Raw genomic sequence first — 57,671 nt, 5'->3', positions numbered from 1 at the left:
GGTGAAAAAAGCCGACATTGCGCCAGAACCACCACCAGAAATTGCCAGCATTCCTAGCCCAATACTGGATGAGGAACGTCCCAAAGTTGTGGCTTTTGCCGATATTTTGGGCGAAGAACTGCTCGATGAGTCTGAAGATTTAGATGATCTAGACGATGATTTAGATGATGACGATTTAGATGATGATGATTACGAGGAGGATGACGATTACTTTGATGAGCCAAGACCGTTAGTTACAAGACGCAGGTTAGGTGAAGCACCAGTCCAAGTTTTACCATTGTCGGCGGCGAATTTACCGAGAACTTGTTATTTGGTAATTGACCGTTCCGCCGAGCTAATTACCAGACCACTCAAGGATTTTGGTGATTTAGGGCAAATTCCAACTCTGGAAACTCAGCAGCGCACTTTGCCGATATTTGATAACCATCGCGTAGCCAAACGTTTCTCGACAAAGCGCGATCGCGTGATTAAAGTTCCTGATAGTAGAATGCTACACAAGGCACGGACTCACCTCCAAGCTAAAGGCATCACCCGCCTGTTAATTGATGGTCAAGTCTACTCTTTGTCTGCACTTTAAGACAACGGAATCAACTTTCAAGAAACATAGGGGTGTAAGGGAAAAACTGAAAAACCAAACCATAGTCTGAAACATCTACTTTCTCACCTATACCCTTACACCCCATACCCCTAAACCCCTCAATTGTGCGTGTAAACAGCAGCAGTAAAACGCTTCGCTAAATTCACAATGTCTTGTTTGCGAGCAACTTGATTTACCCAAAGTTGAGGTATGCCCTCAATACCATAGTAAATTCCCGCTAACCCACCGGTGACAGCCGCAGTTGTATCTGTATGTCCGCCCAAATTTACAGCTTTTAACACTGCTTCTGCATAGGATGAGCTATTTAATAAACACCATAACGATGCTTCTAGGGTTTCAATGACATAGCCGCCAGATTTAATCTCTTCAATTGGTAAGCTGGCAATGTCACCACTGAATACTCTAGCAAAATGGGGCATTTCTTCTAGGAATTGCGGTGCAGAATAAATAGGTTGAATTTTTTCTAAGCCTTGAGTGTAAGCTGTGGGTAAATTAGCGCCTTGCAGCAGTTCAATGGCGATACTAGTATAAATGCCGCAGGCCATTTGCGATCGCACATGAGCATGGGTAATACAAGACACCTGATGCACCCGCGAAATCAATTCCGGGAAATCTAAGGTTTGATGGCAATAAGCCATCGGTAAAGTTCTCATCAAAGAACCATTACCATTACTCATCTCGCTCGTTCCCCCAGCCTCTAAAGGTGGAACCCCTTGATTAATTCGCATAATAGCCGCATGAGTACTTTGTCCGATGCCAAATATTTCCCCTCTGGGAGTCCAGTAAGCTTGCTTATACCACCGCCAAAAAGACAAAGCTATGGCATCCAAAGAATACCCTCGACAAAGGCTTTCTGCCAAGCAAAATGTTAGGGAACTATCATCAGACCAAGTTCCCGGTGGTTGATGCCATGTGCCGTAACCCAGCATCTTCGTGACAGGGAATTTCATACGTTCAGCGCGGCTTGTAAACTCCACAGGCACACCCAAGGCATCACCGACACATAAACCCATCAAACCAGACAATGTTTGTGTAGCGGTTTGCATTATGCCATCTCCACGAAAATTGCCAAAATTTCACAGCCAGAACACAAGCAGCCCAATATCCATAAATCACACTCAACCCTGATAATCGCCTCTGGGTACTGAATTCTGCTGAATTTACTTTATATATTTCTGCCATAGCTTATTGCTATTACTGCTACAAGCAATTATTAGGCATTAGGAGAAATTACAAAATTATCAATTTTGATTGCATCACTCATGTAAGAAAAAATTAACTTTTCTTGCGTTTCTGTGCCAGTTTTTTAAGCGACTACTCGCAAAAGTTCCGGTTGAAATAAATCTTGCTGCGAATATTGGCAAATTTTATGCAAGCTAAAATAGTAAATCTACTATCAGCTTTTGGGCATCAATCGTAACAACCTTTTTCTAGAGATTAAAAATTATTCGGAACTTTCGTACACAATTTACGACCTAGTAAATAACAGTAAAAAATCACAAAATTGAACAAAATTATGAAAGGTTTACTTCGGTCGTTCGTAGCAATTTCAGCATTGTCTTCTTTAGTTATTGCACCTTTGATGATGAATGCAGGACAAGCTGCGGCTCAAGATAAAAAAGGAACTGATGCTAGTTACATTGGTGCTGGTGTGGCAGCAGGCGTGACTAATGGCGGACTCAACAACGATGCAGCTAACGTTGGTGGTAATCTCACAGGTAGAGTCAAATTAGGCAGCCTTCCAGTTTCTGCACGGGGTAATGTGCTTTGGAGTGATAAGACGAGTGCTATCATCCCAGAACTTTCCGTAGACGTGCCTATTGCTAATAGAACTAATGCTTATGTCACTGGTGGTTATTCTTTTGTTGAAAAAGATGGTTCACCCAGTCCTTTAGGTAATAGAGATGCTGTCGTGCTGGGTGCTGGTGTCGAATCAGAAGTGGCGAATAATTTCTTGATTTACACAAATGCCAAAGTTGGACTACGAGCTTATCAAGATAGTCCGGCTTCTGCTGTTAGCATCAACGGTGGTATTGGCTATCGTTTTAAATAACTATAGGAATATGGTTTGATTCCTGAATCTAGTTGTGTAAGCAGAGAGTAGGGAATGGGGCGTAGGGAGTAGGAAAGAAGCCTGCTCTGGGTGTACTGATTTTTTTCCCAAATCAAATATTAATCCCATAACTCTCTCGGAAGTGAGAAGTTAATTTTTCAATAGATGTAATTTTGGGGAGTAATCCTAACATTTACAAATGTTAGAAAATAAAGATTTATTAGCTATCAACTCATACTTAAGGATGTTGGGATAATTCCAGTTCAACATGGTGAATGTTGTTGTTGAACTTTGCAGGTTGAGGGAATATCAGACTTTATCCGTAAAAGTCAGCGAAAACCAACAAACTTAAAGTTGATTTATACCACCTACTTCTATATGCTGGTTTTGTTAAGTGTAAAACTATCGACAAAGCCGGCTTTTCGCCGTGTTACAATTGTCGTATTCCTCATATTTCCGACCGAATTACCGGGAATCACTGAGCCAAAAACTTAGTCTTGGGTTTCATCCCTGCTTTATTGAGAATACTATACAACTCTCATGGTTAAATCTGCTCCTCCACCACTTGCCAACCGTAAGCCCTCAAAAGTAGAAGGCATCAAAGAAAATAGTAATTTTTTGCGTGAACCTGTAGCAACGCAGATCCTTGAGGATACGACTCACTTTAGTGAAGACGCGATCCAAATCCTCAAGTTTCATGGCTCCTACCAGCAGGATAACCGCGATAATCGCGTCAAGGGGCAGGAGAAAGATTACCAATTTATGCTGCGGACAAAGAACCCAGGGGGGTTTGTACCGCCGCAATTATATTTGGCTTTAGATAAGCTGGCTGATGAATATGGCAACCACACATTAAGGGCTACCACTCGTCAAGGTTTCCAAGTGCATGGCATCTTAAAGAAAAATCTCAAGGCTGCCATTGCGACTATTGTTAAAAATTTAGGTTCGACTTTGGGCGCTTGCGGAGATATTAACCGCAACGTCATGGCTCCACCAGTACCTTTCAAAAATCGTGCTGATTATCAGTATGCTTGGGAATATGCCCAAAACATTGCTGATTTACTGTCTCCTCAAACTGGTGCATATTACGAAATTTGGCTAGATGGCGAAAAAGCTATCAGTGCAGAAGAAAATCCAGAGGTGAAAGCAGCGCGGCAAAGTAATGGTAGCGGCACAACTTTTACTGACAGTGAAGAACCTCTGTATGGTACTTACTATATGCCACGCAAATTCAAAGTTAGCGTGACAGTACCGGGGGATAATTCTATTGATTTATATTCCCAAGATTTGACTTTGGTAGTTATTACCAATGCTCAAGGCGAACTAGAAGGATTTAATGTCTTTGCTGGTGGCGGTTTAGGCAGAACCCACAATAAAGAAGAAACATTTGCCAGGTTAGCAGACCCGATTTGCTATGTAGATAAAGCAGATGTTTACGAAATTGTCAAGGCAATTGTGGCGACTCAGAGAGATTATGGCGATCGCACTGACCGCCGCCATGCTCGTTTAAAATACTTAATCAATGATTGGGGTGTAGATAAATTCCGCGCCAAAGTTGAGGAATATTTTGGTAAATCAGTCGCCCCCTTTAAACCACTGCCAGAATTTAAGTATGAAGATTTCCTTGGTTGGCAAGAACAAGGCGATGGCAAGTTATTTTTAGGTATCTCCATCGACAATGGGCGGGTAAAAGATGAAGGTTCGTTGCAACTCAAAACCGCATTGCGGGAAATTGTCGAACAGTTTCACCTACCTATCCGCTTAACACCCCACCAAAACCTGATTTTCTGCGACATTGCCCCAAAAAATCAAGCAGCCATTCAAGAAATTCTCGACCGTTGCGGTGTTGTCTCTGACCCCGGTAAAATTGAACCACTGTTCCGCTATGCAATGGCTTGTCCAGCTTTGCCTACCTGCGGCTTGGCTATTACCGAATCAGAACGAGCAATACCAGGAATTTTAGAACGAGTCCGGGCGTTATTAGATAAAGTTGGTTTACCAGAAGAGCATTTTGTCATCAGAATGACAGGTTGTCCTAATGGTTGCGCTCGTCCTTACATGGCAGAATTAGGTTTTGTTGGTAGTGCGCCAGAATCTTATCAAGTTTGGTTGGGCGGTTCACCACATCAAACAAGATTAGCTCAACCAATAGTCGAAAAGTTGCACCACAATGACATTGAAAGCTTTTTAGAGCCGATTTTTGTTTTCTTCAAGAAATCACGCCAAGCAGAAGAAAGCTTTGGTGATTTTTGCTCACGGGTTGGTTTTGATGCTATTCGGGAATTTTCAGCACAGTATCAGCCGGAAACTGTTGCCGTCACCACCGCAGAAACTTCAGCACCAGCTAAAAAGAAAGCTGCACCCAGCCGCTCCCGTCCCCGCATTAGCCTTTATGATGAGGTTTACAGCAAGTTAAAGGAAACTGCTACCAGTCAAGGTAAATCAATGACAGAAATCGTCAATGAAGCCTTGAAAATTTACTTGCAGATAGATAAGTAACTAGGACTTACGCACCAAAATTGTCTGTGGAGATTGGGTGTAAGGGTGAAGGGGTATGGGGTGTAGGGGTTTTGAATACCTACACCCCTACGGTGAAGTCAAAATTCACAAGTAATAGAATTTTTAATTTTTGACTTGATTTTGCCCTTACACTCTGCTCTAAAAACTTAATTTTTCGTTTTTTTAAACAATTAACTGAAGTTTAGAATTACTCTATTTCTTCACAACGAATTAATAACTTTTCCATCGCTTCTGCAAGAGAAATTAAATCTTTCCAAGAAGAACCAGTGACTAAATTTTGCGCGTGTGCTAGTCGGTTGCGTAATTGTTCAGCAGATTTAAGGAAGCGTTCACCAAAACGTTTTGACTTTAATTCTAATTGCTCAAGTAATTCTGGTTGATTTAACACTAATTCTCGTTTGTCACAAAACTGGAGATAATCTAACAAATCTGTGGCTTCGTTTCTTTCTTGACTTTCTCGCCACAGGCGTTTGGCAATTTCTACCCGTTCTGGTTTGAGGAATTTTTGCCAAGAATCTTGGGGATAATAAAGCCGCACCAGTCGCAGTAAGTTCATTTCTAGCAATGTGACCAAGCCAAATAGTAACATTCGCACTGGTGCTTTTTGTAAGTCGCCACAAGTCACAATTCCACTAACTTGATTGCAATCTAAGACAAATAAGCGAGGAGTTTGCCGCAAAATGGGTAATAACTTCATTAGTGGCGTGGAGATGGCTATAAGTTCTTGGGAATGAAACACCCGTTGATAGTCGCCGCATTTACCGGATTTTGCTTGGATTAAACAAGAGCGTTCAATATAACCAGTGATATTATCTCCCGTGTCAATACCGACAACATCAAAATCCTGTGCTTCCATCCACTGCAATACCTCTACTACCTCTGCTTGGGAGGACACAGCTTTCAGAGGTTCTGCTACATACTCGATTGTAATGTTGTTCTCAAACAAACTCCGCAGGTCTTGCGATCGCGATTTTAGGTGTTTCATCTACCTTGAGCTATAAGACATCCGCAGGATTAGTATTTCACTCTCGGCGACTTTCTGTCAGTCCAAGCTGAGAACCAATCCTCTAAGATTCATCATTATCAGAAGTTACATAGTGAAGAGTTTGACATAGGGCGCAGGAGTATAAAAGTGTAGGTGAGCCAAAACCTTTATACCCATTCTCAACAGACAACCCTGTGTAAATTATTTTCGTATATCTATCTAAAGATATTAATAATAATTAATTGTTATATCACTTGATAGATACATCAAAACTGAAAATCCTGATATTTTTTTTTAAGTTCACAAATAGTCAAGGTAAAAAATATGAGTATCGAAAATCGCATTGAAGCAACTGCTAAAAATATTGAAGGTAAAGTACAGGAAGTAGTTGGTGAAGTTACAGGTAATCCCGCAGATAAGGCTGAAGGTAAAGCTAAACAAGCGGCAGCGAAGGTAATTCACACTACAGAAAACATCAAAGATGAACTTAAAAAAGCTATAGACTAAATAGAAAGTAAAGTTCTGAGTGCTGAGGAGAAATTTAGTAGATTCAAGGCTTTGAGTCATCAATACTATCTTCAGTCATAAAACTAAGGCAATAATTGTAGTTTTCTGCTTTCATTTTTATACAAAAAACTCCACTTTGAATCAAAGTGGAGTTTTTGATATTTATGATTGATTGTAACGACAAAATCAGCCTAACCATAATTTTTGATTCAATTAATAACTGGGGCGATTAGTAAGTAAACTCCAGATGAAAATAGCGATAATTGCACCAATAATGGCAACAATTACCCCCGGAATACTCAGGGTTGCCGCAGTAAATTGGAACCTGCCAGTTTCTAACAGTGTAACCAGAGTTCCGCCAATTAAAGCACCGATGATTCCTAAAACCATAGTTGCCAAAATACCACCACCTTGACGGCCGGGATAAATAGCTTTAGCAATAGCTCCAGCAATCAAACCTAAGATAATCCAAGCAATAATATTCATAATTAATTCTGCAAAGATTCTCCCCGTATGTTATTGAGAGCTACTTGCTTTTCCTTCTATCTCAAGAAATAAGTATTATGGCAAAATAAGTTTAATGTCTCTATTTTTACTCAAAGGAAACTAAGCCAATATCTGTGCTTTCTTGCTTGAGTTGCGTTATTGTTCTTACCAATCTACTTTTGTTGAGGAAATACGTCGGATGATTCACGAGGATAATGTATGAATAAAACCCCCCGGATTCGCATACCAAATGAAGTTAGACAATATGTATTTCAACGTGATAAATATCAATGTCAAAGCTGTGGTAAGACTGATTTAGAAACTAATTTGACCATTGACCATATCATTCCCTTGGCGCGTGGGGGTCAAAATGATATCAGCAATTTACACACTCTTTGCTTGACTTGTAATCTCAAAAAATCTGACAAAACAGATCAGCGTTTTCGGCGACATTTTCAAAGTTGAGCTAATCTAGTATAGGCTGTTAGTTTTGAATTTTTATGTCTCGTAAAGTCAACAGCAATTCTCGTAGATTTGGCAAACTTAGAACCCCGGCATTGTATTTATTAGCTGCGATCGCTATTTTAGCGGCTGCCTTTCCTAAACTGTATGAAATTAAAACAAAAGCGGGAATCAACATCTCAGACAGATATCACGCTGGCCCATTTTTAGAAAAGTACAGTTTTGGTTTATTTAGGTGTGAATGGCTTTATCCATATCGCTGCGATCGCCGCAACGGCAAAGTTTAACAGCTAAACTATATTAGCCGTAAATTACTCCTCAAAAACAAGATACCCGACTGATGAAATAAGTCGGGTATCTGAATGAGTATATTGTGACAAATTTAAAATTAGATTTTTACTAAACAGCGCCACTCTTTTTGTCAAACAAAATAGCAACAGTTTTGAAAATTAACTTTAAATCGTATAGCAAACTCCAATTTTTTTGATATTGCAAATCCAGGCGAATCACATCTTCAAAACTTCGGACTGTAGACCGACCATTAACTTGCCATTCTCCAGTCATTCCTGGTTTTACGTCTAAACGTTGCCACTCTGGTACTTCATAACGTTCAACTTCATCCGGTGTTGGTGGTCTAGTACCTACTAAACTCATATCACCTTTGAGAACATTCCAAAATTGTGGCAATTCATCTAAACTTGTGCGCCGTAGAAATCGCCCGACTTTAGTAATTCTGGGGTCGTTGTCATTCTTAAAAAATGCGCCCTGCACTTGATTTTTGACTAAAGCTTTTTTGGCTTCCGCATCTACACACATAGAGCGAAATTTCCAAATTTTAAATCGCTTACCCATCCAGCCGCAGCGAGTTTGACTAAAGAAAATCGGGCCAGGATCATCAATTGTAATTGCAATGACAATCGGGATCAGCAAAATTCCTGTAATCACTAAACCCACTAGTGAACCAACTATATCAATCAAGCGTTTCATCCAAGAAGCTATAGAGGGATGAGTAGTAGGAAGTTGCTCTAGTTTACGAGAACTATTTTTAGAGACTTCTATATCATTTTCTGCTGCGATAAATGCGGCTTCGCCACTAGACTCCATCGGAAAAACTTGATCTAATCCTGTCAGAGTTAGTACCGCCATAACTTGGGGGGTAACATCTCGCAGAATGAGGGTAATTCCTCTTTCTTGAGCAATTTTGTAATTACTGACCAGAGCGCCTAAACCACTACTGTCCATAAAAATCGTCTGGTGAAAATCAACGATGATTTTCTTAAGGTGTGGGTTGGCGGCGATCAGGTCTTGGCAGGTTTGTTTAAAGCCGACTGCTTCTAGCACGCTTAACCGCGCCGATACCTGCACTATCGCCGTTTCATTGAGGGAAGTAACTGGGAAATTTACCTCTGTGGGTTGGCTAGTCATGAAGCTCTGCACTTTCGTTGCCATGTAAATTTAATCTGCCAAACATTATTTTGTCCTAGAAAATCACTGAACCTCAAATTTCAGGGGTAGGAACAAAGACTGATTTTTCGCTGTAGTTGGAGTGGTGAGGACGTTTTGAAAGCATAAGGCTAAGAAAAGTAATATTTTTACCTTCTGCTCCTTTTTACTTTTGACTGTAGTTATCTAGGTTTAGAGCCGAGATTGCCAAGGACGATTCACAATAGAACAAGAACACAAAAATGTACTTGTTTTGATATCGCCACGGCGCGATCGCTTTGCTACTATCCCATGACTGCTAACACTACAGAACCTACCGCACGACTGATTGAGGTCTTTTCTGCTATTCAAGGGGAAGGATTGAATGTCGGGACACGTCAAATTTTTATTCGCTTTGCTTTGTGTGACTTACGCTGTCATTTTTGCGATAGCTCCCACACATGGAATGCACCCACTACCTGTAAGGTAGAACGATCACCTGGATCACGAGAGTTTGAAATTCACTCTAATCCCGTCCCCTTAACCATATTACTCGACTGGATTAAACGTCAAAATCTACCGTTGCTACACGATAGCATTAGCCTGACTGGCGGTGAGCCGCTTTTACATGCCCCTTTTTTGCATGAATTTCTGCCCCAAGTGCGATCGCTTACTGGTTTACCAATATACCTAGAGACTGGGGGACATCGCCCAGAACAACTGGCGATGATTTTGCCTTACCTAGACTCTGTGGGTATGGATTGGAAACTGCCTAGCGTTAGCGGCGAGACTTATTGGCAAGAACATACAAAATTTCTCCAATTATGCCACAACAACCCATCTTTGGATGTTTTTGTCAAGATAATTATTTCGCAAAGTACCAATCCCGATGAGTTGCAAAAAACAGCTTTACTGATAGCAGATATCAATCCCAAAGTTCCTGTTTTTTTACAACCAGTCACCCCATTACCTACTTCTGAACAGTTCACTACTACACCCATACTCGCCCCGAATCCCGACCAAGTGCTGATGTGGCAAGCTTTAATGAAAAAGTTTGTGCCTCATGTCCGGGTTGTACCGCAAACTCATAAAATGCTCAATCAATTGTGAAGAAAAAGTGTTGAGTGCTAAGTGCTGAGTAGTATGAAACTTTGATGAAGATTTTCCCATGTCAAAACCGTATTCTATTAAGTAACCATGTGATATTCAATACCTTAATTTTTCGATAACCTTTCTTTAATCTAGAAGTCCAATGCTGAAACCACTGTGTCTTTTTGCAAGGTGTACATGATTTCTGTCAAGCATTGGATTTCTGGATTCAGTTTTTCCCTGGTCACTGCCGTAGTTAGTATTACCGGATCGGCCACAACTGCTAGTGCAGTTTCTTTGGTTAATGGCATCACAATTCCCGGTGGTAGTACAGATTTATCTGCTTCTAGTACGAATAGCGCCAACACCAATCGCCTGGGGTTTTTCTCTGACTTGTACTACGATCGCTCCAATAATGTGTACTATAGCCTGGCTGATCGCGGACCCGGTGGTGGTGTCATCAGCTACAATCCACGAGTGCAGAAATTTTCTTTAGATGTTGACCAAAATACAGGAGCAATCAGTAATTTCCAGTTACTAGACACGATTATCTTCACCCAAAATGGTCAAAACTTTAACGGCTTAAATCCCGGAATCCTCAATGGAAATGCCAGCCTTCTTGGTCGCAGTTTTGACCCAGAAGGATTTGCGATCGCACCGAATGGGAATTTCTACGTTTCTGATGAATATGGCCCCTCTGTCTACGAATTTAGCCCGACTGGTTCCTTTATCCGGGCATTTAACACCCCCAGCAATCTGATCCCCAGACAAAATGACAGCACAATTAACTATGTTGATGGTCGTCCCACAATTGCCACTGGTCGTCAAGACAATCGCGGCTTTGAAGGCGTAACCCTCAGCCCAGACGGTAGCCGCCTATTTGCGATGCTGCAAGACCCGTTAGTTAATGAAGGTTCCCCCGATGGGCGACGCAGCCGCAATTTAAGAATAGTTGAATTTGACACCAACACCGGGAATAGTACTGCTCAATACATCTATCAACTAGAAAGCTTGACAGATATTAATGCCCGTATCCCTGGAACAAATAATGATTTTGGAGCTAATTCTCAAGGGCGCAATATTGGTATTAGCTCCATCACAGCCTTGAACAATAACGAATTTTTAGTTTTGGAACGGGATAATCGCGGTGTGGGTGTGGAAGATCCCACAGGTGCGACTCCTGTTGCTAGTAAACGCATCTACAAAATTGATTTGACTGATGCAACCAACGTAGCTGATATTAGCTTGACAGGTATCAATGATTTACCTACTGAAATCACACCAGTCACTAAGATTTTGTTTGCCGATATTGCTGAACTCCTGAGAAATGCTGGACAAACTATTCCCGAAAAATTTGAAGGGTTGGCAATTGGGCCGCAACTTGCTGATGGTTCTTACGCCTTGATTGCCGGGACAGATAACGATTTCAGCGTGACTCAAAATGGACAGAATGTACAATTTGACGTGTGTACAGATGGGACTAACTTCTCTCAAGTCCCCATTGATAGCGGTTGTCCTACAGGACAGTCTTTAATTCCAACTTTTGTTTATGCCTTAAAAGCTAGTAGACAGGAATTAGCTGGGTTTGTACCACCAAAAAAAGTTCCTGAACCAACCACAACGGCGGGACTCATCTTACTGGCTGCTAGTAGTTTATTTGTGAAGCGACAGTTTAAATCTTTACAAAAGTAAATAAATGCTGGTTTGGGTGGGTACTGCCCACCCAAGATAATTCTTTGTAGTTACAGTCCGCTATCTTCGGGAGTGCGAGATTTAGCTTTTGCCTTGTTGGCGCTGCGTTTGAGGGCAGAAAGTCGTGCTTCATAACGAGACCGTTGGCGTTTGCTGGGAGTAGTATCAATTAAGGTTTTCAAGGCACTACCGAGACTCTTGTAAGCATTGGGGAGACTGTAACCAAAACGAGTTGCTAGTGCGATCGCTTTTTCATCAGCATCCAGCAATTCTCGCATTTGCTTTTCGCCATTATTTTTTTGATAAAGTCGCCAACCAGAAACGCCACATAGCGCCAAAGCTAACACCAGCAACAATCCATCTTGTACCCACAATTCACCCACAGCACCGCCTAAACCAATAGCCAATGCTGCCATTTCCCAACCATCTTTGGGAATTGTGTCCATTTGAATGCGGGCAACTTCATGCCAGAACAGCAGATTACGCTGATCCATTGCGAGAGCATCCCATTTCACCAAGTCAATTTGAATTTCTACTTGGTCTTTACCAATTTCTTCGCTGCGGATCAGGGGTGGATTGACCTCAGTTGTGCCTTCAACTGTGACCCAGCTTTGCAATTCTGGTGGTAGTAAGCCTTTTAATCGCCGGAGTTCACTCATTTCTGCTTTGGCAGAGGAGGTTGCATAGGATGTCATAAAATCCAGCCCTAGAAAATTTCAGTATATAGAGAGGGTATCACTTTGGAGTATAGCTATTTAAGTGGTGATCCGCCTCAGTCACTTGGAAAAGTCCCCCGCTTTTTTCTGGCCTCCATCGCCTTTTCTAACAGTTCCAGTAATCCTGGTGCTTCTTCCTGAATCGTGAGTAACATTCTTTCGCCAATTTCCACGTTTCCAGGATCTTCCCCTGTAGCCATCACTTCTTTCAAGCGAGGGATAGCTATACTATCGACAATTTGAATTAATCCACTCAAACAACGTTGAAATTGCTTTTCTGTCAAAATCGAGTCTTCTAAGGGAAATTCAATAATCGCCCGAATTTCGCCGTCAGATGGGTCATATTCCCATTGCAGCATTTTGGTTTCCCAAGAAATGGCTAACATCGTCTGGAGAATTGCCGCTTTGTAAGGGTGGTCTTGCACTCCAGCCAAAACTTGAGGCGCAAAAATGCGGAAAAACTTTCCCTCCTCATCTAGTTGAACAACTATCAGAAAATCTTCTAGGTTATCAGCTTCCACCCCTGTGATAATACGGTCTTCTTCATCATCAAAGCGGTAGTCCCAACCTAGTTTGTCTAAGTAACTGGCAATCTGTTCGAGATTTGCTCCCATAAAAGCCTCGTAAGAAATGGTGGAGCGGCTGTCACCAAAACTAGTGTAACCTGCTAGGGGTCTATGTTTAGGTTGATGTGGCGACTTCTGCTTGTTGAGAAGTATGCAATAAATTACTGCATAATTTCAGATTTTTTCGACTGATATGTCTAAATTCTATGAAATAAGAAAATTATGTTCGAGAAAGTACCCATAAGGACAAAATATTTCGCCATTTTTGTATCTCAAGAATCAGTATTTCAAGTAATAGTTAAAAATTCACATATCATGAGTAATAAAAAGCTAGATAAATTTCCAATTTTAAGTAAAAAATAGATGCTCAATTTCTTGAATAAGTCGGAAATCTAAAGCCTGATGATCACCAAAATCAAATAAAACTGCTTGACAACCCAGATGCTAAAAAATCTCCAAAAAGTTTTATATTACAAGCATCGACTGATTTTTTACCAAAATATTGTAGTCGTCAACACATTTTTTAGGGTTTAATATTCACGAAAGTTTATGTGGAAATCAGCTTGGATTCTAGCGATCGCACCTTTAATCTTGACACTTGCTGCTTGTAGTGGAGAATCAGGACAAACCGCAAATACAACCACTACTCCTAGTGGTAGTCCTGCAACACAAGCAACTAGCAATCGTTGGAATACAATCAAAAGCCGTGGTCAATTGATTTGTGGTGTGAGTGGTGAAGTCCCAGGATTTAGTTTTGTAGGTACTGACGGTAAATACAGTGGGATTGATGTAGATATTTGCAGGGGTATAGCAGCAGCTTTGTTTGATAACCCAGATGCAGTAGAATTTCGCAATCTCAATGCTAAAGAGCGATTTACAGCCCTCCAAACGGGTGAAGTAGATGTCCTCAGTCGCAACACAACTTGGACACTCAGCCGTGATACCTCTGTAGGTTTAGAATTTGCGCCTGTTGTCTTTTATGACGGTCAAGCCATCATGGTTCGCAAAAATAGCAATATTAAGTCATTAGCAGACTTAAAAGACAAAGCAATTTGCGTGCAAACTGGTACAACCACTGAACAAAACTTAGCCGACCAGATGCGGAAACGCAGTATTACTTACAAACCCGTTGTGTTTGAAGATGTGAATGTTACCTTTGCAACCTACGCTGAAGGTCGTTGTGACGGAATTACAGCCGACCGTTCCGCTTTAGTGGCGCGGCGTTCACTCTTACCCAAACCAGAAGATAACGTCATTCTTGATGAAGTCATCTCCTCAGAACCTTTAGCACCAGCAGTCGCTAAAGGAGATACAAAGTGGGGTGATGTTGTCAAATGGGTGGTTTATTCCCTCGTCAAAGCTGAAGAATTGGGTATTACTTCTCAGAATGTCGCGCAATTTGCCAGTAGTAATGATCCAGATATTAAACGCTTTTTAGGCACAGAAGGCAACTTAGGTGAAGGACTCGGCTTAACTAACGATTTCGCCGCTAGAGTCATTAAACACGTTGGTAATTACGCGGAAGTATACGATCGCAACCTCGGCCCCAAAACCAAACTCAATCTCGCCCGTGGTCAAAATCAACTCTGGTCAAAAGGCGGATTACTCTACTCCCCACCATTTAGATGAAGTGTGAAACTTCATCTAGCAATCCTAAATAATTGACAAACATCTCTCCCTTATCCCCCTTGTCTCCCTCACCTCCCCATACAAATTAAATGACCAATGACAAACCCCCCATTTGGCGTGATTATCGTTTTTGGCAAATCACTGCACAATTTGTTGCTGTATTTTTAGCAGCCATTTTAGTAATCATACTTTGGAGCAATCTGAGCCGTAATTTACAACAATTAGGCATTAAATTCGGATTTGATTTTCTCAAACAGCAAGCATCTTTTGATATTGGTGAAACGCCAATTGCTTACAAAGCCACTGATACATATACCCGTGCTTTATGGGTAGGATTAATTAACTCATTGCGGGTGGCGATCGCAGGCATTTTTTTCACGACAATTGTCGGCATAACTGCTGGGATAACTCGGTTATCTGATAACTGGTTAGTACGAAATATCAGCTTAATTTATGTAGAAATTTTTCGGAATACACCTTTACTATTGCAATTACTATTTTGGTACTTTGCTGTTTTTTTGAGTTTTCCTAAAGCAGACAATAAAATTTCTCTTTGGGGTTTTATCAGTCTCAGTCAAAATGGCATTGAATTACCTTGGTTGAGTTTTTCCCCAGAGTTTTCGGCTTTACTGTTAGGATTAATTTTTTACACAGGTGCGTTTATTGCAGAAATTGTCCGGGGTGGAATTCAATCAGTACCTAAAGGACAATGGGAGGCGGCGCGATCGCTTGGTTTCAAACCAGGATTAGTAATGCGCTTAGTAGTTTTTCCCCAAGCCTTGCGGGTAATCATTCCGCCATTAACAAGTCAATATCTGAATTTGACGAAAAATTCTAGTTTAGCGATCGCTATTGGTTATCCCGATGTTTATTTTGTCGCTTCTACCACCTTTAATCAAACCGGGAGAGCCGTAGAAGTAATGTTACTACTTATGCTCACTTATCTTACCTTGAGCTTGACTATCTCCATCATGATGAATTTGCTCAATCGTACCGTACAAATTCCAGAAAGATGAAAAAGATATAGAAAAAACACATGATAAATTCTCAATTAACTTGGCTGCGGAAAAACTTGTTTAACACTTGGTACAACAGCTTACTAACTGTTGTCTGTTTAGTATTTATATTTTGGGCATTACATAACGTAATAACTTGGACAACCACTCAAGCACAATGGGCAGTGATTCAAGTTAACTTGCGCTTATTCTTAGTCGGGAGGTTTCCCCAAACCCTATATTGGCGTGCTTGGATTGTTTTGGCGATCGCGTCTGTTTTATTCTCTATAACTAGCGGTGTTGTATTTAATAAACAAAATTTTAATAAGCTGGGATTTGCTATTTTTGCTTTTATTTATAGTGGATTATTAATTTTTCTGCCTTTGGATTTCACCTCGCGTATAGGGTTACTATTTATTGGGGCATTAACATTAACAAGCTTTTGGCTGAGTCAAAAATTTTATAAAACCATAACGCCTTGGCTGTCTCCACTCTGGCTATTATCATTTCCGCTAATTATTTGGCTAATTGGTGGGGGATTGGGTTTACAAACTGTTCCTACAAATTTATGGAATGGTTTACTACTCACTGTTTTAATGGCAGTCGTGAGTATTATACTTTCGTTTCCTTTAGGGGTTTTATTAGCTTTAGGACGTACTAGTAATTTGCCTATTGTACGTTGGTTTTCTATTCTATATATAGAGATTGTGCGAGGATTACCACTAATCGGTATTTTATTTCTCGCTCAAGTCATGTTACCTTTATTTTTACCAACAGATTGGCGGTTAGATAGAGTCATTAGAGGAATTGCCGGATTAGTTTTATTCAGTGCGGCTTACATGGCAGAAAACGTCCGTGGCGGACTGCAAGCAATTCCTCGTGGGCAAATTGAAGCCGCCAAAGCATTAGGATTAAAAACACCATTGGTAATTTTATTAATTGTCCTTCCTCAAGCTTTACGAGCAGTTATTCCGGCAATTGTTGGACAATTTATTGGCTTATTTAAAGATACTTCACTCTTATCTTTAGTAGCTTTAGTAGAATTAACAGGTATTTCTCGTTCCATCTTGGCACAGCCACAATTTATCGGGCGCTATGCAGAAGTCTATTTATTTGTTGGGTTAATTTACTGGCTATTTTGTTATTCAATGTCGTTAGTCTCCCAACGGTTAGAGAGACAGTTTAATTAATTATTGCGCGGTATCACTTTCATCAGATAAGAAAGTCATAAATTCTGCCAAAGAACTAACAGTAATAGCCGCATCCATGAGATTTTCTAACTGTTCTACACTCGCACTTTCCAAACTTGCGACTACTGAAGGTGGAACTTCGCCAAAGCGTCGTTGCAACACCCGTATTAATTGCCGTCGCGCACCTTGTTCTAAGCCTTGTTCTAAACCTCGCTCTAAACCTTGCTGAAGACCTAATACTTTACCTTCAGTTAAAATTTCTTCATACCAAGGTGATTCTCTTAATACTGTCATATCCCACCTCATAATTTGCTGTACTAAAGGTGTCTCTAACACAAAACTAGCAAAAAAAGCCAGCAATGATTCTAACTGGTTGAACTGGTCATCTGCTCGTAGTATTTGTAGTGCGCGTTGTACAACAGATGCTTCTCCTCCGCCTCGCAATATTGGCACGAATGGTAATAAAGATGGTATTGGTTGCTGAAACACAATCTCAGCGTCTACTTCCCACAAATTAATCACGCGATAGTCTTGGATAGCACGTAATCCAAAAAATTCTTGCTCGTAACTACTGACAACTGTTATTGTCGTTGGCGGTGGCAAGATGTTGATCAACACTGGATAAGTAGGCAGTTGGTAACGTTCCTCTGCTAAAGCCGCATAAGCCCTCATCCTTAAAGGCATTTTGGTTGTGTAGCGCAATTGCAATTCTGTGAGTACCAAAAAATCGCCACATGCCTCACTATATGCTTTTACAAGCACATCTGTTTCACGGCTAATCCACTGAAACTCAGAACCTAAAATTTCTTTTGCTATAACTTCTGGGCGCTGCGTTACCCATTTTACCCAAGCATCGGGAGCGAGACTAATTAATCGCTTACCACCTGTATCTGCTGGTTTTGACACCGAATTCTTTGTAACAGTACTAAGATTTAATAATACCATAACTTATGCACAAAGATGCTCTGTGGAGACTGGGTGTGGGGGTGAAAGGGTATAGGGTGCAAGGGTTTTGAATACGTACAACCCTACACCCTTTCACCCTTGCCCAAACCATTGATTTTTCATCTCACTCTGAATTATTAAATACATCAATTGCCAATTTTCAGAGCCGTTAATTTGCTACAATTTATCCAATATTTTTATTGACTAGATGTTATTAAAAATACAATTTAGGTAGAAAAAATCATGATGATAGATAAAGAATCAATTATTATTGCTGAGAATGTTCATAAATGGTATGGAAAATTTCATGTCCTCCAAGGTGTGAGTTTAACTGTTAACCGAGGAGAAGTATTAGTATTAATGGGGCCTTCTGGCTCAGGAAAATCAACTTTTATTCGCACATTCAATGCTTTAGAAGCATATCAACAAGGAAAAATTATTATTGATGGGATTATCCTGAGTAACGACTTGCGGAATATTGAAGCAATTCGGCAAGAAGTAGGAATGGTTTTTCAACAATTTAATTTGTTTCCCCACCTCACCGTATTGCAAAATATTACCTTAGCGCCAATTTGGGTGCGTCGCTGGTCAAAAGCGAAAGCTGAAGAATTGGCAATGCAACTATTAGAAAGAGTAGGAATATTAGAACAAGCGCGGAAATATCCCGGACAGTTATCTGGTGGACAACAACAACGGGTGGCGATCGCGCGTGCATTAGCGATGCAGCCTAAAATTATGCTATTCGACGAACCCACCTCAGCTTTAGACCCAGAAATGGTACGCGAAGTATTAGATGTGATGCGTACTCTAGCCCGTGATGGTATGACGATGGTTGTAGTTACCCACGAAGTCGGATTCGCCCGTGAAGTTGCTGACCGAGTAATTCTCATGGATAGTGGTTCTCTTGTAGAGTCAGCAACACCCGATATCTTTTTTACTAACCCTCAAGAGGACAGAACACGCCAATTTTTATCTCAAATTCTCTAGCATTAAAGTCTGTAAATAATGAGCCTCAGTACCCAAAAAGAAGATTTTAGTTACGCTTATGTGTATGCTGTCACGGCAACTGCTGGCTACTCTCTACAAGCTGCTACACGTAGGTTAGATGATAGCGGCATCGACGCTACAATCACCGTACCAGGAAAACTCAACTCCAAGCGTTTGCCTCGATTTGACGTACAAATTAAATCTACATCCCAAGATATTCTCAAAGAAACATTTATTAAATACAAACTCAGCACTAAAAATTATGACGAACTCAGAGAAGATGACCCCTTTGTGCCACAACTATTAATAGTTGTCTTAGTACCAGAAGCGGTTAGTGACTGGTTATCGCAAACCGAAGAATCTCTTTGTCTCAAACGTTGCGGTTACTGGTTATCATTGCGTGGACAACCACCAGTTGACAACAAAACTTCCATCACTGTGGAAATTAAGCGCCAAAATATATTTAGTCCCGACGCACTCAAAACCATCATGTCACGCATTGCCGTTGGAGAATTCCTATGACAGCTATTTTCCCGGATGTAGAAAAATTTAAATATATCGACCCCCGACAAGTAGAAGCTTACTTAGTCGCGCATGGTTGGCAGCAACAGCAACGTCAGGGTGATAAAGCTGCTATTTGGACTTTAGATGGTTTTGAAATTTTACTTCCCCTCAAACCAGAAATTATCGATTTTTCCCGTCGTATGGCGGAGGTTGTTGAAACTCTCGCATTGGCAGAAACCAGAACACAACAGTCGGTTTGCGGTGAATTAATTACAAATGCACCCAACACCACTATTCAAGCAGTCGTCACGCACATTGCCACACCCAATGCAGATCATCTCAGTGGCGATATCACTATGTTGGGCATCGTAGTTGATAAACTGCGTCCCATCCACACTGAATTAGCTGACCGTGACTACATCCTGGCATTGAAAGCTTATCAAGAACGCCTGCCTGTTTACTGTACAGGTGACTTAATCAAGGAAAATGGTAGGTTCATTCTTAAAAATCCCCATCGCTTTAGCCTGGATGACACTGAAATGATGTTGTGATTTTCTAACGTCGTGACCAAAGTAGATTCATTATTTAAGATTACGGGTAAATCCAATAAATCTACGGTCAGCCTTTCAAAACACACCATCAACAGATATTAATGGAAGACAATTGCCCTCCTCCGCCCTCAGCAAATTCTTTAACTACGCATCTGCACCGGCATAGCTAAATAAGTCATCTTCAAACCTCCCAATGGTGTAAAAATGACTGGCGTGAGGTTTTGATTAATGTGCATTTGAATTTCTGAAGATGGCAAAGCTTTTAAACCTTCCATTAAATATTTCACATTAAAAGCAATTTCGATATCTTCGCCAGAGATTTCCGCAGGGATGGACTCTCTACCACTGCCCATTTCTTGAGCTTCACAAGATAAGGTTAATTCTTGGGCAGCATGATCAATGGTGAGTTTAACTATATTATTCTTTTGATCTGCTAGTACAGCAATGCGTTCTAAAGTACTTAAAAATTGTTTGCGGTCAACTGTAACTTGGCGCTCAAATTGGCGGGGAATGAGTTGGCGATATGCGGGATATTGCCCTTCTAAAGTCCGGCTAGTTAAGCGTTGATGTTGCCATTCAAAGATAACTTGACCTTGGTCTAAGTATAAGGCGATCGCATCATCCGCCGCATGATGCGCCAACATCCTTTCTAGTTCTCGTAAGGCTTTGCTGGGTACTGTCACCTCTAATTCACCACTTCCACCCAAAGGACGCTCGTTTGTTGTTTCTACCACTGCGAGGCGATGTCCATCAGTTGCACCAAATTCTAGGGTGTCTTGTTTCACACTTAAATGTACACCTGTGAGAACTTGCTTGGTTTCATCAGCACTAGTAGCAAATAATGAACCCCGCAGTCCTTCAATTAAGGCGGCGGCTGTTAAATTAATTGGTTCTGCATCTTCAATTATTGGGAGTTCGGGAAAATCCTCCGCACTCATGGCGCGTAATTGATAATAGCCGCTTTTGGGTGTGAGGGTGACAATTAAACCTTCACCAGTAGATGCTTCAGAAGCTTCATCATCTAAGGTAATTTCCCCTTCTGGCAAACGCGAGGTAATATCTAGCAAAAGTTTAGCAGGTATGGCGATCGCACCTCCTTGCCAAACTTCCGCACTAAAGCTCGTACGGATACCCAAACTCAAGTCAAAAGCCGTTAAACTAACTTGGTTTGTTTCTACATCCGCTTGTAAAAGTATATTCGCCAACACAGGATGATTCGGTCGTGAAGGTACAGCACGACTCACAAGGGAAAGGTTAGTGCTGAGGTCGCTTTGAGAACAAAGTAATTTCATAGGTGAGGAACTAGAGGCTCGGATAAAGAAAGGTAGATATGAGTATTTTTTACTTTAGTCAATATTCACATTTTCTAGCTATAGCAATCCTAAATGATTTATCAACATCTCTCCCTTGTCTACCCCCTCTTCCTTGTCTCCCTGGTCTTTGTTGTTCACGCCCCTAGCCTCTAACCTCTTAAATAAACAGTGTCAATACCTGTGGAAAACCTGTGGAAAACTTTTATGGTTTTTCCACAAGGTAATTATACTGGATAGAGTTTTCCACAGAATTGTCTGGTTTTTTCCACAGAAAAGAATTATTTTTCCACAGAGAGATTTAATTTTAATCGTTTTTTATACTTAACTTAATATTTGGAATTTATTACTTAACCATTTCGATCAGTAATTAGTTTGCAGGCTGTGGAAAACTCCAGATTAATTCTTGGATGATTTTTGTGAACGACTGCTCATATTAATCCGATCGCTTAGTTGACGAAGTGTGTTTCCTAAGTTGCGATCGCTTTCTTTGAGTTGGGTGATTTTCTCACAACTATACAACACCGTTGTATGATCTTTGCCACCAAACTCTTCCCCAATTCTCGGTAAACTCAAATCAGTGTGTTGACGCATTAAATACATCGCTATTTGCCTGGCCCAGCTAATTTCCCGCCGTCGGGAGTTACCTTTGAGGTCTTCAATTGACACATCAAAATTTGCCGCCACTGCGTTTAAAATAGCCTCTGGAGTCGCAGCAACTTTCTCACTTGGCGTTTCTAAAACTGGGGTAATATTTTCTACTGTCATTGGCAAACCCCAAATCGAAATATACGCTAAAGCCCTAATCAATGCTCCTTCCAATTCCCGAATATTAGATTTGTAGTTAGTTGCTATATACTCAATTACATCCTTGGGCAAACGGATATTTTCATACTCCGCCTTTTTTTGTAAAATTGCCATTCTCGTTTCTAAATCAGGCGGTTGAATATCAGCTATTAACCCCATAGAAAAGCGTGAAGATAACCGCTCTTGCAGTTGGGGAATTTGGTTTGGTGGACGGTCAGAAGCAATCACAACTTGTTTACCCGCTTCATGTAATGTATTAAAAGTATGGAAAAATTCTTCTTGAGTATATTCTTTACCTTCAAGAAACTGAATATCATCAACCAACAGCACATCAGCCGCCCGATAATGTTCTCGGAAACTCTGCATACTATCATTACGGATGGCTGTAATTAAGTCATTGGTGAATTGTTCAGTAGAAACGTAAAATATTTTAGAATTTGGGCAAATCTCCCAACGATAATGCCCGATCGCTTGCATTAGGTGAGTTTTGCCTAAACCAACTCCACCACATAAAAACAACGGATTAAACTCTCTACCTGGAGATTCAGCAACGGCTAGGGATGCTGCGTGCGCCATACGGTTATTCGCACCCACGACAAACCGCGAAAATACATATTTGGAATTTAATTCGGCGTTAGTCTGAGTTTTTTGCTTCAGGCTTTCTGAGACGAAATTAGCACTAGCAAATTCCTGGATAGCTTCTCGTGGTTCTATGGGTGCAACTTCATCACCTTGAGCGACGGTAATGTAAATTTCTACCGGATACCCCAAAATACTCTGCACGACATTGGCAATGGTATTGATGTAATACTTTTGTAACCAATTGCGAGCAAAGGGGTTGGGCGTAATAATCACCAAACAATTATTCTCAAACCGTTCCGCTTGGGCAGTTTTAATCCAAGTTTCAAAGGTAGGACGGGATAATTCTAGCTGTAGGCGATCTAGCACCTGAAACCACAGACTGTCAAGAGAAGTTTCCATCACATATCACCTTTGCTGCTAACCGCCAAAATAGAAGATATGAGCAAGCACCAATTTAGCATCCAGATACTCTAGACCTAAGCTAAACTTTGAGTTCTAATCATTTTGGGACTACCCAGTAGGCAATATCCTATCACCCACTGACCAACACGGAGAAGCAAAGACACATGAAGACAACAGTGCATAATATTGATAGCTGGGATTGGCTATTGAGCAAAATGGCTAAAAATGTGAAGTTAATGCTGCTCAGTGGGGTAGCAGTGGTGTCCTTGGGGGGCTGTGGCCTTCTACCAGGTAAAACCTTTGAAAATTCTGTCAATCAACCTGGAACTGTCGATAGCAAAACATCTAATTCTGAATCGGCGATCGCACTTTCACCGATTTCATCTGGTGATCCCAATTTTGTTGTCGGCGTGGTGAAAAATGTTGGCGGTGCAGTTGTGCGAATTGACTCCGCTAGAACAATTACATCGCGCGTTCCCGACGAATTTAACGATCCTTTCTTTCGGCGGTATTTCCGGGATTCTCAACCCAGACAGCGCGTTGAACGGGGTAGTGGTTCAGGATTTATCATTAGTTCCTCTGGGCAGATTTTGACTAATTCCCATGTCGTTGACGGTGCTGATAAAGTAACCGTGACGCTTAAAGATGGCAGAACTTTTGATGGTCAAGTATTGGGAGAAGACCCGGTTACAGATGTCGCTGTGATTAAAATCGATGCCAATAACTTGCCAACTGTATCATTAGGTAATTCGGATGTTTTGCAACCAGGGGAAGCGGTAATTGCCATTGGTAATCCTTTGGGGTTAAACAATACTGTGACATCGGGGATTATTAGTGCAACAGATCGGTCTAGCAGTGATATTGGTGCTAGTGATAAGCGAGTTGACTATCTGCAAACAGACGCAGCGATTAATCCGGGGAATTCTGGCGGCCCGTTGCTGAATGCACGCGGTCAAGTGATTGGGATGAACACAGCAATTCTTCGCAACGCCCAAGGTTTGGGATTTGCTATTCCGATTAACACAGTCCAGAAAATTTCTCAAGAATTAATTACGAAAGGTCGGGTTGATCATCCTTATTTGGGTGTGCAGATGGTGTCACTCACACCAGAAATTAAAGACAGGATCAACGAGCGATTTGGCGATCGCATTACTCTGACGACAGATAAAGGTGTATTGTTAGTGCGGATTGTGCCTAACTCTCCGGCTGCGGAGGCGGGACTCAGACCAGGAGATGTGATTCAGCAAATTAATAACCAATCGGTTACTAAGCCAGAGGAAGTACAAAGAATCCTAGAGAAAAGCCAAATCGGTAATCCTTTATCAGTACAAATTGAGCGCAACGGACAAATTACCCAAGTCACCGTTAGTCCTGCACCTTTACCTGTGCAACGTGAAAACTAGTGAAAGTATGAAGTGTGTAGACACCCTTTGGGTGGCTTCCCGGAGGGTAGTCTGAAGTATGAAGTTCAGAACTTAATACTTTAGGTTAAAAAACTACATGCCATATATTAGTAAAGCTTATGTTTGCAAAAATTGACAATTCTAAATTGTCAATTTTTATTATTTTAGGTAGTTGTTTGATTAATGATCTGCTATTTACCAATGGAGTTTTTAAGATGGCTGACTTATTACCAATTATCCAGTTAGGCGACCCAGTGATTCGGCAAACCGCAGCTTGGGTTGATAACATTCATGATGAGAAAATTCAAAAATTAATTGATGATTTAATTGCCACAGTTTCTCAAGCAAATGGTGTGGGGATTGCTGCACCGCAAGTTGCCGAACAACAGCGTTTATTTATTGTCGCCTCTCGCCCCAATCCCAGGTATCCCAATGCTCCCACAATGGAACCTACAGCTATGATTAACCCTAGGATAGTGTCACATTCAACAGAAATTGTTAAGGGTTGGGAAGGTTGTTTATGTATCCCTGGCATTAGAGGATTAGTACCGAGATATCAAGCCATCGAAGTTGAATACTATGACCGCAACGGACAATTACAAAAACAAGAATTAACTGACTTTGTAGCGCGAATTTTTCAGCATGAGTATGATCATTTAGATGGGATTGTATTTATAGACCGTGTTGAAAGTACTCACGATATCATCACCGAGCAAGAATACCAAAAACGTGTGATTAACATTACTTAATCTAAAATAAATATTGAGGATGAGTTTACATACGGAATTTATGAGTTATATTTAACCTATTGTTAACCTTTGAGCCTTGGTGCAACTATCGAGTAAATGACAAAAACTCTCAGTAGCCGTGGAGTAAGTCCGCAAGAGGCTTTGTCTCCTGACTTAATCTCTACTCAGCGTCACAGTGATCAATTACAAGTAAATAGACATACTAGTTTGGCAACTGCAAAGTTAGAGACGCATTTACCAACTGGTTGCCTAGAAATTATCCATGCAACCCACGGTCGCATTCGTATCCGCGCTACTGACGGCAGTTTAAACGCAAGCTTAGAATTAGTATCCCAACATTTACAACAGTACAAAGGAGTCACAGAAGTTACGACAAACGGGCAATTAGGGAGTTTAGTCGTTAACTTTGACGAAAATGATTTGACATTACCTCAGATATTGGGAATACTAGAAAAACTGAATATTTACCCTTCCCCAAATTCGCCTCAATCAATGAGCAGCAAAGATCCCTTTGCAGTGTGGAAATCTCCAGACTTTTGGATGGAGCAAACTATTTCCTTTATTCCTCTGATGACTGGTTTAGCAGTTACAGGAGGTCTAGGGATTAGTGGATTTGCATCGATTCCAGTCTATATGATTACCGCAGATGCCACACGTCGGGTAATCGGCTATCTAGAACCGCAAATTGCTAAGTCAGACAGCAATAGCCAATCTGTAAAACCAAATACCACAACCAGACAACCGAAATTGACACAAACAGTAACTAAACCTGTTGCTGAACAAGTTACGCAAGACGTAAAACCGTCAGCCAAGATTGCCTACACTGTAGTTCATCACATTCCGGGCAGAATTAGGTTTAATGTCAGCCGCATTGCCCAGGATCATGCTTATGCGAGACGGCTGGAAAGGTTATTGAAAAGCGATGCTTATGTAACTAACGTGCGGATGAATTGTGATGCAGCCTCAATTGCGATCGCATATCATCCAGGTGAAGTTGCTCTCAGCCATTGGGTAAAACTAATGGAATTAGCTTTGCAACCTCATCCGGCTGCACCTAGTGTTCAAATCGCAGCACCACAACAGCCGGAAAAACAAAATACTCAGATTGTTGTATCGGCTGATACAACAAAAACATCAGCAGAAAGTAACAATCTAAACATATCGAGTATTTGGGCTGAGATGAAGCCCGCAGCTATGTCTTTTTCTTTAGCCTATATGGCGAACTTTCCGTTGTAGATCGTTCCGTGAAGGAACACAGGAGGATGAAAATGGAGGGTTCTGTATCCTCATCGGCCTCGCAGCCTCCTGGGCATAGCCCCTGGAAAATAGCAGCCAAACCAAACCAAATCGCCCATCAACCATCTGCCAAGGTAGCTTATAGTATTACTGCGGCACTTCCCGGTACAGTCGCATTTTGCGTACCCCAGATTAATGATGATCCCCAATATTTGCAACGCCTCCAAGCGTTAATCAAAGAGCAAGAATGGGTGATTAATCAGCAAATTAATCAAAAAGCGGGATCAGTCGTCATTACCTACAAAACAGGGATGATGTCTGACTTTGAAATGCGCTCAAATTTAGCGAGTCTATTGCAGACTGCTGATACTGTTCAAGTAGAAGAGACAGAGAGCAAGGAAGCAGAGGTACAGGAGAGCAGAGGTGCAGAGGAAGAACAAACTACTCAGCACTCACACTTCAAGTCCGCTCAGTGTACAGCACTCAGCGAGAAGTCCTGTGCGGAGATAACCCCCGTTGAGCAAACTTCGGTGACGCACAACTCAGCACTTAAAACTCAGCACTTAAAACTCAGCACTCAGCACTCAGCACTCAGCACTCAAGTAGCCTATAATATCGTTCACGCCATACCTGGACGAATTAGGTTTCACATACCGCAAATATCGCGCGATCGCCATTATGTGCAACGCTTAGAGAACTTGCTCAAAGCAGATCCAGTGGTGACAAGTGAGCGCATCAATAAAGATGCAGCCTCATTGGTGATTACCTATAACACTGGAAAACTGCGAGACTCTCAAGAGCGAATACACAGTGTGGAAGCAGCAGCCAAAACATATTTAATTTGTTTGATTCAATCTGCCAACGAAGCAACGGCAGGTATCGCCGCCAACCCAACCAGCAGAATTTAACAACATATCAGTAAATTTTTTGCAGTAACTCACCAGTCTTCAGTGATTGGAGAGAGAAATTCGCTCTCAAATATAGCTACCAACTTGGTTGGAATGATTGATAAATCTAGATTCCAATCTAAGAGCCAAAATTTGGTATGAGAGCCGACTACCTTATAAATCCAGTCTTTCATCATTTTAGCGAGATCAGGAATGACACCATTGACAGCACAACTAGTATCGCCCGCAGTTCAAAAATCTTCGGAAATTGAAGTTAAAGAAGAGGTACCTTTGGGTGCGAAACCTTACGAAACCGTCAGCCCAGTGATTTTAGCCCAACCAATTCACAAGTCTAACGGCAAAGCAACTCTTGCTAACTTCAATAGACGCACTCATCAGCCAGTTTCCAAGGTTGTCTATAACGTTGTCCACGCAGTTCCCGGAAGAATGCGGTTGCGTATCCCACAGTTGCGTGATAACACCGCATACATGCAGCGTCTACAAACTTTGTTGGAAGTTGATCCCCTGATTACCAGCGTCAGAATTAAACCTGCGGCGGCCTCGTTAGTTGTGACTTATAAAGCAAGTCAAGTCAACGATGCCAAAATGCGATCGCGTCTGAGTTGTCTGATTATGACAGCTAATGATGCCAATGTTGTGCTGTTGGATCAGAAAAAGCCTCTAAATCAGAAATCCCAAGAGGATGCAGAAGAAGGCACTTGGCCAGGTTTGCAACTGTCGATGGTAGCCACTGGACTAGCAGTATTAGGTGGGCCGTTGGGGCTATCTGTACCGCCAGTCATGGTGGCTGGAACCATTGCTTTAGCAACATTACCTGTATTTCAACGAGCCATCGTTGGATTAGTAATGCAGCGAAGACTGACAATTGATGTCTTGGACTTCTTGGCAATTGTGATTACTACAGTCCAAGGTCAATTCCTGACACCTGCATTGATGCTGAGTTTAATTGAAATTGGCGAAAATATCCGCGATCGCACTGCCCGTTCTTCTAAAATGCAGACATTAGACTTGCTCAATTCTTTAGGGCAATTTGTCTGGGTAGAACGTGGTGGTGAAAAGATACAAGTCTCTATCAAAGAAGTCAAGAGTGGTGACACGGTAATTGTCTATCCTGGTGAACAAGTCCCGGTAGATGGCAGTATTCTGCGGGGTAAAGCCTTACTAGATGAGCAGAAACTCACTGGTGAATCAGTCCCAGTCTTAAAAACTCAAGGACAACCTGTATTTGCTTCCACATTGGTAAGAGAAGGCAGTATCTATATCTTGGCAGAACGGGTAGGTAACGATACCCGCGCCGGACAAAGCATCAAACTCATGGAAGAAGCCCCCGTCCATGACACAAGGATGGAAAACTGCGCCATTAAAATTGCCGAAAAAGCAGTCCTACCCACCTTATTACTAGGTGCAGGCGTATTTGCAATTACTCGTAACGCCGCCAGAGCCGCCAGCGTCCTCACCCTGGATTTTGCTACGGGGATCAGAGTCTCTGTGCCGACAACAGTCTTGGCAGCTTTGACTTATGCCGCCCGCCACGGTATTCTCATCCGTAGTGGTCGCGCCTTAGAACAACTGGCAGAAGTTGATACCATCGTTTTTGATAAGACCGGTACTTTAACTAAGGGCGAAGTTGCGGTTATTGGTGTTGACAGTTTCAATCCTGAAGTTGACAGTGATAGAGTTTTAGCGATCGCCGCCGCCGCCGAGCAACGGTTAACACATCCAGTTGCGGAGGCTGTCATTCGTTATGCCGAAGCTCAAAAAGTTGTGATTCCTAGCCGTAGCAAGTGGAATTACAAACTTGGTTTAGGTGTGGAAGCAGAAATTTATGGCGAGGTTGTGTATGTTGGTAGCGAACGCTTCTTGCGTCAACAAGGCGTAAACATGGAAGCCCTCAACAACGTTAACCGCGTTAATTCTGTGATTTATGTGGCGAGTAATGGGCAACTTCTCGGTAGAATAAGATATAGTGATATTCTGCGTCCTGAAACACGAGAAGTAATTAACCACCTGTTGAGCGTCGAAGGTGTAGAAGTTCACATGCTCACCGGCGACAACCAACGCACAGCTAAAGCTGTAGCGGCAGAACTCGGAATTGCCCCAGCCAATACCCACGCAGAAGCATTCCCCGAACAAAAAGCTGCCGTTGTTCGTGAACTGCACGAACAAGGTAAAACAGTTGCCTTTGTGGGAGATGGAATTAACGACTCCCCAGCTTTAGCATTTGCCGATGTTTCTATATCCTTTGCTCACGGTTCCGAAATTGCTCGTGAGACAGCAGACGTAGTGCTGATGGAAAACGACTTACGTGGAATTTTAGAAGCGATCGCCCTCGCACGCAACGCCAAAAAACTCATTCGCCAAAACACCAGTATTGTTGCTATTCCTAATATTGCCGCAATGGCGATCGCAGTGCTATTTGGACTAAACCCCCTAGGTGCAACGGTAGTTAACAATGGTTCGACAATCGTTGCAGGCGTTAACGGCTTGCGTCCAATTCTTAAAAATTCCCCAAAGAAAGCTCTACCATCAGCAAGATGAGATCAGACCTTGGGTAGATTAAGCTAGATAGCTTTCTAACAATTTTTCAATTTAACTGGAGATACTAACTATGCCGAAAATTACTGATTTTGTTGAAGATGCTGGCGCTCCTGGAATTATAGCTGGTATCGGTGCAGTTCTACTTGCACCCGTCCTGATTCCTGTTGTCGCCGGCATTGGTAAACCCATTGCTAAGAGCATCATCAAAGGCGGAATTGTCGCTTACGAAAAAAGCAAAGGCGCATTTGCAGAACTAGGCGAAACCTGGGAAGACATCGTAGCTGAAGCCAAAGCCGAACTCGCTGAAGACAGAGAAACCCCATTATTTGAAGCTGCGGCGACCCCAGTGGACAGCGCATCTGATAATGGTGCATAAGCTAGTAGTTCACCAACCCAATATTGTTGTGTAGACCCAGCAAGGGAGCAGGGGAGCAGGGGAAAATGAAGGTACTCTCTCCCCTGCCCCTCTGCTGTCCACCACGCAAAGTTCTGTTGGCAGACTACTAGGCTGTGTTTTGGAAAGGATGAAGAATCAAGTTGCAGACTCAATACTTCAAACTTTCCTATTCATCAGATATGGCAGTTCTTAATCGTTACTAAATCAAAAGATCCCCGACTTCTTTAAGAAGTCGGGGATCTGAGCAACATAATTTATCAACCAAATAGGATTCAAAGTATTACTCAGGAGGGTGGATGTGTTTACAAATAATCATGGTAATGTCACTATGATGCCGAAAGTTGTGGAGGCAAATACCTTGAACACGCCATCCCAGCCTATCTCGACCAAAATCATCAGCGATACCCCAGGCAGACTACGCTTAAGAATAGCCCCATCTCATCGCCACACTGGGGAAATGCAACGCATCGTCAAGATGTTGAACGCTCAACCCAATATCAATCAGGTAAATACTAATATCCAAAATGGTAGTATCGTCATTCATCACGATCGCAACAATCAAAGCTGGCAAAATGTCTTAGCTACACTCAAAGATATTGGCATCATTTTCGCTGATGTTACCACCGGTAGCGAAAGCCACTCCGAAGCAGCAGCTACAGTCGCTAATGCGGTTTTTGACTTAAACGAACAAGTCGAAAAATCCACAAATGGCGTAGTTGATTTACGCTTTATCTTTCCTTTAGCGTTGGGATGTTTATCGGTGAGACAGTTGCTAGTTAAAGGTTTGCAACTAGAAATTATCCCTTGGTATGTTTTGGCATGGTACGCCTTTGATAGTTTCATCAAACTGCATGGAGTCAAAAAACCAGAACCCATCACTGTGTCTGAGAAACAGTAAAAATAAATTGGCGTTGCATAAATGCGGGATTAACTGTTTCACGCAGAGGCGCAAAGGCGCAGAGAAATTGAGGACTTACGCAACTGGCATATTTTTTCTTTAGGGTGTGTGACGCAACGAGAAGATTTGAACGTAGTTATCAGATTTATAGCGTCACGCACCAACCGCCAATTGTGACGCTTACGTAAGTCATGAACTTATCTCGGTGGATATCCTAAAGCAGTCGCGTAACCTGATTTTAGTTGCTGATCTGCACCGAGTAGACCTTTCCTCGTTGCCACCTCTTCGCTTATCTTAAATGTCTCAATAATTTCCTTAACTGTCTTAACTGACCTTGTGTTCTGATAAGAACTTTGAAATATTAAAAGCATGAAGTGTATAGGAAGCGCACTTCATACAGCTTCCACCAAAGCATTTATCAAACTAGAAGCTTAAAGCAGGCAACTAACTATTTATGCTGCTGCAATAGTATTCTGTACTGGATTAATGTCTTGTGGCGAATCAATCATAAAAACACAAGGAGGAGTTTTCTATGACTAATATTAAAAGTAGTAAAACCTACGAAAATTTAAAGAACGCTTTTGCTATAGCGTATCTAGAAAATAAATTTTATTTAGATTTTGCTAGAGTTGCTGATGAGGAAGGTCATCCTGACATAGCTGGGATATATAAAGATACCGCAGAGAAGAAAATCAGCCATGCTCTCGGTCATTTAGATCATGCAAAGTCTTTTGGCGCTCCCTTAACTAACTTGCCAACTGGTAGAACTGAGGACAACCTTAAATTTGCTGTAGATGAAGAGACAAGTAACTACACAGAGTTGTATCCTTACTTTGCCAAGATTGCTCGTGAAGAAGGGTTCAACGACATCGCGGAATGGTTCGAGACGGTAGCTAAAGCTACCAGATCAAATGCTGGACGTTTTCAGAAGGGTTTAGACTCACTGAACTTCTAACTTGTATTTGATAGTAACCGTTCAGAGGTGCGCCCCTTTCCAGCATTAATTATCTGTTGAGCGTATGTTTTTTCATACTTTTGCGTAAGTCCTAGAATATAATCATATCCCCAGCTTTTTCAAAAAAGTCGGGGATATTGTCAATTCAGATTATCTATTCCTGCTTGCTGCTTGCAGAGCATTAATAGCTAAACTCACCCCAGCTTTTTCGTTGTTATAAAAATGGTTTTGTGGGTTTTGTAAAATTTGCTGAATTGTTTGCAACTCATCTATGGCATTCAAGTCAGATGCAGTGAAAAAATTCGCTCTGGATTTTTCTTGAAGATTTGTAACTATTCTTACAACTGCTCTAGCAGCTTTGCTACGCACTGTCCAATCTGGGTCTTGCAAACCTTGGATTAAATAAGGCAAAGTTGCACTAGTATCTGTACTGATACTACCAATAGTCTCCAAAGCTAACGCTCTTACTGATGGTTCGCCGTGTTTTAAGGCTCTCCCAAGATTTGGAAGAATAGGAGTAACTTCAGTACTAATGTTATTTAAGTTTTCCGCAGTCACAAGGCGAGTTTGAGGATCATTCGTATTGCTGAGATTGGAAATTAAGCGAGATACGATAAAAGCAGATTTAGTATTTAACTTGACTAAAGATGTCGCTGCACTAAAACGCACCGAAAAGTCAGAATCTTGCAGCGCATCAACCAGATAACTGGAAAACTTAGCAGCTTCAATCACCGTATTTGCGCCATTAGAATCACCAGTATCTTCAGCAACAATATTACCAATAGCTCTGGCTGCACTACTACGGACAAACCAATTTGGGTCTTGCAGAGTCTTGACTAAAGTAGGTAAAGCATCTTTAACTAATAAACCACCTTTTTGAGACAACACTAAAGCTGCACCACTGCGTACTCGCCAATCAGGGTTTACCAAGGCCAGCTTGAGTTTATCTAATGTTTCACTGCTAAACTCTCTGTCGTTAACATTGCCTAAAGCTGTAACAATATTCAGTTGTTCTAATAAATCTTCGTTGCTCAAACCTTGGATTAACTGATCCACTCTCTCACTATTGGGAGTTTGTGCCAAAGTTTGATTACTTATACTACTGACAATTAAAGGTGATACAAAAGTCAACACACTTACGGCTACGCGATGTGCTAACAACCAATTAGGAACTTTAGCCCAGAAGTTGAAATCAATGTGTTTTGCCATAAAAGGTACTTCTGTATACAGGAATGCCATTTTGTCTCCTCAGTATTTTATATTACCACTCAAAATCTTGATGGACAAATACATTTAGGACTTACGCACAAAGTTTGTCTGTGGTGAATGGGTGTGAGAACTTACACATTGTCATTACGCACCAACTACCAATTGTGACACTTACGCAAGTGCTGTGTCTGTTGAATTATTTAGTTGTTAAATTTCTCTTTTTGCCTTAATTCCAGCCGTTACTGTTTCTTAACTCTACCTGAGCCAGTAGTATACGGTTTTTAGGCTGCTAGAGACTTGATTTTTCTGTAAAGCTCAAATTTGGCGTTAAAAATTGCATACCTTTCTTCATCCAGAAATATACATAGATGTAAGATAATAATCTAATATTTCTCAGTAAAAACACTAATAATACTGATTATAAGTTTTGTTAACAAGAATATTTAAGGGGTTAAATCATGAATTTTCGATTAAAGTATGTAGTCTTGATTACATCTTCTCTGCTTTTGTCAATTGCAGTTCCCTCTTTGTCTAAAACAAGCCAGACGCTGATATCACAGGCTTCGGCTCAAACCCAGACAAGTGATACCCGGAAAGTAGAAGCAGATAAGCTGTTTCAAGAAGGCGTACAGCAATATCGGCGCGGGGAATATCCCAAAGCGTTGCAGACTTATCAACAAGTGCTAGAAATACGGCGACAGATGGGGGATAAAGCCGGAATTGGTCAAACTCTGAATAATATTGGACTGGTTTACAACGGGTTGCAGCAAAACGACAAAGCATTAGAAATTTTACAACAAGCTTTAACAATTCGTAAAGAAATTAAAGACCGCGCTGGAGAGGGAGAAACTCTAGATATTTTGGGTGGGGTTTACCTTGCTTTATCACAAGACGAAAAATCGCTGGAAATTCTAGAACAAGCCTTAGCAATTCGCCGCGAGGTAAAAGATAGAAATGGTGAAGCAGTCACTCTTAGTAAAATGGGATTTACTTATGTTTTCTTGAAAAAGCAAGAACAGGGTTTGAAACTTTTACAGGAAGCACTAGGGCTACACCAAGAACTAAAAGACAAGTTTCAAGAAGGATTTACCTTATTTAGAATAGCGCAAGTTTATTGGAATGCAGATGACTATCCTCGTGCTTTGGAATGGTACAAAAAATCATTGATAGCAAACAGAGAGGTGGGAAACCTTGCTTGGGAAGGTAGAAGTTTGCAGCAGATAGGAACGATGTATGAAAAGCAAAAGCAATATAAAGAAGCAATACAGTATTATCAGCAAGCTTTACCTCTAATTCGAGAAGCGGGAATTAGCCTAGCAGAAGAATATATCATAGCGTCAATAGGAGATGCTTTCAACAATCTCAAACAATATGATCAGAATATAGCCTTTTATCAGAAGGAATTAGCTAATGCTAGAAAATCAAATAATAAATCCTTGCAAGGTAATATTCTTCAATGGATAGGAAGTACTTACTTTAAGCAAGAAAAATATGACCGCGCTTTAGAATTTTTCCAGCAAGCACTAGTATTTGTGCCAGAAGTAAAAGATAAGTCTTTTAAAGCTAATATTCTTGCTGGGATAGGAGATTGTTATTTTAGAAAGAAAGAATATCAACAAGCAATTAATTTTTATCAACAAGCAATTGTGGCTGCAAAAGACACAGATGACAGTGCATTTGAAGGTAAAATTCTCAATCAAATAGGAAGCTCTTACTTTCTCCAGGAACAATATGATTCAGCTTTGAAATTTTATCAGCAAGCACTTCCTTTAGCCAGAAAAGCAAAAAATGAATCGCTGGAAATACAGATTCTCTCTTATATAGCGGATACTTACGGTAATCAAAAACAATATGACCGTGCCATAGAGTTTTATCAGCAAGAATTACAGACTACACAAAAGACAGATAAGAAGTTAGTACAAGGTAACATTCTCTTATTTATAGGTAATGCTTACTCTTTCAAAGATGATCAAGCACGGGCTTTAGAGTTTTATCAGCAAGCATTAAATCTTTTTACAGCAGTTAACGCTCAGGATATGCAGCTAAAAACTCTGATAGTAACCATGCGATCGCACTACTTAATTGCTTCCTCTGCTCAAAATAAAAAAGATTATTCTTCTGCTATTAATGAAGCCAACAAAGTCATTAAATTAGCACCAGAAGCATTAACTATTGCTAGAGATTTGAAACAAAAATCAGATGAAAAGGATGTAAATAAAATCCAAAGCCGAGCTTATACTTTAACAGGAAATATCCATCTAGATTTAGGAGATTTAAAAAAAGCACAGGAGTTTGCTGAACAAGGTCTCAAAATTGCCCAACAGTCTGAAAATTTAGAAGCAGAAAATTTTGCTTTGTTGGTTCTAGATGGAGTTTATCAGTCACTAGGAAATCAAACCAAAAAAATTGAACTCAATCAGCGACGGTTAGACATTGCCCAAAAACTTCAAAAACCTATTTCGGAAGTGCAAGCTTTATTAAATATTGCCAGTAGCAACAATCTGCTAGGAAATTACCAAAAAGCTATTGAATTATTGGATCAAGCTTTAATAAAGATAGAAGTGGTTGATATTAAAAAATTACCTGAAGATGAACAGGCTAATGCTTGGCAAAGAAAATCTTTTGTTTTTTGGAATTTGAGTGGGTCTTATATTGCACTAGGAGAATATGATAAAGCTTTAAAATTTGCCCAACAGCGTCTTGATTTGGCAGAGACATTAAAAAAACCAGAACTAAAAGCACCAGCATTAATTGGTTTAGGTGATGTATATACTGCGCGACAAGAATTTGATCAGGCTATTAAACTTACTCAACAAGCTTTAGATATAGCTAAACAAATTAAAAATACTGAGATAGAAGTAGACGCATTGCAGGAACTTGCTAAAATCTATGTCGCAAGGGGAAATTATTCACAAGCTACAGAATTAGCGAATTTACTGTCAGAGAAAGCAGACAAAACTAAAAATCTTAAGCTGAAAAGAGATGCTCTAAATATTCTCAAAGATGTTTATACTGCTCAAGGTAACTTGCAGAAAGTTTTGGAAATATTACAACAAAGCTTAAAAATTGCCAAGCAAGATACAAATCCGTCATCTGAGTTTCGTACATTAGTTGATCAAGCAGCATTTTACATATCCCCAGTTGTAGATTATCAACAAGCTCTCGATTTATCTCAACAAGCAAATTCGACAGCCAAGAAACTGCAAAATCCCCAATTGGAGGGTATGAGTTTATTTTTACTTGCTTATGTACACTTTGCTAAAGGTGAACCACAAAAGACTATTGAATTTGCTAATCAAGGGTTAGCTATTTCCCAAAATAAGAAGATGATTTGGCTAGAAATGTTAGCAAATATAGTACTAAGTGTAGGTTATGGTGATTTAAATAATGATCAAAAAGCTATGGAATCAGCCCAAGCTTTACTAGCACTTACTAGAAAAGCCCAAAGTCCTAAAGATGAAAAAACGGCACTGACACTTTTAGGACATATTCATCGCAAATTTGGCAGAAAGCAGGACGCAATAAACACATATAAACAAGCTTTATCAATCAAAGTTTCAGCGAAAGCGGTAGGTGCTGATTCAGATATATATGCTGGCTTAGGTCGCGCTTATGCTGATTTAAATCAACCTGAAGAAGCGATTAAAAACTTGAGAGAAGCTTTCACTCGTGCAGAGGAAATCAGACGTGGTTTCCAAGGACTGACACCAGACTTACAAGCATCGTTTTGGGAACAAATAGCTGATTTTGATAGAGTAAAAACCGTTGATATTTACCGTCAATATGCCGATTTGTTACTCAAACAAGGACGTACAGCAGAAGCACAGCAGGTTTTAGATTTAATTAATATACGAGACCTCAGAGAAGCGAGAACCCAAGTAAGAAATAACTCTTTAATCGCTTTGGGATTACAAATTCAAGAATGTGATCGAAAGGAAAATAAATGTTCTCCCAGCGAAAAAAGTCAACTTCTAGACCAAGTTGACGCTATCAATACACAATACAATGAAGACTTAAAAGCAATTGAAAAGGAAATAAGTTCCAGAATTTCTCTAGATCGTGCTGCTTTTGACCCAACATATAAGGATAAAGCTAGAGAAATAGTGGAAGCCGAACCGGGTACAGTGATGATTTATCCTTTTGTATTAGAAGATAAAATGTGGTTGCTATTAACTGCACCTGGAGGAGTACATAAGGCTGTTGAAGTTAAAATTAGCAGAAAAGAATTAGGAAAAGCAGTCCAAGAGTTTCGTGATTTGATGGAACATTGTGAAAAATATGGTGTTGTTTGTACATCTGCTGATATTCCTAAAATACAACAAGCTAGTCAAAAACTGTATAACTTGCTAATTAAACCCTTAGAACCAGAATTGAACGCAAATCCAGTGAAAAATCTTGTCTTTGCCCTTGATAGGGTAGTGCGTTATGTTCCCATGAGTGCGTTGTATGATGGCAAACAATATTTAATTGAGAAATACAGAGTTCATAATATCCTTTCATCACCACTTGTAGATGTTGCAACACCTAATCTAAAAGCAACCAAAGATACTCAAGTATTAGCGATGGGTGTATCTGACTCTGTAGAGGGATCAGCACCTCTAACACATGTACCAACCGAGATTGATAACATTTTTAAAGTTTATTCTGGGTTAAAGTTCCTCAATCAAAAATTTGACTTTAAGACTCTACGAGATAATCTTGCTGGTAAGCAAATTTTACACTTGGCTACTCATGGTGAATTTGTATATCGTGATAAAAAAGCTAAAACTTACGAATCATATATACTTTCAGGAGAAGGTAAATTAACCATATCTCAAATTCAAAAGTTGAGAGAATTGGGCAAAATTCATCTAGTTGTATTGTCTGCTTGTCGTACCGCCCTTGCTGAGTCACTTGAGCAAGATGGGATAGAAATTAACTCTATGGCTTATGAGTTTATGAAAGAAGGTGCTAAATCTGTAATTGCTTCTTTATGGTTAGTTAGTGACGCTAGTACTGCCCAATTAATGCAAGAATTTTATAAAAACTTAGCTACTGGTAAAATGGCAAAATCAGAAGCATTACGCCAAGCACAATTGAGTTTATTACACGCGAATAAATCTAATAAAGGCAATGATAAACAACGTGGTGGAATTGAAGCCAGACCAAAGCCAGGTGTATCTCCAAGAAATCAAGACAATGCCAAGAACTATGCACACCCATACTATTGGTCTCCATTCATTTTAATGGGCAATGGGTTGTAATGAATGAGTTCTTATCTTAAGTGCGATTCGAGCTTTTACACAATTAGAATTAACGCGGGCAAGATGCCCACCCCACAAGAGTTATTGGCATTTCCGTTATGTAAACTAGTAGTCCACCAACCCAATATTGCTGTGTAGACCCTGTAAGGGAGCAGGGGAGCAGGGGAGCAGGGGGGAATGAAGGTACTCTCTCCCCTGCCCCTCTGCCCCTCTGCCAGCCACCACACAAAGTTCTCTTGGCAGACTACTAGATGTGGTTTAGCTTACCTATAGCAGTCCTAAATTATTTGTAAACTAAAAGATCCCCGACTTCTTAAAGAAGTCGGGGATCTGAGCCTCTCAACGTTCACAAATCAAATAGGATTGCTATATCACCTATCACCTGCTCTAACCTTTTTATCAAAGCCCTAGAATAGTGATGACAACTGCTGTGAGTCATATCTACCTGTGAAAGCCCCTACTAGCAATTTAGAACCAACTCAGTCGCGTAAGGCAGATCATATCCGTATCTGTTTGGAAGAAGACGTTCAGTGCCGTGAAATTACCAATGGATTGGAAAGTTATCGTTTTAGCCATTGTTGTTTACCAGAAATCGATCGCAACGATATTGATATCAGCACCAATTTTTTAGGCAAGTACCTAGTAGCACCATTACTCATTTCTTCCATGACTGGTGGAACTGAGGAAGCGGGAATCATTAACCGACGTTTAGCGGAAGTCTGTCAGCACTACAAGTTGGCGATGGGTGTCGGTTCTCAACGGGTAGCTGTAGAAAAACCCCAGGTGGTTGATACTTTTGCGATGCGTAAATATGCGCCGGATGTTTTGTTGTTTGCCAATGTAGGCGCTGTGCAACTGAACTATAAGTATGGTTTAGATGAATGTCTGCGAATCATCGATATGCTAGAAGCTGATGCGTTGATTCTGCACATTAATCCTCTGCAAGAGTGCATTCAACCTAGAGGGGATGTGAATTTTCGCGGCTTAATTGACAAAATCACTAATTTATGTAGTAAGTTAAATGTACCGGTGATTGCGAAAGAGGTAGGTAATGGTATTTCCGGTGCAATGGCGGAAAAATTGATGGCGGCTGGAGTGAGGGCAATTGATGTTGCTGGTGCGGGGGGTACTTCTTGGGCAAAAGTGGAGGGTGAACGTGCAGAAAATGACTTGCAACGCAGGTTAGGCAGAACATTTGCAGATTGGGGCATCCCAACAGCAGAATGTATTACAAGTGTACGCGCGATCGCACCGGATATTCCCTTAATTGCCTCTGGTGGCTTGCGTCATGGCTTAGATGTTGCCAAAGCGATCGCATTAGGTGCAGATATCGCAGGTTTAGCAATGCCTTTTTTGCAAGCGGCGGTAATTTCAGAAACAGCAATTTCAGAGTTAGTAGAAGTTTTAATGGCTGAAATTGTCACAGTGCTATTTTGTACAGGGAATACTAACTTACAACAGTTAAAACATTCTGGCAGTTTACAACGCCTAAAATAAAGTCAGGAGTTAAGCGTCAGAGGTAGGATTTAATACGCAGCCCAATTCCCAAAAGAGTTTAGCTGTTGTAGTCAATCACTCACCATCAGTCCAATAATTCCTGAACGCTAAAGGTCTCCAGAGTTTTCTGGAGAGACAATCTAAAATCTAAAATTGATAGACTAATGACTAATTTTGTTAAACAAACTGCTGCCAGTGTGATTGGTAGCTTACTGGGGTTATTTATTTTCTTTGGGATTGGGACTACAGGACTATTTTTACTCCTATTTGCGATCGCAGCTACTCAAGAGGTGAGTCCAGTAGTCAAAAACAAGTCTGTATTAGTGTTTGACTTATCTTTGAATATTACCGATCGAGAACCAACTGCGGGTGAAGAATTACAAAGAACATTATCAGGGACTCCAGAAGACAGAATCACACTCCGCAAAGTTCTAGATGCGATTAACCAAGCCAAACAAGATCCAAAAATTGTTGGTATATATATAGATGGTAGTAATAGTTCCGGGGGAAATTTAGGCTTTGCTTCCCTGAAAGAAATTCGCAAAGCTTTAGAAGAATTTCGCGCCGCCGGGAAAAAAGTAGTTGCTTATGGTCAAGATTGGGGTAAAAAAGAATATTATCTCAGTTCTGTGGCTGATACCGTAGTTCTCAATCCCTTGGGTGCAATAGAAATCAATGGTTTGGGTAGCCAACCAATGTTCTTAAGCGGTGCATTGCAAAAGTTTGGTATTGGTGTACAGGTTGTGCGAGTTGGCAAATTTAAAGGCGCTGTTGAACCGTTCATTTTAAACAAACTCAGTCCAGAAAACCGCGAACAAACCCAGAAACTACTGGATGACGTGTGGAGCGAGTGGCGAACTACAGTAGGTACAAGCCGCAAAATTAACCCGCAAAAATTGCAAGCGATCGCCGATAATCAAGCCATAGTCGAAGCACCAGCAGCGAAAACCAATGGTTTAGTTGATCAAGTTGCATACCATGATCAAGTAGTTGCAGACTTGAAAAAACTCACCGATAGCGATCAAAATGAGAAAAATTTCCGCCAAGTTGACATTCTAGAATACTCCCAAGTTATTAATAAATCCCTCAAAGCCGAACAAGCATCAAAAAACCAAATTGCTGTAGTCTATGCCGAAGGCGAAATTGTTGATGGTAGCGGTGATAATGAACAAGTAGGTGGCGATCGCTTTGCTAAAATCTTCAACAAAATCCGCCAAGATAAAAATATTAAAGCCGTTGTTTTAAGAATTAATAGTCCTGGTGGTAGCGCCACAGCCGCCGAAATCATGCAACGGGAAATTCGCTTAACCCATGAAGTTAAACCTGTAGTAGTATCTATGGGTGATGTCGCCGCTTCTGGTGGTTATTGGATTGCAAGTGACTCTAGCCGAATTTTTGCCGAACCAAATACCATCACTGGCTCAATTGGTGTATTTGGTATCCTATTCAACGGACAAAAACTAGCAAATGATAATGGTATCACTTGGGATGTAGTCAAAACAGCCCGCTACGCCGATGCTCAAACTGTGGCTCGTCCCAAATCACCCCAAGAGATAGCACTGTATCAACGTAGCGTCAACCGAATTTACAGCATATTCCTCGATAAAGTTGCCAAAGGACGCAAATTACCAGAACAAAAAGTTGCCGAAATTGCTCAAGGTAGAATTTGGTCTGGTGTGGCTGCAAAACAAATTGGTTTGGTAGATGAAATTGGTGGACTGAATGCGGCGGTGAAATACGCAGCCGAAAAAGCCAACTTAGGCAATAATTGGCAGTTAAAAGAATATCCCAAAGAAAATAGCCTCAACGAAATTTTATTTGGTAAAGCCGTGGAAGAAGCCAGCACAGCTTTAAAAATCCAGGGACAACAACAAATCAAAGCCACCAACCCTCTCACCGCAGAATTCCAAAAACTGCAACAAGAATTAGAGATATTTCAAAGCATGAATGATCCTAATGGGGTTTATGCTCGTTTGCCGTTTAATTTAAAAATCGAGTAAGTAATTGCTATACGGATAAACCAAGTATCTTTGATGTTAAACTGCCATTGGTTGAAGCTTCCAATGTCAATGGACTGACAAAGTTTTTGATGTCTAGCCACAAGCCTTTCGGGTGAAATATCTACCTTACTCCCAGGGAAGCTATACAGAAAGTTTCAGCATTTGCCTGGGGATGACTCATCCTTTCGCAGCGCAGCTTTACAGTTACGCATCTACCCCCAACTATCCTCTATGAAAAATCTCGCTTTACTATCTACTACAGCCTTGACTGTTTCGGGATTGGTTTTCGGAACCATGCAAGCTGTCTCTGCTGCCACTTTAAATTGGGAATGGAGTTATTTTGGTTCTGGTATAACAGCACGCGGTAAATTCATTACTAATGACACTCCTGACAATTTCGGTTTTTACGAGATTTTGGACATCAGTGGCACCCGTAATAATGAAACAATTACTGGTTTGCAACCTGCGGGGACTCCTATACCTGGCAACGAACCTTTTAACGTGGACAATTTAATTAGTTTGAATAGTCAGCAGTTAACAGGTGACGGTTTTGGTTATTCCACATCATCAGGAAACTATGCTAGTCCGTTTTTTGCTAGTTTTCTGCCCATACCGGGTTATTTAGAGGTTTTTTCAGCACCGCCGTTTGTGTTGGGGTCTTTGGGGACAGAAGATAGTGAATCAGCCGTTGTTTTTTCAGCCAGAATTATCTCTATTCCTGAATATACGTCAATTTTGAGCTTACTTGCTGTTGGCACTCTTGGCCTAGTATCAGCATCTAAACGCCAGCAATCGCTACAATTGACTAAACAGAAACATGCAAAAGCTTCTTGACATACTCCCCACCCTTGAAGAGTGGGGATTCTAGGCTCAAACAGCGATAGCAGGCATAACCCGACTGACATCACCTAACCCAACAGTCGATGCCCCGACTGCACAAATTACCTGAGATGCGTTTTCATCCCTGCCGTTTAATGACTGACAGGACGGACAGCGCCACTCTCTAGTAGACAAATCAAGACTTTCTAAAACATGGCCGCAGCAAGAACAAGTCTTAGTGCTGGGATACCATTGGTCGATGAAAACAACCCTCTTTTTCTTCTTTTTGGCAACCCATTCTAGTATTTGTAGAAACTCTCCCAACGCCAAATCTGAGATTTTCCTTCCCCACAGACGCTGCATTCCTTTGAGGTTTAAGGTTTCAAAACATAGCACATCAAACTTATCAGTTAGTTCATGTGCCAACTTCCAAAACCAATCACGCCGACGATGAGAAATATCTTCATGCTTGCGTACTAAATTTTTTCTAGCTCGTTCTCTGTTAGATGAGCCTTTTAACTTTTTGGAATGCTGTCTACTAGCATTTTTAATAGCGTTTAGGGATTGCTTAAAAAATTGGGGTGACTCAATTTTAGTACCGTCCGAGCAAGTGAGAAATATCTTGAGTCCAAAATCAAACCCCGCTATTCTACCAGTCGTGGACTTGGTTTCTGACTCAACACAATTATCAACCACCACAACCATAAACAACTCACCCAACGGTGTGCGTTTAATGGTTAGGGTATGAACAGTTCCCTCAATCTCTCTAGACTTCCAAAATTGATATACTCGCTGACCTATTTTTACTCTATTGCCATTTAAAAACTTATAGCCAGCTTGTTTAAGGGTGAATGATTTGTATTTTTTAACTTTCTTAAATCCCGGTGTTCTAACTCCTTTTTTATTATGTTTAAAAAACAATTGATAGGCTTTCTCAATGCGTTGACAAATATCTTGTACTGATTGAGAGCCTACTGTTTGCCAGAATGGGTTACGCTTTCTTAATTTAGCAATATGAGACTGGAGTTTTGCACAACTCAAATGCTTGCCCCACATTCTGTAGTAGCGTTTGTGTAGAGCAATGCAATGATTATAGATTACCCCGGCAGCATTTATCATGCGTTTGAGGTGTCTATTTCTTTTGTGTTGATATAGCTTAAACTTCAGTGTTTTCATATTAATTTTTTACCAAAAATCTAAAGCTAAAAACTCAAATTCTTCTTAAAATTAAGCAAAGTCGCCCTTCAAGGGCGAGGCTTTCAACCCATGTTTTTGGTAATATCGAAATAGAGACGTAGCTATGCTACGTCTCTCAAAAGCTTTATGGTGATGGAAGCTAGTTCTTGCTCCGATGAGGTTCATAGCAAAATGCCCTGGTTTGTCAAAATAGAGTCAGGAAAAGTCGATAAAACCATTTTTGACCAATATATACCTGCCCACAAAGCATTCGTACAGGATTTAATTGCCAAAGGACATCAAGCTAAAACAGGCTATTGGGCAAAAATGGGAGGCGGGATGTTGCTGTTTGAAGCTGCTTCTCTGGATGAAGCTCAAGCTATTATTGCCCTAGACCCCTTGGTTAAAAACGGTTGTGTTGACTATCAGCTTTACGAGTGGAAAATTGTGGTTGAGTAAGAAACACTGACGAACTTTTAGTGTTCAGGACTTACGCACCAATATTGTCTATGAAGATGGGGTGTAAGGGTGTAAGGGTTTGAGATACATACACCCCTATACCCTCACCAAAATCCTTAATTTTTCGTTTTTATGCGTAAGTCCTAGTGTTATTATTTTCTTGAGGCTCGGATCTATGCGACTAAAACACCTAAACCTTGTCAGAACGTGAAAGTAGCAGCAATCAAGGATGCTTGTAGTAGGCGTAGTCTCCGGGCTGACCTGTTTTTGGGTCTGTGTTAACTACCAGCTTGACGAAGAAAAAAATGTGGTTGAGTAGGACACACTTACGAACTTTTAGTGTTATTATTTCATTAGACCTGGATCTATGCGACTGCAACGCCTAAACCTTGTCAGAACCGGAAGGTAGCAGCAATACGGGATGCTTGTAGTAGGCGTAGTCTCCGGGTCGCCCTATTTTTTAGGAGCGATCAGCAGCAATGCCCGGTTTTGGAGATATTGTACAAAAAGCTTTTTACCTCGGTGTTGGGTTGGCTTCTTACGCAGGTGAGAAAGCTGGAGGAAAAGTAGCAGAATTGCGATCGCAAGTCCAAAAACTGGCAGATGAAATGGTAGCGCGGGGCGAAATGAACACAGAAGAAGCCCGCCGCTTCGTTGAGGATATGATGAAGCAAGCGCAACAGCCACAAACACCCACTGCTGATACTACTGAAAAAACAACTCCTTCTGAACCTCGTCGCATCGAAATCCTAGAGGAAGATGAAGAGCCAACTGTAAAAGAGACCTCAACTGAAAATGTGGATGACTTGCGTAGCCAAGTGCTAAAACTGCAAGAAGAATTAAAAAGACTGCAACGCGATTAATAAACGGCAGTTTGTTTTTACCTTCAGCATCAGCAGCAAATAGTACTATAACTCAGATATCACCCAGGAAGTTGATAACATACATTGCCTAGAATGTATTTATGTACTTCAATTGGGGTGGTTGTTAGCATCCTAATTTTATAGCCAGTAAGAGCGTCAATTTTATGGAAGAGTGGCAAAAAGATTTAATGGGAATCGTAGAAACAGTGGCAGAGGAAGTCGAACGCTTCTTTCAAGGAATGAATGATATGGTTGATAGCTTTTTTGACCTCACAGAAGAATTGACTGAGCAAGTACAAAATAACATTGCCGCCGACGTAGAACAATACTTACAAGAAATATCTGCACCCTTCCTAGAAATTTATTGGGAACTAGAAGATGTGGTTGCAGATGTAGATCCGGGGTTTCCCTACTCAGTAGAACCCACACCAGAACAAAATCCTGCTTGTGTGGGTTGTACTAACTATCATGGTCAAGTTTATAGTGGTAACTTGTTAGTCTGCGCTATGCACCCCCACGGTTGGGATGATCAAAACTGTCCTGACTGGGAACAAGAGTGAAAATAAGGCAAAAGGTAAAAGGCAAAGGTCAAAGAATTTTTATCTTAATCAGCTTTTCGCCTATTATTGTTGAGGCGATAGATGACCAAGGATAATTGACCCATGACCCAGGAAGCATCAGAAGTAAAGTATGGTGAACGCAACATTGCGGAAGGTAATTTAATTACCTTTCCCAATCCGCGATTAGGTAGGCGATATGATATCAACATTACCTTGCCGGAATTTACCTGTAAATGTCCGTTTTCTGGCTATCCAGACTTTGCCACAATTCACATTACATACATACCAGATGAACGGGTAGTAGAATTAAAAGCCCTGAAGCTTTACATTAACAGTTATCGCGATCGCTATATCTCCCATGAAGAATCTGCCAATCAAATTTTAGATGACATGGTTGCAGCTTGTGATCCGCTAGAAATTACTGTTAAAGCCGATTTTGCTCCTAGAGGTAACGTCCATACAGTTATTGAAGTCAGACATCAAAAAGCATCAGCGCATTAAATCGCTAATGCTTATACTCAGTTGCAGTTAAAGATAGTAAGTGGGAGTAGGGAGTAGGGAGTGGGGAGTAGGAATACTATTCCTGAAAGCAACTTAGTATTTAATAACACGGAAAATCAAGGGTGTGGGTTAGGGTAAAGAGGTATCAGTGTTTAAAATGCCTACCCCTTTAAACCCATTCTCTACAGACAACCTTTATCCTTAAGTCTTGAACTATGAACGACGGCGGCGACGCAACTTCAGCATTCCCAATGCGCCTAAGCCCAAAATTGGGAGTGTGGCGGAAGGTTCTGGTACAGCAGAGGCTTTGAGATTATCTTTACCAAAGTCAACAACAAAAATTGTGTCGTTGTAATCTTTATCGCCACCATTGCGTAAATCTTCAAAACCCATCATCAGATAATTGCCAATCTTCCAAGCCATTACGTGTTGTAAGCCATCAGGGTTAAGGCTGGCATCTGCACCATAAATATCACCATTTTTTGGTGTGGCGCTGTATCCATCAGATTTGAGTAAGAAATTCAGCTGTGTACCAGCTTTAAAATTACCCAAATCTACAAAATCACCGATATCTAAAACACCATCTTTATCGCCTCTTTCACACTTATTCTTGGTGCTGTCGCAAGAGACATTTTCAAAAATCATACCGTTATTGTATTGTTCACCCCTAACTGATTCATAGGCTAACTGGTTTTTATAAGTAGCGCCTTCATTCAGGAACCAAACACGTACATTGTGCTTTTGTTTCAAAAATAGTTGAGAAAAGTCCACTTGCTGTGCTTGGACTTTATCTGCGGCGATCGCCACACCTTCTTTTTGTACTAAAGCTTGAAACTGGGGAAGTATAGATAAGAAATTTTTGTCTTCTGCTTTATCTGTGACAGAGAGACGCTTCATTGTACTCCAGTCACTAGCCTTTTTGGCGGCTTCTTGTGCCTCTACGGAATACTTAGCTGCATTATCAGCATCTAATTTAGCTTGATTTCTTGCATCTTCAGCATCTTTAACTTGTTTATCAGCACTTGCAGTGACAGTTTGCAGTTGTTGACTAGCTTGATTTCTAGCTTGTTCTGCTGTACCGCGCTTACTTGTAGCATCATTCAGCTTGGTATTTGCAGAATTAAAAGTTTTAGTCGCATCATTCAGCTTGGTATTTGCAGAATTAAAGGCTTTAGTCGCGTCAGTAACAGCTTTTTGTGCTGCACTTTTTTGCGCTGGAGTTGCAGATGAGAGGATGGTGTTCGCATCTGCTAAAGCCTTAGTAGCGGCATCATAGACTGTTTTGGTATCAGTTAAAGTCTTATTGGCTGCATCATACGCTGCTTTGGCTGTAATAAAATCTGCATCTGCTTTTTGAAATGTCTGTTCAGCAGAAGTTAAAACCTTAGCAGCATCTTGTTTAGCTTTTGTTGCAACTTGTGTGGTTTTTGTTAATGCAGCTTCAACTTTTTTGAGAGTATCTGCACTGTCTTTCGCCTTTTGAGCAGCTATGGGAGCTTCCTTGATGGCTTCTTGAATGGTAGTTGTCGCACTCGCTGAAGCTATACCAGAAAGTGAGTAGGTTAAAGTAGCAGCAGCAATCAGTCCAAAGCGGATTCTGTTCATGTTTTTCATAGATATTGATATGCACCTAGTTTTGATTTCTTTTAATCAAGTAATGAAATTTCAATCATTCACTTGCTCACCGTTGGAAAAAACTGGTTGTATGGGAGCTACTTTTTTTCGGGTAACTACTTTGTATCCTATTAAGATTTTTAACGTCGATAGTTAAGAGTTGTTTTTGCTAAGTCTTTATAACGAAATATCAATCAAGCGAACAGATATGAGAATTTGGGGCTGATTGTTATCTGGCAAAAAATTTAGTTATCCAAAACTGGTAAAAACACAGATAATATGAGGAGATAGTTTTGAGGATACGACATTCATCTCAGTAGGGATGAAATTACTATATAAATTCATCGCTATGATAATAAATAAAACTCTATAAACCCAATGACTGTAATACTGGATTTATAAAGTAGGCTTAAAATTTAGGCGTAAATTAGGTTCTCTAACAATCATTTTTGCTAAGATATAAGAGCCAAATTACAAAATATTTCTGATAATTATCTGAATAATAATAAATTTGGGCTATATGAAAGCCTCAAAAAATAGAATTAGCTGTGATTCTCAGTAGTAAATAATATTTCTCTGCACACTAAAAAATATAAAAACTGAATAATTACAGTGAAGATACAGAGAAAATCACTATATTTATTCAGCCTTCATAATTTATGTACGTGTTGATTTTAGTGGAGAGATAATGAAAAGGGTAAAAAGTTAAAATTTACCCCACTGCTGCTGTTGATTGCGAATTTAGTCCATTTAAAATCTCCAACACTTCTTTTTCAAATGCAACTTGAGCGCGATTAGTTTTACCACCAACATACAAGCGATCGCCTTTTTGTAATGCCCAAATTTGCGAATGGGAGAAGTAACTCATTACCACACCCGTCATCAAAATGGCAAAACCACCATAAACAATGGGAATACCAGGGTCAGATTTGATTTGTAAGCCAGTACTTCCAATCACTTCTAAGATTTTGAGTTTCGTACCGTTGACATCGGCCGCCATCCCAGACCGCACTGTTGTAATTAACTGACCTTTGCTGTCATAAATTAACATCATGCCTTGCAAGTCTTTGGCAATCAAAGACACACCCTCACTCAAATCGGGTTTAGTAGGTATCCAAGTTCCCCACATCCTACCTTGTTGGGGACTGGTATTTAACGCCGCCATTGGTAATTGAAACACCGGACTGTTATTGAATTGGAACCGGACACCAGAAATTCCCCAATCGGCTTGATAGAAGGTTACGCCACGATAACGCAGAGGTTGGTTAACGAAAATTGTCTTGCGGTCAACTTCTTTACCGTCATCGTCTAAAACAGACATATCGGAATAAAATTGGTCAATACTGCCAGAGGGTGTGTATTCAATCCAAAACCGATTTACCCGCACAGACCAATCTTTTAAGTGTTTGGTATTTGCCCAAGGGCCAGCATTGATGATGTTTTCTACCTGAAAGCGATCGCCACTAGGAATTTTTTCTTGGGCGGTAAATCCAGTCATGGAACCCCAAATGCCGCCTAACAGAATCATCACAATCCCAATGTGTACAATAATTGGGCCGATACGTCCAATTATGCCTTTACGGGCATAGAGAATATTGTCTTTGTCTTGAAAAATTTTATAACGACGGTTTTGCAATAAGGGAGCGAGGGAATCTAAAGAAGCAGTATCTAATTCTGCACTTAAGGCTAATTTTTGGAATTGTCGGGGTTCTTCGTAATATTTCCAACGTTGGGCAGCTTTTAAGGCTGGTAACTGTCTGGTAAAAGTACAAGCAGTTAAACTGCTACCAAACAAGATGAGTAACGCACTAAACCACCAAGTATGATAAACATGATTTAAACCAACTATTAAGATGACCTTCCAGGTTAGGAAACCAAACAAAGCTGGATGTTCTGGGTAGTTAGTGCGATAGAAGCTGGCTGACTCGTCTTGTTCTATGACCGTGCCGCTAACGCTGAATAAGGCAATGATTAATAATAAGGCGATCGCTAATCGTAAGTCTGTCAGTACAGGTAAAATCTCCTGACGCACAAATCGCCAAGGTGCTGACCACCAACTTGATGTTGTGGATGTGGACGCTGAATTATCTAAAGTCATGGGTTACAAACTGCCAAAGGGAATGCGAGAAATCAAAGAAAAAACACCAAATCCTACCAATAGCGCCCCGCTAACCGGGTTAATCCAACCAGACCAACGACGCAACTCCAGCAGTTTTTTGATTGCAGCAGTAAAAGTACCCGCCAAAATTAAAGGGGCTACATACCCTGCTGTATAAGACAGTAACAAAACAGCGCCTAAAATTAAGTCTTTTGTGCTGGCAACCCAAGTCAGTAAACTTGCTAAAACCGGGGTACTACAAGGAGAAGCCACTAAACCAAAAGTTAAGCCAATTGAATAAGAACGCACTCCCGGAGGTAAATCTTGAGAAATCCAATTTGTCTCGCCCAAAGAAGGAAATTGTAAGGGCAATGCTTCGAGCAAGTTCAGCCCCATAATAATGGCGATGATACTGACAATAATGGGTAAACCAGATCCAATTTGTCCGTAAACTTTGCCGACTAAACCAGCTATGATCCCCATTCCAGCCAGGGTAGTTGCCAATCCTAATGCAAACCAAGTAGACTGGGCTGCTGCTTGTAGACGACTTTTCGCCTCATAGCCGCCGATATAGCCGATGGTAATTGGTAGCATCGACAACATACAGGGAGTTAAGCTGGTGAGTAAGCCAGCCAGAAAAATAATCCCCACACTCAACAAACTTAAGTGTGTGAGTTGGTTAGCAACTACATTGTTGGCAAATTGTTCGAGTTGATAAATTTGAGTTTGTAAAGTCTCCAGCATAGAAATTTTTAATGTGGAAATGCTTGATATGCTTGAATTCTAGCTTACTTCACAGGCTTAGGGAAAAAGAAGCAGAGGTACATTTAGTTGAGGTTAGATGTTAAAAAAGACGTTGCAGTGCAACGTCTTTTTCACTTTACCCTAATCAGTGCTGTACACTGAGCGAAGTCGAAGTGTACAGCACTACTCATTGCATTAAAATTTGCCGAGTTAGAATACTCATCACCTCATCTGGATTGTCGGTTGGAAGTAGTGGACTCCAATCTGCAACATTAGCGTAGCCCAGCAGATGCAAGTGGTGAATGGTACTGGTGACAGCTTTGGGAGAACCGATGAGCAAATGTTTGATTGGTTCTCTGTGGGGAAATGGCTGTGGTGCGAATTGCTTGCGGCTGGGGGAATTGGCATTTGCGCCTAAGAACTGCGCTAATTTGGATTGGGCAAATTGTAGTAAATATGCAATCATGGGGTTGAAACTCCAGGTTTGGGTTTTTATAAAAGCGATCGCCGCCTTCTTGCCGGAATTACGCGATCGCTTTTATTTCAGTTTTGGGTTTAGATAAGGGCGATCGCTTGTTTCTGGATAGAATTGGGCGATCTGCTTTATCATGCCTTTACATTAAAGTATAAATTTATACTTGTCAAGCACTAATGCAAAAATTTTTAGAAAAATTGGGAAAATTTTTCTAGAGAATAATAATGTTGAATTAAGCTAACATTAGCAGCATTTATTAATATAATGATCGTGAATTGTGAGCATTTATTTACTGTATAATAGAATCAATATTCTATCGAGTCAGGAGAAAATTTTATGCTGACAAACAAGAATAACAAAACATTATATGAACAAGATTTTTATTTGTGGACACAAAATACAGTAAAACTTTTGCAGGAAGGAAAACTGGAACAATTAGATATTACGAATTTAATTGAAGAAATTGATAGTATGGGGCGGAGTGAAAAGAAAGAACTAAAAAATCGTCTAATAATCTTAATTGAACATTTATTAAAGCTCCAATTTTGGACAGCCGAAAAAGATGACAACTCTAGAGGGTGGCGTAATACTGTTGTTGAGCAAAGACGACAAATAATTTATCTTCTAGAAGATAGTCCCAGTTTAAAATCTGTTTTAGAGGATGTATTTCTAGATTGCTATACAAATGCCAGAAACGATACCATTAGAAAATATCAACTTAACTCAGAATTATTCCCCAAAGAATCGCCTTTTTCGGTAACTCAGATTCTTGACGCAGATTTTATCCCTTAATTTTAGAGCGATCGCTAAACGCCCAGCTTAAAGGTATACCTTGATTCCGTAACGAGCGATCGCCTTGTTATTAAGTATTTAGATATAGACTGATAAAATTAATCTCGAAATAATTCCCATATTTAAATATTTCAGTGAAACGCGACTCTATTTATTACCAAATTTTCAAACGATTTCCAGCATTAATATTTGAACTCGTTGATAACCGTCCTGCACAGGCGCAAAACTATCGATTTGAGTCAGTGGAGGTGAAAGAAACCGCCTTTCGGATTGATGGTGTTTTCTTACCACCAGAAGACGCAACATCTAGAGTTATATTTTTTGCCGAAGTGCAATTTCAGAAAGATGAAGGTCTTTATCATCGGTTTTTTACGGAATCAATGATGTATTTGAACCGCAATCAAGATCAATACGATGATTGGTACTGTGTGGTAATCTTTCCATCACGCTCTTTAGAACCAAACGATAAAAGAACTCATCGCATATTTTTAAACAGCGACCAAGTTCAGTGCATTTATTTGGATGAGTTAGGTACTTCTGATACTCTGCCAATAGGCATCAACTTAATACAGTTGACAACCGCATCCTCCGAAACAATGGCAGAACAAGCCAAGCAACTAATTCAACGGGTAAAATTAGAAGAAACAGGCAAACTACCAAAAACCGAAATCATCGAAATTATTACGACAATTGCTGTTTACAAATTTTCATCTTTGAGTCGAGAGGAAGTAGAAGCTATGCTAGGACTGAGTTTAGAACAAACAAGAGTATATCAGGAAGCCAAAGCGGAAGGTTTAGAACAAGGTTTAGAACAAGGTCGAGAACAACGGGAAGCTGAACTGTTAAAAGTTGCTGTCCCACTGTTACTGAAAACTGGGATGAGTGTAGAACAGATTGCTCAACAATTTAATGTTGCTGTGGAATCTGTGGAGAAATATAGGTAAGATTACCTGTGATGAGTTATGGCGATCGCACCCCATCTTACCTATAATTAGCAAAGATTCGTTCTGTACAATTGACTAAACAGCCGCCAAGAGCGATCGCCCCCAGGTTTAGCGCATCAGTAGTTTTACCAGTAGAATAGACACATAAAATTTTGCCGCTATTTGGCTTATTGATAGTGGATTTATGATAACTGTAAGCTTGAATGCTGTAGCTACTGCGATCGCAAATATTACGTATTTATTTATCTTTACATACTTTGGTTTTTTCTCGTCGTTCTACTTAACTTCCAAACAGCAAAACTCCATCGCAGCTATTTTCGCCAACTGCGACAGAGAAAAAGAAATTGAAACACCAAGGTAAAGCACAGGCGAAAAGTTAATGCTTCAATGCTAAAAATGAAGCAAAATATGAGGAAATAACCTAATGTTTTTGCCTATCCTCTCCCTTGGTGCTTCCTACTGTGCTAGACAAGTTCAATATATAGTTTTTAATTTTTGGGAACAGTATTCTATCGATCAATTTTCCGGTATTGCAATCAACGACAATTTCCCCAACTCAAATCATCGGAGATTGCTGATTAATTTCACTACAAAATCCCAGGCAAAAGATTCTGATTACCGACAAAATTTGTGGGTGGGAATTGGTTTTAAACAAGGGACTTCGGCGCAGTTGATGGTGATAGCCATTGAACAAGTATTTCAAAAATATTTACTCGATGAAAGTGCGATCGCCGGAATTGCTACCATTGATACAAAAGCATCAGATACAGCATTAATAGAAATTTGCCATCAACGCCATTGGCTTTTGCAAATGTTTTCCGCAGCAAAGTTATCTACTGTCATAGTCCCCAACCCATCTGCAATCATTACCACAGCCACGGGAACACCCAGTGTTGCAGAAGCGGCGGCGATTTTGGCGGCTGACAATGGCAAACTTGGTGCTAAATTATTGGTTCCAAAAAATATTTTCCGCTTATCAGAACTACCTGGGGTAGTAACTGTAGCGGTGGCGCAAGAAATTTAAGCGTGATTCAGGGAGTTGTAATAGGGAGACAAGGGAGACAAGGGGGACAAGGGAGATGGAAGTCTTGCGAATAAGCTGAACTATATTACGAAATTTAAGTCGTCTGGAAACTCTCGCCAATGAATAATGAAAGCGCCAACTTATACCAATTTAAGAAAAGAATGCGACAGATATAAATCAGGAAAGTCTTACTGGAGCTAGATTTCTTAATTGCGTTAGCGAGGAACGAGCGTCGCGTCATTGCGAATTGCGAATTGTCATTATTTATTCAACAGCTCTGAGAAAATAATTAATCACGCTCGACACAATTGATAATACAATTGACCCCAGCAATGCGGGTAAAAAGCCTTTAATCTCAAAACCAGTACTGGGAGTAATAGCACTGGCTAACCACAGAGATAAAGCATTAATGACAAATGTAAATAACCCAAAAGTTAGTAAAGTAATAGGAAAGGCTAACAGGCGTAAAACTGGTCTAATAAAAGCATTGACCAAGCCAATAACCAATGCTGCTACCAAAGCCGCAACAAAGTTATTGACAATAAAACCATCGACAATTCTAGAGGTAATCAGTAACGCCACCGCAGTAGCCAGCCAAGTTAACAAAAAGTGTTTCATATCAAACAGGTACTACTTCCATCACATAAATTGAGTAGAGATGCCATATACCATCCCTACTGAAAACTGACATAACTACGTATTATTAGCCTATCGTTGCCCAGGCGATCGCCGCAAGAGAATGTCCCAGGTAGCGCCACCAGCTACACCATCTTCTTCTAACCCATAACGCCTTTGCAACGCTTTCACTGCGGTTTCGGTGGTGCGTCCAAAATCACCATCGACATTACCACTATTCAAAAAACCAAACCTTTGTAATTGTTTTTGCAACGTGATGACATCTTGACCACTCATCCCTAGACGTAAAATGGGATATCCTTCCGCAGTGTATTGAATTCCCGGAACTTGGCGAAAAGTAAGAGTTGGTGCTGCTGGCTTTGTCGGAGTTCTGCGTTGCGTTGTGGGAGTTCTGCGGTTAACTGGTTTAGGTTCTGGTGCGAGTGTTGGTACTTGGGTGGTTCTAGTTCTAGGAGTAGCAGGTCTTGGTTCTGGTTTCGCTACAGCAGCGTTGGTAGTGCTTGGTCGAGTTGCGGACAAAGATGCAGCCGTGTTGGTAGATGCTGGTTCTTTAGGAAACAGTTTTTGCCAAGTAGCCGCATCAACTACCCCATCAGGATTTAAACCAACGGCTTGCTTGAAGCGAGAAACTGCATTTGCCGTATTTTCGTTATAAACTCCATCAACATTGCCTGAGTAAAAGCCTAAAAGCTTGAGTGCGGCTTGCAACTCCGAAACACGTTCCCCTTGAGAGCCAATTTTCAGCGTCGGACGAGAAATTGCAGCATTTGGGACAGCTTGAGCGATTTCCAAAGGTGCAGCCAATGAAACTATAGACGAAGAAGCAACAAATAAAGGCGGAGAAAATAACAGCAGTAACCAATACAACTGATTAGCACTCAAGCAGCGCAAGCCTGACCGTAACTCTAAGTACTTCAAGAAACATGCTGTTAGGCTGCCTTTCATGGAATTTACCCCCAGAATCTTCTGTTGCTAATATTACCAGCCACTGGAGTCCAGAAAAAAGCTAGTACAGCACAATATGGTGGGTTGTGGTGCGATCGCCCCAAATCCAGTAATAATTACAATGTCCTAGATGAGTAAGTGCGATCGCGCCAAATCTAGCAATAATTACAATGACCTAGATAAGCAAGTGCGATCGCCCCAAATCCAGCAATAATTACAATGCCCTCAAAGTAAGCAAATTCCACCCTGAATTTCTTGCTAACACTAGTCACACTCAGATAAATCAATGGTTGTGAGAGCCAGTGTTGTGCATCTCTATTGCGAAGTATTGGCTAGAACATATTTTCTAAGCACACTGTAGAATTAAGTCACGATTTCTGCCATATCCGCTTAACTTCTACATAATCATTGCCAATCACGACATTATATATGTCTGGATTTGTCAAACGCTGCCACTCAGCAAAACCTATCTGCTGGTGGAAATGTTTTAATAGCAGAGTCATTAAATTACCATGCGTGACAATAATCGTAGTCTTAGTATTGTGCAACAAAATTTCATTTACTACTGCAACTCCCCGTTGCATTGCGGCACGACTTGATTCACCACCTACTAAACATAAATCGAGATCGTCGAAAGTCTTGAGCAGATGGTCACGCCAATCGGGAAGCACGGCTGTACTCAATACTCTTTCTCTGAGTCGATCATCAAGCTCAATAGTAATGCCAAGCCTGTCAGCAAGAGGTGTGATGGATTGATACGCTCTAACAAAAGGACTAGAGACAATACGTTCAACATGAACTCTCGAAAAAAAATCTGCAAGTAAATTGGCTTGTATTATACCCTCTTGCGTGAGTGGTGCTTCAGGTTCTTGTCCTGATGCTTGACAGTGCCTAACTAAATAGAAAATTTTGTTTGACAATGCTATTTATTGTCCAATAACAGATTTAAGTTTAATTTCTCATATTCATGAATAACATACAAGCTTGGATAGTTAAAAACTAATGTCGCGCAAGGAAGTTGCGCGACATTGGCGGATGAAAGCTTGACCATTAAAGCATTTGAGTAAATAAAACGATTTTTTCTGGAATTAATTTTCTTACTTGCGCCCTATTTGATTATGACTTTCGTATGAAAGTGAAAAATCAAGGGTTTGGGCAAGGGTGAAGGGGTGTATGTATCTAAAGTCATTACACCGTTCTGCTGACGCTCATAGCGAAGCCCTACACCCCTTCACCTGGGCTCTACAGAAAATCTTTGTGCGTAAGTCCTAATTAGGCTAAGGACATAACACTAAAACTACTTGTGTTGTGCATAAATGGAAAGTCAAAATGATCATGACAAGAAGTGACAAATGACCATCGAATTATTATTAAGCCTGCTTTACTTCTTCATACCAAATGCCAACTTTTTCAAAAGCAGCGTAAGCCAGCTTGAGAAAATGTACGACTCGCTGTTTGCTCAAAATACCAAATTCTTTGTATTCTCTTGCTTCAGAGAAAGTCATGCGAGTTTGGTCAATGATGTTTCTTTCTTTGTATGCCAATTTCGGAAAGTCCACAACCTGAACGTTATGCTTCTGTACTAACTGTTGCATGTTCGGGTCAGAATCAACGTGTTCCCAGTCGTCACACAGTCCGCAATTTCTCACAAGGACATGGGGGACTTTATCACCATAGCTATTGATTGACTGAACAAATAAATTGAGGCTGTCATAGCCGCCTGTAGTGACAAACCACTTACAAAAACTAACTCCTTCGGCGCTTCCGAGTTCGAGTAACTGGTTTTTATCAATCCAGTTTTTGACGGCGCGATGGCTTTGGGCGGCGAGATTGACAATTACAGGCTTAGACATTGCCATTTCAAAGATTCTATCAGCTTTGTCGGCTTGGCGTTCATCTTCGGTAAAAACGGCATACTGACACATACCTTTATAAACGCCAGCTACGTCAGGATTTGATCTATCCGTCTCTATGGGGACAAAGGGAATTT

The 57,671-nt window shown here is 40.7% G+C and carries 53 protein-coding genes and 2 other RNA genes (2 of these 55 cut by a window edge); 36 read left to right on the top strand and 19 right to left on the bottom strand.

The features are described from left to right. Nucleotides 1–577 carry the 3' portion of a transposase gene (locus H6G28_RS24480; protein WP_190674977.1) on the top strand. It extends 419 nt beyond the left edge of the window, so the window shows 577 of its 996 coding nt (coding positions 420–996); its start codon lies beyond the left edge, outside the window; it ends in the stop codon at nucleotides 575–577. A gap of 119 nt (nucleotides 578–696) precedes the next feature. On the opposite strand, the gene H6G28_RS24475 is transcribed toward H6G28_RS24480, so the two are convergent. Beyond that, complete coding sequence (locus H6G28_RS24475) at nucleotides 697–1,644, bottom strand: ADP-ribosylglycohydrolase family protein (protein ID WP_190674962.1); 948 nt, start codon at nucleotides 1,642–1,644, stop codon at nucleotides 697–699. Between the two features lie 470 nt (nucleotides 1,645–2,114). On the opposite strand from H6G28_RS24475, the gene H6G28_RS24470 reads away from it, so the two are divergent. Continuing rightward, nucleotides 2,115–2,651 (top strand): outer membrane beta-barrel protein, encoded by a 537-nt coding sequence (locus tag H6G28_RS24470; RefSeq protein ID WP_190674959.1) that lies wholly within the window; start codon nucleotides 2,115–2,117, stop codon nucleotides 2,649–2,651. Between the two features lie 540 nt (nucleotides 2,652–3,191). Next, nucleotides 3,192–5,150, top strand: a complete 1,959-nt coding sequence (gene sir, locus H6G28_RS24465; RefSeq protein WP_190674956.1) for a sulfite reductase, ferredoxin dependent — start codon at nucleotides 3,192–3,194, stop codon at nucleotides 5,148–5,150. A gap of 208 nt (nucleotides 5,151–5,358) precedes the next feature. Here sir and H6G28_RS24460 read toward each other — a convergent pair whose 3' ends face one another. Further along, entirely contained in the window at nucleotides 5,359–6,156 is a 798-nt protein-coding gene (locus H6G28_RS24460; RefSeq protein WP_190674953.1) for a hypothetical protein, read from the bottom strand. 324 nt (nucleotides 6,157–6,480) lie between these two features. On the opposite strand from H6G28_RS24460, the gene H6G28_RS24455 reads away from it, so the two are divergent. Beyond that, nucleotides 6,481–6,663 carry a CsbD family protein gene (locus tag H6G28_RS24455; RefSeq protein ID WP_190591444.1) on the top strand — a complete coding sequence of 61 codons (183 nt, stop codon included), beginning with the start codon at nucleotides 6,481–6,483 and terminating at the stop codon, nucleotides 6,661–6,663. Between the two features lie 213 nt (nucleotides 6,664–6,876). Here H6G28_RS24455 and H6G28_RS24450 read toward each other — a convergent pair whose 3' ends face one another. Continuing rightward, a complete protein-coding gene (locus tag H6G28_RS24450) occupies nucleotides 6,877–7,149 on the bottom strand; it encodes a GlsB/YeaQ/YmgE family stress response membrane protein (RefSeq protein ID WP_190591443.1) in 273 nt (90 codons plus the stop codon). Nucleotides 7,150–7,368: 219 nt separating this feature from the next. Between H6G28_RS24450 and H6G28_RS24445 the strand changes: the two genes are divergently transcribed. After that, nucleotides 7,369–7,614 carry an HNH endonuclease gene (locus H6G28_RS24445; protein ID WP_190591442.1) on the top strand — a complete coding sequence of 82 codons (246 nt, stop codon included), beginning with the start codon at nucleotides 7,369–7,371 and terminating at the stop codon, nucleotides 7,612–7,614. Nucleotides 7,615–7,649: 35 nt separating this feature from the next. Beyond that, a complete protein-coding gene (locus H6G28_RS24440) occupies nucleotides 7,650–7,898 on the top strand; it encodes a hypothetical protein (protein ID WP_190674950.1) in 249 nt (82 codons plus the stop codon). 112 nt (nucleotides 7,899–8,010) lie between these two features. On the opposite strand, the gene H6G28_RS24435 is transcribed toward H6G28_RS24440, so the two are convergent. Continuing rightward, nucleotides 8,011–9,060 carry an anti-sigma factor antagonist gene (locus H6G28_RS24435; protein WP_190591440.1) on the bottom strand — a complete coding sequence of 350 codons (1,050 nt, stop codon included), beginning with the start codon at nucleotides 9,058–9,060 and terminating at the stop codon, nucleotides 8,011–8,013. Between the two features lie 285 nt (nucleotides 9,061–9,345). Here H6G28_RS24435 and H6G28_RS24430 point away from each other — a divergent pair, with 285 nt between their 5' ends. Further along, a complete protein-coding gene (locus tag H6G28_RS24430) occupies nucleotides 9,346–10,143 on the top strand; it encodes a 7-carboxy-7-deazaguanine synthase QueE (RefSeq protein ID WP_190674974.1) in 798 nt (265 codons plus the stop codon). A gap of 177 nt (nucleotides 10,144–10,320) precedes the next feature. Then, nucleotides 10,321–11,814 (top strand): esterase-like activity of phytase family protein, encoded by a 1,494-nt coding sequence (locus tag H6G28_RS24425; protein ID WP_190674971.1) that lies wholly within the window; start codon nucleotides 10,321–10,323, stop codon nucleotides 11,812–11,814. 50 nt (nucleotides 11,815–11,864) lie between these two features. On the opposite strand, the gene H6G28_RS24420 is transcribed toward H6G28_RS24425, so the two are convergent. Together H6G28_RS24420 and H6G28_RS24415 are read right to left on the bottom strand one after the other, a co-directional pair. Beyond that, nucleotides 11,865–12,509, bottom strand: coding sequence for a DUF3318 domain-containing protein (locus tag H6G28_RS24420; RefSeq protein WP_062287077.1), 645 nt, complete (start codon nucleotides 12,507–12,509; stop codon nucleotides 11,865–11,867). Between the two features lie 77 nt (nucleotides 12,510–12,586). Next, nucleotides 12,587–13,144 carry a hypothetical protein gene (locus H6G28_RS24415; RefSeq protein ID WP_190591438.1) on the bottom strand — a complete coding sequence of 186 codons (558 nt, stop codon included), beginning with the start codon at nucleotides 13,142–13,144 and terminating at the stop codon, nucleotides 12,587–12,589. A gap of 501 nt (nucleotides 13,145–13,645) precedes the next feature. Between H6G28_RS24415 and H6G28_RS24410 the strand changes: the two genes are divergently transcribed. From H6G28_RS24410 to H6G28_RS24400, 3 genes are all read left to right on the top strand, one after another. Then, nucleotides 13,646–14,725: an amino acid ABC transporter substrate-binding protein gene (locus H6G28_RS24410; RefSeq protein WP_190591437.1), complete on the top strand. Its 1,080-nt coding sequence runs from the start codon at nucleotides 13,646–13,648 to the stop codon at nucleotides 14,723–14,725. Between the two features lie 89 nt (nucleotides 14,726–14,814). Then, on the top strand, nucleotides 14,815–15,741 hold the full coding sequence (locus H6G28_RS24405; RefSeq protein WP_190591436.1) for an amino acid ABC transporter permease: 927 nt from the start codon (nucleotides 14,815–14,817) through the stop codon (nucleotides 15,739–15,741). Between the two features lie 20 nt (nucleotides 15,742–15,761). Continuing rightward, nucleotides 15,762–16,910, top strand: coding sequence for an amino acid ABC transporter permease (locus H6G28_RS24400; RefSeq protein ID WP_190674947.1), 1,149 nt, complete (start codon nucleotides 15,762–15,764; stop codon nucleotides 16,908–16,910). Here H6G28_RS24400 and H6G28_RS24395 read toward each other — a convergent pair whose 3' ends face one another. Continuing rightward, complete coding sequence (locus H6G28_RS24395; protein ID WP_190591434.1) at nucleotides 16,911–17,816, bottom strand: DUF4351 domain-containing protein; 906 nt, start codon at nucleotides 17,814–17,816, stop codon at nucleotides 16,911–16,913. It abuts the gene before it with no gap. Nucleotides 17,817–18,101: 285 nt separating this feature from the next. Between H6G28_RS24395 and H6G28_RS24390 the strand changes: the two genes are divergently transcribed. From H6G28_RS24390 to H6G28_RS24380, 3 genes are read left to right on the top strand one after another with little or no spacing between them, the layout of a single operon-like run. Further along, entirely contained in the window at nucleotides 18,102–18,842 is a 741-nt protein-coding gene (locus tag H6G28_RS24390; protein ID WP_190591461.1) for an amino acid ABC transporter ATP-binding protein, read from the top strand. A gap of 18 nt (nucleotides 18,843–18,860) precedes the next feature. Then, the gene (locus tag H6G28_RS24385; protein ID WP_190674944.1) at nucleotides 18,861–19,364 is read left to right on the top strand and encodes a DUF4365 domain-containing protein; all 504 of its coding nucleotides are present in this window, start codon (nucleotides 18,861–18,863) and stop codon (nucleotides 19,362–19,364) included. Next, nucleotides 19,361–19,897 (top strand): hypothetical protein, encoded by a 537-nt coding sequence (locus H6G28_RS24380; protein ID WP_190674942.1) that lies wholly within the window; start codon nucleotides 19,361–19,363, stop codon nucleotides 19,895–19,897. Before H6G28_RS24385 ends, H6G28_RS24380 begins: the two co-directional genes overlap by 4 nt. Nucleotides 19,898–20,037: 140 nt before the next feature. Here H6G28_RS24380 and dnaN read toward each other — a convergent pair whose 3' ends face one another. Continuing rightward, on the bottom strand, nucleotides 20,038–21,189 hold the full coding sequence (gene dnaN / locus H6G28_RS24375; RefSeq protein ID WP_190591433.1) for a DNA polymerase III subunit beta: 1,152 nt from the start codon (nucleotides 21,187–21,189) through the stop codon (nucleotides 20,038–20,040). Nucleotides 21,190–21,606: 417 nt separating this feature from the next. Continuing rightward, nucleotides 21,607–22,995: a chromosomal replication initiator protein DnaA gene (gene dnaA, locus H6G28_RS24370; protein ID WP_190591432.1), complete on the bottom strand. Its 1,389-nt coding sequence runs from the start codon at nucleotides 22,993–22,995 to the stop codon at nucleotides 21,607–21,609. Nucleotides 22,996–23,162: 167 nt separating this feature from the next. Here dnaA and H6G28_RS24365 point away from each other — a divergent pair, with 167 nt between their 5' ends. The 8 genes from H6G28_RS24365 to H6G28_RS24330 all read left to right on the top strand — a co-directional run bounded on the left by H6G28_RS24365 (nucleotide 23,163) and on the right by H6G28_RS24330 (nucleotide 32,082). After that, entirely contained in the window at nucleotides 23,163–24,401 is a 1,239-nt protein-coding gene (locus H6G28_RS24365; protein ID WP_190591431.1) for an HhoA/HhoB/HtrA family serine endopeptidase, read from the top strand. Nucleotides 24,402–24,616: 215 nt separating this feature from the next. Then, entirely contained in the window at nucleotides 24,617–25,150 is a 534-nt protein-coding gene (gene def, locus H6G28_RS24360) for a peptide deformylase (protein ID WP_190591430.1), read from the top strand. Nucleotides 25,151–25,246: 96 nt separating this feature from the next. Further along, nucleotides 25,247–26,386: an HMA2 domain-containing protein gene (locus H6G28_RS24355; protein WP_190674939.1), complete on the top strand. Its 1,140-nt coding sequence runs from the start codon at nucleotides 25,247–25,249 to the stop codon at nucleotides 26,384–26,386. A 32-nt stretch (nucleotides 26,387–26,418) separates the two neighbouring features. Next, the gene (locus H6G28_RS24350; RefSeq protein WP_190674936.1) at nucleotides 26,419–27,294 is read left to right on the top strand and encodes an HMA2 domain-containing protein; all 876 of its coding nucleotides are present in this window, start codon (nucleotides 26,419–26,421) and stop codon (nucleotides 27,292–27,294) included. Nucleotides 27,295–27,486: 192 nt separating this feature from the next. Further along, nucleotides 27,487–29,832 carry a heavy metal translocating P-type ATPase gene (locus tag H6G28_RS24345; protein WP_190674933.1) on the top strand — a complete coding sequence of 782 codons (2,346 nt, stop codon included), beginning with the start codon at nucleotides 27,487–27,489 and terminating at the stop codon, nucleotides 29,830–29,832. 70 nt (nucleotides 29,833–29,902) lie between these two features. Further along, the gene (locus H6G28_RS24340; protein ID WP_190591426.1) at nucleotides 29,903–30,208 is read left to right on the top strand and encodes a DUF5132 domain-containing protein; all 306 of its coding nucleotides are present in this window, start codon (nucleotides 29,903–29,905) and stop codon (nucleotides 30,206–30,208) included. Between the two features lie 319 nt (nucleotides 30,209–30,527). Next, complete coding sequence (locus H6G28_RS24335; RefSeq protein WP_190674932.1) at nucleotides 30,528–31,127, top strand: HMA2 domain-containing protein; 600 nt, start codon at nucleotides 30,528–30,530, stop codon at nucleotides 31,125–31,127. 532 nt (nucleotides 31,128–31,659) lie between these two features. Next, a complete protein-coding gene (locus H6G28_RS24330; RefSeq protein WP_190674930.1) occupies nucleotides 31,660–32,082 on the top strand; it encodes a rubrerythrin family protein in 423 nt (140 codons plus the stop codon). A 150-nt stretch (nucleotides 32,083–32,232) separates the two neighbouring features. On the opposite strand, the gene H6G28_RS24325 is transcribed toward H6G28_RS24330, so the two are convergent. Then, complete coding sequence (locus H6G28_RS24325) at nucleotides 32,233–33,321, bottom strand: HEAT repeat domain-containing protein (RefSeq protein ID WP_190674928.1); 1,089 nt, start codon at nucleotides 33,319–33,321, stop codon at nucleotides 32,233–32,235. A 497-nt stretch (nucleotides 33,322–33,818) separates the two neighbouring features. On the opposite strand from H6G28_RS24325, the gene H6G28_RS24320 reads away from it, so the two are divergent. From H6G28_RS24320 to H6G28_RS24305, 4 genes are all read left to right on the top strand, one after another. Next, entirely contained in the window at nucleotides 33,819–38,534 is a 4,716-nt protein-coding gene (locus H6G28_RS24320) for a DUF2225 domain-containing protein (protein ID WP_206758267.1), read from the top strand. 447 nt (nucleotides 38,535–38,981) lie between these two features. Beyond that, the gene (gene fni, locus H6G28_RS24315; protein ID WP_190674924.1) at nucleotides 38,982–40,031 is read left to right on the top strand and encodes a type 2 isopentenyl-diphosphate Delta-isomerase; all 1,050 of its coding nucleotides are present in this window, start codon (nucleotides 38,982–38,984) and stop codon (nucleotides 40,029–40,031) included. Nucleotides 40,032–40,195: 164 nt separating this feature from the next. Continuing rightward, a complete protein-coding gene (sppA, locus tag H6G28_RS24310) occupies nucleotides 40,196–42,031 on the top strand; it encodes a signal peptide peptidase SppA (protein WP_190674920.1) in 1,836 nt (611 codons plus the stop codon). A 231-nt stretch (nucleotides 42,032–42,262) separates the two neighbouring features. After that, a complete protein-coding gene (locus tag H6G28_RS24305; protein ID WP_190674919.1) occupies nucleotides 42,263–42,865 on the top strand; it encodes a PEP-CTERM sorting domain-containing protein in 603 nt (200 codons plus the stop codon). A 36-nt stretch (nucleotides 42,866–42,901) separates the two neighbouring features. Here H6G28_RS24305 and H6G28_RS24300 read toward each other — a convergent pair whose 3' ends face one another. Then, nucleotides 42,902–44,026: an RNA-guided endonuclease InsQ/TnpB family protein gene (locus tag H6G28_RS24300; RefSeq protein ID WP_190674916.1), complete on the bottom strand. Its 1,125-nt coding sequence runs from the start codon at nucleotides 44,024–44,026 to the stop codon at nucleotides 42,902–42,904. A 192-nt stretch (nucleotides 44,027–44,218) separates the two neighbouring features. On the opposite strand from H6G28_RS24300, the gene H6G28_RS24295 reads away from it, so the two are divergent. The 6 genes from H6G28_RS24295 to queF all read left to right on the top strand — a co-directional run bounded on the left by H6G28_RS24295 (nucleotide 44,219) and on the right by queF (nucleotide 46,409). After that, nucleotides 44,219–44,485, top strand: a complete 267-nt coding sequence (locus H6G28_RS24295; RefSeq protein WP_190591418.1) for a YciI family protein — start codon at nucleotides 44,219–44,221, stop codon at nucleotides 44,483–44,485. Between the two features lie 164 nt (nucleotides 44,486–44,649). Beyond that, nucleotides 44,650–44,746: signal recognition particle sRNA small type (gene ffs / locus H6G28_RS24290), an RNA gene on the top strand. Nucleotides 44,747–44,841: 95 nt separating this feature from the next. Beyond that, an RNA gene (gene ffs / locus H6G28_RS24285) (signal recognition particle sRNA small type) lies at nucleotides 44,842–44,938 on the top strand. A 26-nt stretch (nucleotides 44,939–44,964) separates the two neighbouring features. Beyond that, entirely contained in the window at nucleotides 44,965–45,348 is a 384-nt protein-coding gene (locus H6G28_RS24280; protein ID WP_190591417.1) for a phasin family protein, read from the top strand. Nucleotides 45,349–45,512: 164 nt separating this feature from the next. Next, nucleotides 45,513–45,908 (top strand): hypothetical protein, encoded by a 396-nt coding sequence (locus H6G28_RS24275; protein ID WP_190674914.1) that lies wholly within the window; start codon nucleotides 45,513–45,515, stop codon nucleotides 45,906–45,908. A 102-nt stretch (nucleotides 45,909–46,010) separates the two neighbouring features. Further along, a complete protein-coding gene (gene queF / locus H6G28_RS24270; protein ID WP_190674910.1) occupies nucleotides 46,011–46,409 on the top strand; it encodes a preQ(1) synthase in 399 nt (132 codons plus the stop codon). 213 nt (nucleotides 46,410–46,622) lie between these two features. On the opposite strand, the gene H6G28_RS24265 is transcribed toward queF, so the two are convergent. From H6G28_RS24265 to H6G28_RS24250, 4 genes are all read right to left on the bottom strand, one after another. Beyond that, nucleotides 46,623–48,023 (bottom strand): DUF4114 domain-containing protein, encoded by a 1,401-nt coding sequence (locus H6G28_RS24265; RefSeq protein ID WP_190591414.1) that lies wholly within the window; start codon nucleotides 48,021–48,023, stop codon nucleotides 46,623–46,625. A 712-nt stretch (nucleotides 48,024–48,735) separates the two neighbouring features. Beyond that, nucleotides 48,736–50,121, bottom strand: coding sequence for a cytochrome c biogenesis protein (locus H6G28_RS24260; RefSeq protein ID WP_190591413.1), 1,386 nt, complete (start codon nucleotides 50,119–50,121; stop codon nucleotides 48,736–48,738). Nucleotides 50,122–50,124: 3 nt separating this feature from the next. Continuing rightward, a complete protein-coding gene (locus H6G28_RS24255; protein WP_190591412.1) occupies nucleotides 50,125–50,865 on the bottom strand; it encodes a cytochrome c biogenesis protein CcdA in 741 nt (246 codons plus the stop codon). 187 nt (nucleotides 50,866–51,052) lie between these two features. Continuing rightward, on the bottom strand, nucleotides 51,053–51,331 hold the full coding sequence (locus H6G28_RS24250) for a hypothetical protein (RefSeq protein WP_190674908.1): 279 nt from the start codon (nucleotides 51,329–51,331) through the stop codon (nucleotides 51,053–51,055). Between the two features lie 345 nt (nucleotides 51,332–51,676). Here H6G28_RS24250 and H6G28_RS24245 point away from each other — a divergent pair, with 345 nt between their 5' ends. From H6G28_RS24245 to H6G28_RS36960, 4 genes are all read left to right on the top strand, one after another. After that, on the top strand, nucleotides 51,677–52,132 hold the full coding sequence (locus H6G28_RS24245) for a DUF29 domain-containing protein (RefSeq protein WP_190591410.1): 456 nt from the start codon (nucleotides 51,677–51,679) through the stop codon (nucleotides 52,130–52,132). Between the two features lie 134 nt (nucleotides 52,133–52,266). Next, on the top strand, nucleotides 52,267–53,076 hold the full coding sequence (locus tag H6G28_RS24240; RefSeq protein WP_190674905.1) for an Rpn family recombination-promoting nuclease/putative transposase: 810 nt from the start codon (nucleotides 52,267–52,269) through the stop codon (nucleotides 53,074–53,076). Between the two features lie 184 nt (nucleotides 53,077–53,260). Next, entirely contained in the window at nucleotides 53,261–53,437 is a 177-nt protein-coding gene (locus H6G28_RS24235; protein ID WP_190591408.1) for a hypothetical protein, read from the top strand. A 63-nt stretch (nucleotides 53,438–53,500) separates the two neighbouring features. After that, complete coding sequence (locus tag H6G28_RS36960) at nucleotides 53,501–54,100, top strand: cobalamin biosynthesis protein (RefSeq protein WP_190674902.1); 600 nt, start codon at nucleotides 53,501–53,503, stop codon at nucleotides 54,098–54,100. A 264-nt stretch (nucleotides 54,101–54,364) separates the two neighbouring features. On the opposite strand, the gene H6G28_RS24225 is transcribed toward H6G28_RS36960, so the two are convergent. The 4 genes from H6G28_RS24225 to H6G28_RS24210 form a co-directional block, all read right to left on the bottom strand. Next, entirely contained in the window at nucleotides 54,365–54,718 is a 354-nt protein-coding gene (locus H6G28_RS24225; protein WP_190591406.1) for a phage holin family protein, read from the bottom strand. A 90-nt stretch (nucleotides 54,719–54,808) separates the two neighbouring features. Continuing rightward, nucleotides 54,809–55,681 carry a peptidoglycan-binding domain-containing protein gene (locus tag H6G28_RS24220; RefSeq protein ID WP_190674900.1) on the bottom strand — a complete coding sequence of 291 codons (873 nt, stop codon included), beginning with the start codon at nucleotides 55,679–55,681 and terminating at the stop codon, nucleotides 54,809–54,811. A 368-nt stretch (nucleotides 55,682–56,049) separates the two neighbouring features. After that, a complete protein-coding gene (locus tag H6G28_RS24215; RefSeq protein ID WP_190674897.1) occupies nucleotides 56,050–56,601 on the bottom strand; it encodes a histidine phosphatase family protein in 552 nt (183 codons plus the stop codon). A gap of 450 nt (nucleotides 56,602–57,051) precedes the next feature. After that, nucleotides 57,052–57,671 carry the 3' portion of a P-loop NTPase family protein gene (locus H6G28_RS24210; RefSeq protein WP_096582981.1) on the bottom strand. It continues 91 nt past the right edge of the window, so 620 of the gene's 711 nt are visible here — the last part of the coding sequence; its start codon lies off the right edge, out of view; the stop codon is at nucleotides 57,052–57,054.

Source organism: Nostoc sp. FACHB-190 (genome assembly GCF_014696905.1).
In the GTDB taxonomy this organism is placed as follows: Bacteria; Cyanobacteriota; Cyanobacteriia; order Cyanobacteriales; family Nostocaceae; genus Nostoc_B.
Note: the sequence above shows the minus strand (reverse complement) of the source record. Positions and strands in the feature narration are given on the sequence as shown.

Bases quoted from the DNA above. Each gene is read 5' to 3' on its own strand.
- H6G28_RS24475 (WP_190674962.1), bottom strand. From the start codon at position 1,644: ATGCAAACCGCTACACAAACATTGTCTGGTTTGATGGGTTTATGTGTC.
- H6G28_RS24470 (WP_190674959.1), top strand. From the start codon at position 2,115: ATGAAAGGTTTACTTCGGTCGTTCGTAGCAATTTCAGCATTGTCTTCT.
- sir (WP_190674956.1), top strand. From the start codon at position 3,192: ATGGTTAAATCTGCTCCTCCACCACTTGCCAACCGTAAGCCCTCAAAA.
- H6G28_RS24460 (WP_190674953.1), bottom strand. From the start codon at position 6,156: ATGAAACACCTAAAATCGCGATCGCAAGACCTGCGGAGTTTGTTTGAG.
- H6G28_RS24455 (WP_190591444.1), top strand. From the start codon at position 6,481: ATGAGTATCGAAAATCGCATTGAAGCAACTGCTAAAAATATTGAAGGT.
- H6G28_RS24450 (WP_190591443.1), bottom strand. From the start codon at position 7,149: ATGAATATTATTGCTTGGATTATCTTAGGTTTGATTGCTGGAGCTATT.
- H6G28_RS24445 (WP_190591442.1), top strand. From the start codon at position 7,369: ATGAATAAAACCCCCCGGATTCGCATACCAAATGAAGTTAGACAATAT.
- H6G28_RS24440 (WP_190674950.1), top strand. From the start codon at position 7,650: ATGTCTCGTAAAGTCAACAGCAATTCTCGTAGATTTGGCAAACTTAGA.
- H6G28_RS24435 (WP_190591440.1), bottom strand. From the start codon at position 9,060: ATGGCAACGAAAGTGCAGAGCTTCATGACTAGCCAACCCACAGAGGTA.
- H6G28_RS24430 (WP_190674974.1), top strand. From the start codon at position 9,346: ATGACTGCTAACACTACAGAACCTACCGCACGACTGATTGAGGTCTTT.
- H6G28_RS24425 (WP_190674971.1), top strand. From the start codon at position 10,321: ATGATTTCTGTCAAGCATTGGATTTCTGGATTCAGTTTTTCCCTGGTC.
- H6G28_RS24420 (WP_062287077.1), bottom strand. From the start codon at position 12,509: ATGACATCCTATGCAACCTCCTCTGCCAAAGCAGAAATGAGTGAACTC.
- H6G28_RS24415 (WP_190591438.1), bottom strand. From the start codon at position 13,144: ATGGGAGCAAATCTCGAACAGATTGCCAGTTACTTAGACAAACTAGGT.
- H6G28_RS24410 (WP_190591437.1), top strand. From the start codon at position 13,646: ATGTGGAAATCAGCTTGGATTCTAGCGATCGCACCTTTAATCTTGACA.
- H6G28_RS24405 (WP_190591436.1), top strand. From the start codon at position 14,815: ATGACCAATGACAAACCCCCCATTTGGCGTGATTATCGTTTTTGGCAA.
- H6G28_RS24400 (WP_190674947.1), top strand. From the start codon at position 15,762: ATGATAAATTCTCAATTAACTTGGCTGCGGAAAAACTTGTTTAACACT.
- H6G28_RS24390 (WP_190591461.1), top strand. From the start codon at position 18,102: ATGATAGATAAAGAATCAATTATTATTGCTGAGAATGTTCATAAATGG.
- H6G28_RS24385 (WP_190674944.1), top strand. From the start codon at position 18,861: ATGAGCCTCAGTACCCAAAAAGAAGATTTTAGTTACGCTTATGTGTAT.
- H6G28_RS24380 (WP_190674942.1), top strand. From the start codon at position 19,361: ATGACAGCTATTTTCCCGGATGTAGAAAAATTTAAATATATCGACCCC.
- dnaN (WP_190591433.1), bottom strand. From the start codon at position 21,189: ATGAAATTACTTTGTTCTCAAAGCGACCTCAGCACTAACCTTTCCCTT.
- dnaA (WP_190591432.1), bottom strand. From the start codon at position 22,995: ATGGAAACTTCTCTTGACAGTCTGTGGTTTCAGGTGCTAGATCGCCTA.
- H6G28_RS24365 (WP_190591431.1), top strand. From the start codon at position 23,163: ATGAAGACAACAGTGCATAATATTGATAGCTGGGATTGGCTATTGAGC.
- def (WP_190591430.1), top strand. From the start codon at position 24,617: ATGGCTGACTTATTACCAATTATCCAGTTAGGCGACCCAGTGATTCGG.
- H6G28_RS24355 (WP_190674939.1), top strand. From the start codon at position 25,247: ATGACAAAAACTCTCAGTAGCCGTGGAGTAAGTCCGCAAGAGGCTTTG.
- H6G28_RS24350 (WP_190674936.1), top strand. From the start codon at position 26,419: ATGGAGGGTTCTGTATCCTCATCGGCCTCGCAGCCTCCTGGGCATAGC.
- H6G28_RS24345 (WP_190674933.1), top strand. From the start codon at position 27,487: ATGACACCATTGACAGCACAACTAGTATCGCCCGCAGTTCAAAAATCT.
- H6G28_RS24340 (WP_190591426.1), top strand. From the start codon at position 29,903: ATGCCGAAAATTACTGATTTTGTTGAAGATGCTGGCGCTCCTGGAATT.
- H6G28_RS24330 (WP_190674930.1), top strand. From the start codon at position 31,660: ATGACTAATATTAAAAGTAGTAAAACCTACGAAAATTTAAAGAACGCT.
- H6G28_RS24325 (WP_190674928.1), bottom strand. From the start codon at position 33,321: ATGGCATTCCTGTATACAGAAGTACCTTTTATGGCAAAACACATTGAT.
- sppA (WP_190674920.1), top strand. From the start codon at position 40,196: ATGACTAATTTTGTTAAACAAACTGCTGCCAGTGTGATTGGTAGCTTA.
- H6G28_RS24305 (WP_190674919.1), top strand. From the start codon at position 42,263: ATGAAAAATCTCGCTTTACTATCTACTACAGCCTTGACTGTTTCGGGA.
- H6G28_RS24300 (WP_190674916.1), bottom strand. From the start codon at position 44,026: ATGAAAACACTGAAGTTTAAGCTATATCAACACAAAAGAAATAGACAC.
- H6G28_RS24295 (WP_190591418.1), top strand. From the start codon at position 44,219: ATGCCCTGGTTTGTCAAAATAGAGTCAGGAAAAGTCGATAAAACCATT.
- H6G28_RS24280 (WP_190591417.1), top strand. From the start codon at position 44,965: ATGCCCGGTTTTGGAGATATTGTACAAAAAGCTTTTTACCTCGGTGTT.
- H6G28_RS24275 (WP_190674914.1), top strand. From the start codon at position 45,513: ATGGAAGAGTGGCAAAAAGATTTAATGGGAATCGTAGAAACAGTGGCA.
- queF (WP_190674910.1), top strand. From the start codon at position 46,011: ATGACCCAGGAAGCATCAGAAGTAAAGTATGGTGAACGCAACATTGCG.
- H6G28_RS24265 (WP_190591414.1), bottom strand. From the start codon at position 48,023: ATGAAAAACATGAACAGAATCCGCTTTGGACTGATTGCTGCTGCTACT.
- H6G28_RS24260 (WP_190591413.1), bottom strand. From the start codon at position 50,121: ATGACTTTAGATAATTCAGCGTCCACATCCACAACATCAAGTTGGTGG.
- H6G28_RS24255 (WP_190591412.1), bottom strand. From the start codon at position 50,865: ATGCTGGAGACTTTACAAACTCAAATTTATCAACTCGAACAATTTGCC.
- H6G28_RS24250 (WP_190674908.1), bottom strand. From the start codon at position 51,331: ATGATTGCATATTTACTACAATTTGCCCAATCCAAATTAGCGCAGTTC.
- H6G28_RS24245 (WP_190591410.1), top strand. From the start codon at position 51,677: ATGCTGACAAACAAGAATAACAAAACATTATATGAACAAGATTTTTAT.
- H6G28_RS24235 (WP_190591408.1), top strand. From the start codon at position 53,261: ATGATAACTGTAAGCTTGAATGCTGTAGCTACTGCGATCGCAAATATT.
- H6G28_RS36960 (WP_190674902.1), top strand. From the start codon at position 53,501: ATGTTTTTGCCTATCCTCTCCCTTGGTGCTTCCTACTGTGCTAGACAA.
- H6G28_RS24225 (WP_190591406.1), bottom strand. From the start codon at position 54,718: ATGAAACACTTTTTGTTAACTTGGCTGGCTACTGCGGTGGCGTTACTG.
- H6G28_RS24220 (WP_190674900.1), bottom strand. From the start codon at position 55,681: ATGAAAGGCAGCCTAACAGCATGTTTCTTGAAGTACTTAGAGTTACGG.